The organism is Bradyrhizobium zhengyangense (genome assembly GCF_022012555.1).
Lineage (GTDB): Bacteria > Pseudomonadota > Alphaproteobacteria > Rhizobiales > Xanthobacteraceae > Bradyrhizobium > Bradyrhizobium zhengyangense.
On the sequence record NZ_JAKLTZ010000005.1, the window covers coordinates 55,720 to 109,543 of the forward strand.

General features: G+C 63.7%; 60 protein-coding genes (2 of these 60 running past the window's edge). 34 read left to right on the forward strand and 26 right to left on the reverse strand.

The window, feature by feature from the left end; translation table 11 throughout:
• The 5 genes from cbbX to L6639_RS20410 form a co-directional block, all read left to right on the forward strand.
• Positions 1–679: the 3' portion of a CbbX protein gene (gene cbbX / locus L6639_RS20390; protein WP_237863425.1), read on the forward strand. Its footprint begins 254 nt before the window's first position; 679 of the gene's 933 nt are visible here — the last part of the coding sequence; its start codon lies off the left edge, out of view; its stop codon occupies positions 677–679.
• A complete protein-coding gene (rpe, locus tag L6639_RS20395; protein WP_237863426.1) occupies positions 676–1,404 on the forward strand; it encodes a ribulose-phosphate 3-epimerase in 729 nt (242 codons plus the stop codon). Before cbbX ends, rpe begins: the two co-directional genes overlap by 4 nt.
• A 178-nt stretch (positions 1,405–1,582) precedes the next feature.
• A complete protein-coding gene (locus tag L6639_RS20400; protein ID WP_237863427.1) occupies positions 1,583–2,734 on the forward strand; it encodes an FIST signal transduction protein in 1,152 nt (383 codons plus the stop codon).
• 2 nt (positions 2,735–2,736) lie between these two features.
• Positions 2,737–4,608 carry a putative bifunctional diguanylate cyclase/phosphodiesterase gene (locus L6639_RS20405; protein ID WP_237863873.1) on the forward strand — a complete coding sequence of 624 codons (1,872 nt, stop codon included), beginning with the start codon at positions 2,737–2,739 and terminating at the stop codon, positions 4,606–4,608.
• Positions 4,609–4,786: 178 nt separating this feature from the next.
• Positions 4,787–4,999 carry a hypothetical protein gene (locus tag L6639_RS20410; protein ID WP_237863428.1) on the forward strand — a complete coding sequence of 71 codons (213 nt, stop codon included), beginning with the start codon at positions 4,787–4,789 and terminating at the stop codon, positions 4,997–4,999.
• A 21-nt stretch (positions 5,000–5,020) separates the two neighbouring features.
• Here L6639_RS20410 and L6639_RS20415 read toward each other — a convergent pair whose 3' ends face one another.
• Positions 5,021–5,854 (reverse strand): universal stress protein, encoded by an 834-nt coding sequence (locus L6639_RS20415; RefSeq protein WP_237863429.1) that lies wholly within the window; start codon positions 5,852–5,854, stop codon positions 5,021–5,023.
• 212 nt (positions 5,855–6,066) lie between these two features.
• Here L6639_RS20415 and L6639_RS20420 point away from each other — a divergent pair, with 212 nt between their 5' ends.
• Entirely contained in the window at positions 6,067–7,605 is a 1,539-nt protein-coding gene (locus L6639_RS20420; RefSeq protein WP_237863430.1) for a Do family serine endopeptidase, read from the forward strand.
• Between the two features lie 20 nt (positions 7,606–7,625).
• Here L6639_RS20420 and L6639_RS20425 read toward each other — a convergent pair whose 3' ends face one another.
• Positions 7,626–7,865 carry a hypothetical protein gene (locus L6639_RS20425; protein ID WP_237863431.1) on the reverse strand — a complete coding sequence of 80 codons (240 nt, stop codon included), beginning with the start codon at positions 7,863–7,865 and terminating at the stop codon, positions 7,626–7,628.
• Between L6639_RS20425 and L6639_RS20430 the strand changes: the two genes are divergently transcribed.
• Positions 7,864–8,226: a hypothetical protein gene (locus L6639_RS20430; protein WP_237863432.1), complete on the forward strand. Its 363-nt coding sequence runs from the start codon at positions 7,864–7,866 to the stop codon at positions 8,224–8,226. The two genes, L6639_RS20425 and L6639_RS20430, sit on opposite strands and share 2 nt — an antisense overlap.
• 12 nt (positions 8,227–8,238) lie before the next feature.
• Here the strand turns inward: L6639_RS20430 and L6639_RS20435 are convergent, their stop codons facing one another.
• Positions 8,239–8,505 (reverse strand): DUF6496 domain-containing protein, encoded by a 267-nt coding sequence (locus L6639_RS20435; RefSeq protein WP_220000580.1) that lies wholly within the window; start codon positions 8,503–8,505, stop codon positions 8,239–8,241.
• Between the two features lie 76 nt (positions 8,506–8,581).
• Complete coding sequence (locus tag L6639_RS20440) at positions 8,582–8,848, reverse strand: DUF3072 domain-containing protein (RefSeq protein ID WP_237863433.1); 267 nt, start codon at positions 8,846–8,848, stop codon at positions 8,582–8,584.
• Between the two features lie 115 nt (positions 8,849–8,963).
• On the opposite strand from L6639_RS20440, the gene L6639_RS20445 reads away from it, so the two are divergent.
• The 3 genes from L6639_RS20445 to L6639_RS20455 are packed head-to-tail and all read left to right on the forward strand — an operon-like array spanning position 8,964 to position 9,643.
• On the forward strand, positions 8,964–9,173 hold the full coding sequence (locus tag L6639_RS20445; RefSeq protein ID WP_237863874.1) for a hypothetical protein: 210 nt from the start codon (positions 8,964–8,966) through the stop codon (positions 9,171–9,173).
• 24 nt (positions 9,174–9,197) lie between these two features.
• The gene (locus L6639_RS20450; protein ID WP_237863434.1) at positions 9,198–9,407 is read left to right on the forward strand and encodes a hypothetical protein; all 210 of its coding nucleotides are present in this window, start codon (positions 9,198–9,200) and stop codon (positions 9,405–9,407) included.
• 35 nt (positions 9,408–9,442) lie between these two features.
• Entirely contained in the window at positions 9,443–9,643 is a 201-nt protein-coding gene (locus tag L6639_RS20455) for a hypothetical protein (RefSeq protein WP_237863435.1), read from the forward strand.
• A 71-nt stretch (positions 9,644–9,714) separates the two neighbouring features.
• Here L6639_RS20455 and L6639_RS20460 read toward each other — a convergent pair whose 3' ends face one another.
• Together L6639_RS20460 and L6639_RS20465 are read right to left on the reverse strand one after the other, a co-directional pair.
• Positions 9,715–9,945, reverse strand: coding sequence for a hypothetical protein (locus L6639_RS20460; RefSeq protein ID WP_237863436.1), 231 nt, complete (start codon positions 9,943–9,945; stop codon positions 9,715–9,717).
• A gap of 95 nt (positions 9,946–10,040) precedes the next feature.
• Positions 10,041–10,244, reverse strand: a complete 204-nt coding sequence (locus L6639_RS20465) for a hypothetical protein (protein WP_237863437.1) — start codon at positions 10,242–10,244, stop codon at positions 10,041–10,043.
• A gap of 220 nt (positions 10,245–10,464) precedes the next feature.
• Here L6639_RS20465 and L6639_RS20470 point away from each other — a divergent pair, with 220 nt between their 5' ends.
• On the forward strand, positions 10,465–10,686 hold the full coding sequence (locus L6639_RS20470; protein ID WP_237863438.1) for a hypothetical protein: 222 nt from the start codon (positions 10,465–10,467) through the stop codon (positions 10,684–10,686).
• Here L6639_RS20470 and L6639_RS20475 read toward each other — a convergent pair.
• A complete protein-coding gene (locus tag L6639_RS20475; protein WP_237863439.1) occupies positions 10,683–12,176 on the reverse strand; it encodes an HWE histidine kinase domain-containing protein in 1,494 nt (497 codons plus the stop codon). The genes L6639_RS20470 and L6639_RS20475 overlap by 4 nt on opposite strands.
• Positions 12,177–12,190: 14 nt before the next feature.
• Positions 12,191–18,484: a HAMP domain-containing protein gene (locus L6639_RS20480; RefSeq protein WP_237863440.1), complete on the reverse strand. Its 6,294-nt coding sequence runs from the start codon at positions 18,482–18,484 to the stop codon at positions 12,191–12,193.
• Positions 18,485–18,778: 294 nt separating this feature from the next.
• On the opposite strand from L6639_RS20480, the gene L6639_RS20485 reads away from it, so the two are divergent.
• Entirely contained in the window at positions 18,779–19,075 is a 297-nt protein-coding gene (locus tag L6639_RS20485; protein WP_237863441.1) for a hypothetical protein, read from the forward strand.
• Between the two features lie 5 nt (positions 19,076–19,080).
• On the opposite strand, the gene L6639_RS20490 is transcribed toward L6639_RS20485, so the two are convergent.
• Positions 19,081–19,593, reverse strand: coding sequence for a DUF4142 domain-containing protein (locus tag L6639_RS20490; RefSeq protein WP_237863442.1), 513 nt, complete (start codon positions 19,591–19,593; stop codon positions 19,081–19,083).
• A gap of 96 nt (positions 19,594–19,689) precedes the next feature.
• Here L6639_RS20490 and L6639_RS20495 point away from each other — a divergent pair, with 96 nt between their 5' ends.
• The 3 genes from L6639_RS20495 (at position 19,690) to L6639_RS20500 (ending at position 20,436) form a co-directional block, all read left to right on the forward strand.
• Positions 19,690–19,884 carry a hypothetical protein gene (locus tag L6639_RS20495; RefSeq protein ID WP_237863443.1) on the forward strand — a complete coding sequence of 65 codons (195 nt, stop codon included), beginning with the start codon at positions 19,690–19,692 and terminating at the stop codon, positions 19,882–19,884.
• Between the two features lie 119 nt (positions 19,885–20,003).
• A complete protein-coding gene (locus tag L6639_RS43080) occupies positions 20,004–20,135 on the forward strand; it encodes a hypothetical protein (protein ID WP_271606962.1) in 132 nt (43 codons plus the stop codon).
• Positions 20,136–20,220: 85 nt separating this feature from the next.
• Positions 20,221–20,436, forward strand: coding sequence for a hypothetical protein (locus L6639_RS20500; protein WP_237863444.1), 216 nt, complete (start codon positions 20,221–20,223; stop codon positions 20,434–20,436).
• Positions 20,437–20,577: 141 nt separating this feature from the next.
• Here the strand turns inward: L6639_RS20500 and L6639_RS20505 are convergent, their stop codons facing one another.
• Positions 20,578–20,838 (reverse strand): hypothetical protein, encoded by a 261-nt coding sequence (locus L6639_RS20505; protein ID WP_237863445.1) that lies wholly within the window; start codon positions 20,836–20,838, stop codon positions 20,578–20,580.
• Between the two features lie 173 nt (positions 20,839–21,011).
• On the opposite strand from L6639_RS20505, the gene L6639_RS20510 reads away from it, so the two are divergent.
• Together L6639_RS20510 and L6639_RS20515 are read left to right on the forward strand one after the other, a co-directional pair.
• Positions 21,012–21,170: a hypothetical protein gene (locus tag L6639_RS20510; RefSeq protein WP_237863446.1), complete on the forward strand. Its 159-nt coding sequence runs from the start codon at positions 21,012–21,014 to the stop codon at positions 21,168–21,170.
• A complete protein-coding gene (locus L6639_RS20515; protein ID WP_237863447.1) occupies positions 21,154–21,348 on the forward strand; it encodes a hypothetical protein in 195 nt (64 codons plus the stop codon). Before L6639_RS20510 ends, L6639_RS20515 begins: the two co-directional genes overlap by 17 nt.
• A gap of 6 nt (positions 21,349–21,354) precedes the next feature.
• Here the strand turns inward: L6639_RS20515 and L6639_RS20520 are convergent, their stop codons facing one another.
• The 7 genes from L6639_RS20520 to L6639_RS20550 all read right to left on the reverse strand — a co-directional run bounded on the left by L6639_RS20520 (position 21,355) and on the right by L6639_RS20550 (position 26,573).
• Positions 21,355–21,804, reverse strand: a complete 450-nt coding sequence (locus tag L6639_RS20520; protein ID WP_237863875.1) for a DUF3147 family protein — start codon at positions 21,802–21,804, stop codon at positions 21,355–21,357.
• Positions 21,804–22,151 (reverse strand): DUF3147 family protein, encoded by a 348-nt coding sequence (locus tag L6639_RS20525; RefSeq protein WP_237863448.1) that lies wholly within the window; start codon positions 22,149–22,151, stop codon positions 21,804–21,806. The genes L6639_RS20520 and L6639_RS20525 overlap by 1 nt, the downstream gene beginning before the upstream one ends.
• On the reverse strand, positions 22,144–22,731 hold the full coding sequence (locus tag L6639_RS20530) for a phosphatase PAP2 family protein (RefSeq protein ID WP_237863449.1): 588 nt from the start codon (positions 22,729–22,731) through the stop codon (positions 22,144–22,146). Before L6639_RS20530 ends, L6639_RS20525 begins: the two co-directional genes overlap by 8 nt.
• A gap of 81 nt (positions 22,732–22,812) precedes the next feature.
• Positions 22,813–23,811: an SDR family oxidoreductase gene (locus L6639_RS20535; RefSeq protein WP_377818837.1), complete on the reverse strand. Its 999-nt coding sequence runs from the start codon at positions 23,809–23,811 to the stop codon at positions 22,813–22,815.
• 93 nt (positions 23,812–23,904) lie between these two features.
• Positions 23,905–24,456: a DUF4142 domain-containing protein gene (locus L6639_RS20540; protein ID WP_237863450.1), complete on the reverse strand. Its 552-nt coding sequence runs from the start codon at positions 24,454–24,456 to the stop codon at positions 23,905–23,907.
• An 81-nt stretch (positions 24,457–24,537) separates the two neighbouring features.
• Positions 24,538–24,765 (reverse strand): hypothetical protein, encoded by a 228-nt coding sequence (locus tag L6639_RS20545; protein ID WP_128953211.1) that lies wholly within the window; start codon positions 24,763–24,765, stop codon positions 24,538–24,540.
• Positions 24,766–24,773: 8 nt separating this feature from the next.
• A complete protein-coding gene (locus L6639_RS20550) occupies positions 24,774–26,573 on the reverse strand; it encodes a thiamine pyrophosphate-requiring protein (RefSeq protein WP_237863451.1) in 1,800 nt (599 codons plus the stop codon).
• A gap of 142 nt (positions 26,574–26,715) precedes the next feature.
• Here L6639_RS20550 and L6639_RS20555 point away from each other — a divergent pair, with 142 nt between their 5' ends.
• The 4 genes from L6639_RS20555 to L6639_RS20570 all read left to right on the forward strand — a co-directional run bounded on the left by L6639_RS20555 (position 26,716) and on the right by L6639_RS20570 (position 30,226).
• On the forward strand, positions 26,716–27,090 hold the full coding sequence (locus L6639_RS20555) for a PRC-barrel domain-containing protein (protein WP_237863452.1): 375 nt from the start codon (positions 26,716–26,718) through the stop codon (positions 27,088–27,090).
• 25 nt (positions 27,091–27,115) lie between these two features.
• The gene (locus L6639_RS20560; RefSeq protein WP_237863453.1) at positions 27,116–27,274 is read left to right on the forward strand and encodes a hypothetical protein; all 159 of its coding nucleotides are present in this window, start codon (positions 27,116–27,118) and stop codon (positions 27,272–27,274) included.
• A 178-nt stretch (positions 27,275–27,452) separates the two neighbouring features.
• The gene (locus L6639_RS20565; protein ID WP_237863454.1) at positions 27,453–28,610 is read left to right on the forward strand and encodes an HlyD family secretion protein; all 1,158 of its coding nucleotides are present in this window, start codon (positions 27,453–27,455) and stop codon (positions 28,608–28,610) included.
• The gene (locus L6639_RS20570; protein ID WP_237863455.1) at positions 28,607–30,226 is read left to right on the forward strand and encodes a DHA2 family efflux MFS transporter permease subunit; all 1,620 of its coding nucleotides are present in this window, start codon (positions 28,607–28,609) and stop codon (positions 30,224–30,226) included. The genes L6639_RS20565 and L6639_RS20570 overlap by 4 nt, the downstream gene beginning before the upstream one ends.
• A gap of 6 nt (positions 30,227–30,232) precedes the next feature.
• On the opposite strand, the gene L6639_RS20575 is transcribed toward L6639_RS20570, so the two are convergent.
• Positions 30,233–30,691: a winged helix-turn-helix transcriptional regulator gene (locus L6639_RS20575; protein ID WP_237863456.1), complete on the reverse strand. Its 459-nt coding sequence runs from the start codon at positions 30,689–30,691 to the stop codon at positions 30,233–30,235.
• Between the two features lie 160 nt (positions 30,692–30,851).
• Between L6639_RS20575 and L6639_RS20580 the strand changes: the two genes are divergently transcribed.
• The 5 genes from L6639_RS20580 (at position 30,852) to L6639_RS20600 (ending at position 36,009) form a co-directional block, all read left to right on the forward strand.
• Positions 30,852–31,589 carry an SDR family oxidoreductase gene (locus L6639_RS20580; protein WP_237863457.1) on the forward strand — a complete coding sequence of 246 codons (738 nt, stop codon included), beginning with the start codon at positions 30,852–30,854 and terminating at the stop codon, positions 31,587–31,589.
• A gap of 65 nt (positions 31,590–31,654) precedes the next feature.
• Entirely contained in the window at positions 31,655–32,656 is a 1,002-nt protein-coding gene (locus L6639_RS20585) for an NAD(P)H-dependent flavin oxidoreductase (RefSeq protein ID WP_237863458.1), read from the forward strand.
• A gap of 107 nt (positions 32,657–32,763) precedes the next feature.
• A complete protein-coding gene (locus L6639_RS20590; RefSeq protein ID WP_237863459.1) occupies positions 32,764–33,183 on the forward strand; it encodes a hypothetical protein in 420 nt (139 codons plus the stop codon).
• Positions 33,184–33,475: 292 nt separating this feature from the next.
• Complete coding sequence (locus L6639_RS20595) at positions 33,476–35,041, forward strand: alkaline phosphatase D family protein (RefSeq protein WP_237863460.1); 1,566 nt, start codon at positions 33,476–33,478, stop codon at positions 35,039–35,041.
• Positions 35,042–35,190: 149 nt separating this feature from the next.
• Positions 35,191–36,009 (forward strand): aldo/keto reductase, encoded by an 819-nt coding sequence (locus L6639_RS20600; RefSeq protein ID WP_237863461.1) that lies wholly within the window; start codon positions 35,191–35,193, stop codon positions 36,007–36,009.
• Positions 36,010–36,124: 115 nt separating this feature from the next.
• On the opposite strand, the gene arsA is transcribed toward L6639_RS20600, so the two are convergent.
• The 3 genes from arsA to L6639_RS20615 all read right to left on the reverse strand — a co-directional run bounded on the left by arsA (position 36,125) and on the right by L6639_RS20615 (position 39,070).
• Complete coding sequence (arsA, locus tag L6639_RS20605) at positions 36,125–37,882, reverse strand: arsenical pump-driving ATPase (RefSeq protein WP_237863462.1); 1,758 nt, start codon at positions 37,880–37,882, stop codon at positions 36,125–36,127.
• Positions 37,883–38,296: 414 nt separating this feature from the next.
• Complete coding sequence (locus L6639_RS20610) at positions 38,297–38,512, reverse strand: hypothetical protein (protein ID WP_237863463.1); 216 nt, start codon at positions 38,510–38,512, stop codon at positions 38,297–38,299.
• Positions 38,513–38,605: 93 nt separating this feature from the next.
• Positions 38,606–39,070, reverse strand: coding sequence for a hypothetical protein (locus L6639_RS20615; protein ID WP_237863464.1), 465 nt, complete (start codon positions 39,068–39,070; stop codon positions 38,606–38,608).
• A gap of 158 nt (positions 39,071–39,228) precedes the next feature.
• Between L6639_RS20615 and L6639_RS20620 the strand changes: the two genes are divergently transcribed.
• Complete coding sequence (locus tag L6639_RS20620) at positions 39,229–39,501, forward strand: helix-turn-helix domain-containing protein (protein ID WP_237863465.1); 273 nt, start codon at positions 39,229–39,231, stop codon at positions 39,499–39,501.
• A gap of 18 nt (positions 39,502–39,519) precedes the next feature.
• The gene (gene hpaD, locus L6639_RS20625; RefSeq protein WP_237863466.1) at positions 39,520–40,374 is read left to right on the forward strand and encodes a 3,4-dihydroxyphenylacetate 2,3-dioxygenase; all 855 of its coding nucleotides are present in this window, start codon (positions 39,520–39,522) and stop codon (positions 40,372–40,374) included.
• 10 nt (positions 40,375–40,384) lie between these two features.
• Here hpaD and L6639_RS20630 read toward each other — a convergent pair whose 3' ends face one another.
• Both L6639_RS20630 and L6639_RS20635 read right to left on the reverse strand, forming a co-directional pair.
• Entirely contained in the window at positions 40,385–41,617 is a 1,233-nt protein-coding gene (locus L6639_RS20630) for an aminotransferase-like domain-containing protein (protein ID WP_237863467.1), read from the reverse strand.
• 255 nt (positions 41,618–41,872) lie between these two features.
• The gene (locus L6639_RS20635; protein ID WP_338076551.1) at positions 41,873–42,400 is read right to left on the reverse strand and encodes a DUF3124 domain-containing protein; all 528 of its coding nucleotides are present in this window, start codon (positions 42,398–42,400) and stop codon (positions 41,873–41,875) included.
• A gap of 67 nt (positions 42,401–42,467) precedes the next feature.
• On the opposite strand from L6639_RS20635, the gene L6639_RS20640 reads away from it, so the two are divergent.
• The 4 genes from L6639_RS20640 (at position 42,468) to L6639_RS20655 (ending at position 47,889) form a co-directional block, all read left to right on the forward strand.
• Positions 42,468–44,198 (forward strand): cation:proton antiporter, encoded by a 1,731-nt coding sequence (locus L6639_RS20640; protein WP_237863468.1) that lies wholly within the window; start codon positions 42,468–42,470, stop codon positions 44,196–44,198.
• Between the two features lie 204 nt (positions 44,199–44,402).
• Positions 44,403–45,479 carry a 3,4-dihydroxy-2-butanone-4-phosphate synthase gene (gene ribB / locus L6639_RS20645; RefSeq protein WP_237863469.1) on the forward strand — a complete coding sequence of 359 codons (1,077 nt, stop codon included), beginning with the start codon at positions 44,403–44,405 and terminating at the stop codon, positions 45,477–45,479.
• 162 nt (positions 45,480–45,641) lie between these two features.
• Positions 45,642–46,856: an acyl-CoA dehydrogenase gene (locus L6639_RS20650; RefSeq protein ID WP_237863470.1), complete on the forward strand. Its 1,215-nt coding sequence runs from the start codon at positions 45,642–45,644 to the stop codon at positions 46,854–46,856.
• A gap of 109 nt (positions 46,857–46,965) precedes the next feature.
• Positions 46,966–47,889, forward strand: a complete 924-nt coding sequence (locus L6639_RS20655) for an MBL fold metallo-hydrolase (protein ID WP_237863471.1) — start codon at positions 46,966–46,968, stop codon at positions 47,887–47,889.
• Positions 47,890–47,896: 7 nt separating this feature from the next.
• Here the strand turns inward: L6639_RS20655 and L6639_RS20660 are convergent, their stop codons facing one another.
• A complete protein-coding gene (locus L6639_RS20660; RefSeq protein WP_237863472.1) occupies positions 47,897–48,754 on the reverse strand; it encodes a DUF1499 domain-containing protein in 858 nt (285 codons plus the stop codon).
• A gap of 194 nt (positions 48,755–48,948) precedes the next feature.
• Here L6639_RS20660 and L6639_RS20665 point away from each other — a divergent pair, with 194 nt between their 5' ends.
• A complete protein-coding gene (locus L6639_RS20665) occupies positions 48,949–50,154 on the forward strand; it encodes a hypothetical protein (RefSeq protein ID WP_237863473.1) in 1,206 nt (401 codons plus the stop codon).
• Positions 50,155–50,240: 86 nt separating this feature from the next.
• Here L6639_RS20665 and L6639_RS20670 read toward each other — a convergent pair whose 3' ends face one another.
• Both L6639_RS20670 and L6639_RS20675 read right to left on the reverse strand, forming a co-directional pair.
• Positions 50,241–51,449, reverse strand: a complete 1,209-nt coding sequence (locus L6639_RS20670; protein WP_237863474.1) for an ABC transporter substrate-binding protein — start codon at positions 51,447–51,449, stop codon at positions 50,241–50,243.
• A gap of 150 nt (positions 51,450–51,599) precedes the next feature.
• Positions 51,600–53,228, reverse strand: a complete 1,629-nt coding sequence (locus L6639_RS20675) for a fatty-acid--CoA ligase (protein ID WP_237863475.1) — start codon at positions 53,226–53,228, stop codon at positions 51,600–51,602.
• Between the two features lie 65 nt (positions 53,229–53,293).
• On the opposite strand from L6639_RS20675, the gene L6639_RS20680 reads away from it, so the two are divergent.
• Positions 53,294–53,824, forward strand: partial view of an extensin family protein gene (locus tag L6639_RS20680; RefSeq protein ID WP_237863476.1) — the 5' portion only. It continues 570 nt past the right edge of the window; the window shows 531 of its 1,101 coding nt (coding positions 1–531); it begins with the start codon at positions 53,294–53,296; its stop codon lies beyond the right edge, outside the window.

A 53,824-nucleotide genomic window follows, 5' to 3' on the forward strand; every position in this document is an offset into this window, starting at 1 on the left:
CAAGACCACCGTGGCGCTGCGCATGGCAAAAATCCTGCACGGGCTCGGCTTCGTGCGGCGTGGGCAGGTGATCTCGGTGACGCGTGACGATTTGGTCGGGCAATATATCGGTCATACCGCGCCGAAGACCAAGGAGATCCTGAAGAAGGCGATGGGCGGCGTGCTGTTCATCGACGAGGCCTATTACCTGCACCGCCCCGACAACGAACGCGACTATGGCCAGGAGGCGATCGAGATCCTGCTCCAGGTGATGGAGAACCAGCGCGAGGACCTCGTCGTGATCCTCGCCGGTTATGGCGAGCGCATGACGAGCTTCTTTGCCTCCAACCCCGGCTTTCGCTCGCGCATTGCCCATCACATCGAATTTCCTGATTATGCGGAGGCCGAGCTATTGGTCATCGCGGAGCTGATGCTGAAGGAGCGCGGCTATCGCTTCTCGGCTGCCGCACGCGAGGCGTTCGAGAGATACCTTGCACTACGTCGGACCCAGCCGTTCTTCTCCAACGCACGCTCGATCCGCAACGCGGTCGATCGCATCCGCCTGCGGCAGGCCGATCGCCTTGTGTCTGATCTCGACCGCATGCTCGATGTTGCCGATCTCGAAACGATCGATCCCATCGATGTCCTGGCGAGCCGCGTCTTCAGCGGCGGGGCCGATGCACGGAGTGCGAAGCCATGAGCAAGGAGATCATTATAGCCCCGTCGATCCTGGCAGCGGATTTCGCACGCCTCGGCGAGGAGATCGCGGCAATTGACGCTGCAGGCGCCGACTGGATCCATTGCGACATCATGGATGGGCACTTCGTTCCGAACATCAGTTTCGGCGCTGACATCATCAAGGCGGTCAGGCCGATGACGAAGAAGATCTTCGACGTGCATCTGATGATCGCGCCTGCCGATGCTTATCTCGAGGCGTTCGCGAAGGCGGGCGCCGACGTCATCACTATTCATGCAGAAGCCGGCCCGCATCTCGACCGCTCGCTCCAGGCGATCCGCGCCCTCGGCAAGAAAGCCGGCGTCAGCCTGTGCCCGTCGACGCCCGAGAGCGCGCTCGAATATGTGCTCGATCGTCTCGATCTGGTGCTGGTGATGACGGTCAACCCGGGCTTCGGTGGCCAATCATTTATCGGTTCCCAGCTCGAGAAGATCGCACGCATCCGCAACATGATCGGCGGGCGACCGATCCGGCTCGAGGTTGACGGCGGTGTCACGCGCGACAATGCTGCTGCGATTGCCGCCGCAGGCGCTGATACGCTGGTGGCGGGTTCCGCCGTGTTCCGCGGCAAGAGCAGCGCCGATTATGCCGCCAACGTCGCGGCCATCAGGGTTGCTGCGGAGGCCGGCAGGGTTCCGAAGCGGCATGATAGTTCCGCGCAGCCCGGAGAGCGCGTGCTCGTCCGGTAGAATACGGAGGCGTCGCGCATGCATGCGGCGATTCTCCGGGCTCCTACGGGGAATAGATCGCGAATTGGCGACGGCTTTCATGCCGGGGTAACCAATGGCGGTAAAGCAGGCGCTCGATTAACGGCGACGCAATGCGCCGGGTCACAATCTGTGGTTCAAGGACCGCAGAGAGCGTGGGATGCAGATTCAATATCGCCACTGGAATGCTGCCCATGGCTGGCGCGGAGCGAGTGCCCTGCGCGAGCTGCCTCAGCTCGTCCTTTATTTCGGCAGCCGAGAGGGACTGGCGGGCGGCGAGCGCTATCGCGAGCTGCGCGGATTTTATCCCGACAGCCACATCGTCGGTTGCAGCACGGGTGGCCAGATCCATGGCGACGACATCGCCGACGACGTCATCGTCGCCGTCGCCCTGCATTTCGCTCGGACACAAGTGCGGGTCGTGAACGAGACAATCGAATCCCGCGAGGCGTCGCGGACTTGCGGCATGCGTTTCGCCCGCCAGCTGGCGGCGCCGGATCTCGCCGGTGTCTTCGTCCTCTGCGAAGGCTTGAACGTCAACGGCAGTGAACTGATTGCTGGTATCACTGACGTGCTTGGGCCCGACTTGCTGGTGACCGGTGGCCTCGCCGGCGATGGCACCAGGATGGAGCAAACCTTGGTTGGCGCCGATGGCGAGCCGCAGCCGAACCGAGTTGCCGCGATCGGTTTCTATGGTGCGTCCTTCCGCTTCGCGCATGGCTGCGCCGGGGGCTGGGACGTGTTCGGCCCGCGGCGCAAGGTCACAAAGTCGGACGGCCCTGTCGTGGTCGAGCTCGACGGCGAGCGGCCGCTCGACCTCTACACCCGCTATCTCGGGGAGGAAGAGGCCGCCGCGATGCCGGGCTCGGGTCTTGCATTTCCATTGCGCATCCATGACGAGGCCGCGCCTGAACGACAGATCGTGCGCTCCGTGTTTGCAGTGGATCGCAATGCCGGCACGCTGACATTTGCGGCCGATATTCCGGAAGGATGCACCGCTCAGCTGATGCGCGCCAATTTCGATAGTCTCGCCGCAGGTGCAGGGGAGGCCGGCCGACAGGCGCGCAACGCTCTCGCGGACGAGGTCGTGGGCGACAAGCTCGCGATCCTCGTGAGCTGCACCGGCCGTCGCAAGGTGATGGGGCAGCGCACTCAGGATGAGCTCGATGCGGTTGCCGCCGAGCTCGGCGAGGACGTCACCCGGATCGGCTTCTACTCCTATGGCGAGATCGCGCCACCCGCGGCGACCCGCCGCTGCGAGCTGCACAACCAGACCATGACCGTCACTGTCATCGCGGAGGCGGCCGCGTGACCATGCATCGCCTGCTGGCAAGGCAGATCAGGCAATCGACGGACGAATCCGGGCAGGTCGATCTGCCCAGGCTCGGCGAGCTCGTCGGCGCGGCCTACGAGGAGAGCGATCGCGATCGCCGCCGTACCGACCGCGCCATGAAGCTGATGATCGAGGAGCTCGAGCAGACGCACAAGCGCGCCGAGCAGGACCTGTTGCGGGCGCGCGAGTTTCTCGACAGTATCATCGAGAACATCCCGATGGCAGTGTTCGCCAAGGATGCGCGCGACTCGCGCTACATCCTGCTCAACCGCGCCGGCGAAGAGTATTACGGCATGCCCCGCCAGGAGATGCTGGGCAAGACTCCGGAGCAGATTTTTCCCGACGATATCGCCCGCCTCGTCAACGAGCAGGATCGCCGTGTCGTCGATAGCGGCACGCCGATGTTCCTGGAAGGGCATCTGCTCGAGGTCGGCGTCAACGGTCCCGATCGTGTGGTCAATTCGCGCAAGCTGCTGGTCCGCGACGGGAACGGCGCGCCGCAATATCTGGTCGGCGTGATCGAGGACGTCACCGAACGGATCAACAACGAGGCGCGGATCAGCCATCTGGCGCGTCACGATGCGCTCACGGATCTGCCGAACCGCAGCGCTTTCAACACGGCGCTGGCCGAGCGGCTGGAGCGCGCGCAGGAGGCCTCAACCAGCTTTGCGGTCCTCAGCCTCGATCTCGACCGCTTCAAGGATGTCAACGACGTGTTCGGACATCCCGTCGGCGACATGATGATGCGGGCTGCCGCCGAACGTCTGGTCGCGGAGGCCGACGGCGCCTTTGTCGCCCGCATCGGCGGTGACGAATTCACGATCCTGATGCCCGACGACATCAGGCGCGAAGACGTGCTCTCGCTCGCCGAACGCATGGTCGAGGCGATCGGCAAGGAGCTGGAGGTCGACGATTTTCTGTCCCATGTCGGCCTCAGCGTCGGCATCGCGGTCTATCCGGACGACGGCGTGGACGCAGCGACGCTGCTTGCCAACGCCGATTCTGCCCTCTATCGCGCCAAGCGCGAGGGCCGGGGCAGGGTCTGTTTCTTTGAAACCGAGATGGACCGGGAGCTGCGCGACCGTAGGCTGTTACAGCACGATCTGCGGCAGGCGGTAGAGCAGAACCAGTTGCTGGTCTACTTCCAGCCGCAGGCGCGGATGGATGGCGAGATCATCGGCTTCGAGGCACTGGTGCGCTGGAATCATCCGACGCGCGGCTTCGTGCCGCCGGATCAGTTCATTCCGCTCGCAGAGGAAAACGGGCTGATCATCGCGATCGGCGAATGGGTGCTGCGGGAGGCGTGCCGGGAAGCGGCCTCCTGGCCGCGGCCATTGCAGGTCGCGGTCAATTTGTCGCCGGTCCAGTTTCAGGCCGGCGATCTCGAACGGTCCATCCACCAGATCCTGCTGGAGACGGGACTTTCGCCGACGCGGCTCGAGGTCGAGATCACCGAGGGTGTGCTGATCGGCGATTTCACCCGCGCGCTCAACCTGCTGCGGCGGCTGAAAGCGCTCGGCATCCGGATCGCGATGGACGATTTCGGCACCGGGTATTCATCACTGTCCTATCTGCAGTCATTCCCGTTCGACAAGATCAAGATCGACCGCAGCTTCATTTCCAACCTCGAGGCAACGCCGCAATCGGCCGAGATCGTCCGGGCGGTGCTGAGCCTCGCACACGCCCTGTACATCCCTGTTGTTGCCGAAGGGGTGGAGACGGACGCCCAGCGCGCCTTCCTGGAACGCGAGGCCTGTGAGGAAATGCAGGGCTATCTCATCGGGCGGCCGGAACCGATCGAACACTATTTCAATTTGATCGGCATCAACGTCGAACGCCGCCGCTACGCCTAAAAGTAATATCAATTCCACACTCGGTTTCGCCGATAGGAACCAATGTGCGTCTGCACATTTTTTTCGAGCAAACCAAGGTTGTTCGGGCTGGCGCGCGCAGAAAATGTTTTGCATAACTGCCATCGGCCTGACGCAAATCAGGGCAATAAGCCCCAATGTGAATGCGAGGGAGGGTCTCATGGAGAACGTACGTCGCTACCGCGCGCTGGCGTCCCTCTGTCGCCAGCAGGCTGCCTATCGGCCGCTGCAGAACTGGCAGCTGCTCGGTCAGGCCGAACATTTCGAACATCTTGCCGAGGTCGCGCTGAAGGCGCATTTCGAAGCGTGCAATGCGCAACGCGAAGACGACGCCATCGCCGCCGCGGCATGGGAGACTTCCGCCGCGGCGTGATGGCGGCCGTTTGCGTCCTAGCTAGTGCGACATCAGCGTCGGGATCGTCATGGCTTCCAGCATGGCGCGCGTGACGCCGCCGAGAAAGCGTTCCTGCAATCGGGAATGGCCGTAGCCCCCCATCACCAGCAGATCCAGGTTTTCGTCGGCTGCCAGTGACAGGATGGTCGGCTGGATATCGGCGCGTGTGGCCGACAGGCTGATCGTGCGGGGCGAGAGGCCGCGCCGTCCGAGATGCTTGGCCAGATTGTTTGCCGAGGCATCGGGGGCGGTGTCGGCTTCGTTGATCGCAATGATCGCGATCTCCTCGGCGCGGGCAAGGAACGTTGCTGCGTCGCGGAGCGCACGCGCCGCGACGCGGCTGCCGTCCCAGCAGATGCCGATCCGCTTCGCCGTGAAGGCTCCGCGGAATGTGTATGGCAGGAACAGGACGGGACCACCGGCCTGGAACAGGATCTCGCGCGGGACCTCGTTGTCGAACGTCACCTGCTCGGGATCCGGTTGAAGCACGACGCTAAGGTCGTGCAGCCGCGCCATCTCGCCGAGCGAACCGGCTGCATCCACCGGAATCGCGCCGATCGGATGGCAGGTGCAGGAGATATCGGCGTTGCCCGCTTCGCTTCTGAAGACTGCCAGCGCAGCTTCGGCCCGCTCGAGCGCGCGCTCGCGTTCCATCTCGAACACGGCCGCCACGGCAGCACCGCCTTCCATCACGTAGGCCGTAGTGCTTGCAACATAGCCGACCGCGACTGCATCGACATGGGCATTGAGGCCGGCTGCGAGCGAGATCGAGCCATCAATGACGGCGCGCATCGGTCGTTCGGTCGGGATGTGGACGAGAATGTCTTTGTACATGGCGGCCCCTTTGATGGACATCATCCGATAGAGGCAGTTTTTCACCGCCCGAAGGGCTCGCGTTGAGCTGTATCAAATGTGCGGCCAGGATTTTGCCCTGCGGCCGCCCGCCGCACTTTCTTTGCCAAGAATTAATCGCGTGGACGGGACGCGGTAAGGTGGCGACGTCCATCTTGGCGGCAAGGCGACTTACCCAACATGGACATTTCGACATGATCGATCGCGTCAATTCCGACACCACCAAGAAGACCCCTACAATTCTGAAGCCGCGCCGGCTCGCGCTGCTTGGCACGGTGGCCGCACTGGGCGTGGCCGTGCTGGCGGCTTCCCCTGCCTCAACGCCGTTCGGCGTGTCCTCCCTGATTTCGCCCGCGCAGGCCGCTGAAGGCGCCGCAACACCGCCGGGCTTCGGCGACCTTGTCAGCAAGGTCAAGCCGGCCGTCATTTCGGTGCGGGTGAAAATCGACCAGGACAACGACAAGAGCGCTATGCTGCAACAGAACCGGATGGATCAGGACGAAGATTCCCCATTCGACCAGTTCTCGCGGCAGTTCGGCTTCCGCGGTCCGGGTGGCATGAACGGCATGCCGCGCCAGCGGCACCAGATGATCACGGGCGAGGGCTCAGGCTTCTTCATCTCGGCCGACGGCTATGCCGTGACCAACAATCATGTCGTCGACCATGCCGAGTCCGTGCAGGTGACGATGGACGACGGCACGATCTTCACCGCGAAGGTGGTCGGCACCGATCCGAAGACCGATCTCGCGCTGATCAAGGTCGACGGCAAGAAGGACTTTCCGTTCGTGAAATTCTCCGACCAGAAGCCGCGGATCGGCGACTGGGTGGTCGCGGTCGGCAATCCGTTCGGCCTCGGCGGCACCGTGACGGCCGGCATTGTCTCGGCCAGCGGCCGCGACATCGGCAACGGCCCCTATGACGACTTCATCCAGATCGATGCGCCGATCAACAAGGGCAATTCCGGCGGTCCGGCCTTCGACATGAACGGCAACGTCATTGGCGTGAACACGGCGATCTACTCGCCCTCGGGCGGATCGGTCGGTATCGGCTTCGACATTCCCGCCTCGACCGCAAAGCTCGTCGTCGCGCAGCTCAAGGACAAGGGCGCCGTCACCCGCGGCTGGCTTGGTGTGCAGGTGCAGCCGGTGACCGCGGAGATCGCCGACAGCCTCGGCCTGAAGGCGGCACGCGGCGCGATCGTCGACAATCCGCAGGATGGCAGCCCGGCAGCGAAGGCTGGCATTGAGGCGGGCGACGTCATCACTGCGGTCAATGGCACCGCGATCAAGGACTCCCGCGATCTGGCCCGCACGATCGCCACCCTGGCGCCGGGCACCTCGGTGAAGCTCGACGTCGTCCACAAGGGCGACAGCAAGACGGTGACGCTCGCCCTTGGCGAGCTGCCGAACGAGCGGCAGGCCAACGCCGGCGACGGCAAGACGCAGCAGACCCCCGGTACGCCGCGTCTCGGCCTCAGCCTGGCGCCGGCCGGCGAAGTCCAGGGGGCCGGACAGAACGGCGTCGTGGTCACCGAAGTCGATCCGCAGGGACCGGCGGCGCAGCGTGGCATCCAGACCGGCGACGTCATCCTCAATGTCGGCGGCAAGCCCGTCGCCAATGTCGGCGAGGTCCGCTCCGAGCTGGCGCAGGCCAAATCGTCCGGCAAGAACAGCGTGCTGTTGCAGGTGAAGAACGCCGAGGCGACCCGGTTCGTCGCGGTGCCGCTCGCCTGATCTCGAGCTTGACGGCAAATTCAGAAGGCGGCCTCCGGGCCGCCTTTTTCGTGCGCCTCCCGAGATACCCACAGCCCATCGATAACATTCTCGTTAACGGCAGCAATGGTGACGGGTTCGTCCGAAAAAGCCGCGTTCGCCCGGCAGACTTCGAAATGTTGTGCTTCGGCGGCAATGACGCCGCAGAGGCGAGTGGAACTTCGGACGTCCGGCTGATTTGTGGAACCGGCCGGTGGTTCGCATTTGATCGGTGCCGACATGGATCGATTGAAGCTCTCGCTGAAGCTTGCGCTGCTTGTCGCGCCCTTCGTGCTGTCGACCGGAAGCGCCCTGGGGCGCGACGACGGTCGCTTCACCGACTCGCCGCTCAAACCCTGGTTCGACAGTTTGCGCAGCCATATTGGTCCGTGCTGCTCGGATGCCGACGGCGTTGCCGTCGCCGATCCCGATTGGGATTCGTATAATGGCCATTACCGGGTGCGGCTCGATGGAGTTTGGGTCGAAGTCCCCGACGAAGCCGTGATCACCGAGCCGAACCGGGCCGGCCGCACCATGGTCTGGCCGGTCAAGACGGTGTTCGGCGTTTCGATCCGCTGCTTCATGCCCGGCAGCATGATCTGACGGCGGCCGGCGTCACCGCCTGGAAGATTTACGCTTCGAGCTCTTCTTGCTCGTCTTCTTCTTGGACGTCTTTCGCTTCGACGCCTTCTTCGGCACCTTCTTGCCCTTCTTGCGCGCCTTCGACAGGCCGATCGCAATCGCCTGTTTGCGGCTCTTCACGCGACCGCCGCGTCCGCCGCGACCGCTCTTTGCGGTGCCCTTCTTGTAACGCCGCATCTCGCTCTCGACATCGCTGCCGGAGCTACGTGAATAGCGGCGCTTCTTTGCCTTCCGTGCCATCAGCTCTCTCCCATGGCTCTGGACGAGAACAGGAGTGCTGACCCAATGTTCCAAAAACGCTCAGCGACAGAACTCCTCAGAAAGAGTTCGCGAGCTCGATCTCCGCTTCCAGGATTTGGATGCGGCGTGCGGCTTCGGCGAAGGACAGATCGCGATCGTATTGCGCGGGCTGGTAGGCCTCTTCGCTCAGCCGCTTCAGCCGCAGACCCTGCGCCCGGGTCATCTGTTCCATCAGAAAAGCCTTGGCGTCCGGAAAAGCCTTGGCGTTCGCAAAAGCCTCGGCGTCGGGAAAAGTCTTGGCGTCCAGAAAAGCCTTGGCGTCGTATTTACCCTGAACCTGCATGTCACCTCTCCATCCTGAATTCCTGGCTTGACTATATGTTCTTATTTTGTTCTAACAAGCCATGGACAACAGAATTAATGAAATTCGACGTAAAATCAGCGCCTTGAGGCTGGAGATGGCCGATGTCGAAGCGTCTGTGCGCGATCTTGTCAATCGCGACCGCGATTGCACCGAACGAGCCCAGGCGCAGATCGACCTGCGCCGGAAAATCAACCTGCTGGTCAGCGAATGGAAGGCGGCGGGCGGCGGCGAGGTGTTGCCTGACATCCGCAACCGGGTGCGTCTCCGTCCGCTGAAGAACGAGAGCAGGCCGGTACGCCGCTGAGGCGTTCGTGGAGGGAGGCCGGCCGTGGAGGAAGACCCGGACACCTACCGGATTCTGAGACTGCGCGCTGAGATCCTCGAATTGGGCTCCGCTATCAGGCAATTGCAGCGGGAAGGCCTCGACGACGCCACCGCCCAGCTCCTGATCACGCGCAAGCGGGCGCAGCTTGATCATCTCATGAAGGCGAGCTCTACAGTCCACCCCCTTAACATCCCTGACATCCGACGCAGCTAAAGCGGTCGCGCAACGCGACATGCCGGAGCCTGTCCATGCCGGATGCCGAAATGACCGCCCTGCTGCAGGCGGTGCTCGATGAAGTCTGTGCGGACATACCCGCGTGGGATACGGCGACGCGCGAGCGAATTGCCGCGAGACTGCGCGACGTCGTCCGTTCGGGGCGCAGCTCGGTCGACGAATTGAAGCAGGCCGGTCGTGGTGCGCTGATCCGCGCGCCGACCATGTGGCCCTGACAAAATGCTCAAGCGCTCAAGCAAAGGGCCCCGCTCTCGCGGGGCCTGAACGCCGGAACTCGCTTGCAACCTTACTTGGTGTTGCTCGGAGCGCTCTTGTTGTTCGTCATGCCGCTCTGGTCGGTACCCGGGTTGGTGCCGCCTTGTGGGGTCGGTTCGCTGCCCTTGGACTTCATGTTGGCGCCCGTCGTCTGCGACATGGACGAGTGATGCTTCTTATGCGACTTGGCCTGTGCAGCGAACGGCGCGGCGGCGAGACCGGTTGCCAACATCACGGCGAGAGCGAGCTTGATCGTCTTCATGTAAGGGAACTCCCTGAGTTGAATTGACGCAGGAGCCAACCTCCATTTGCCGCAGGAGTTCCGAATAAAATCGCCGCGCGAGTTTCACGCTCGCTTTAGGAGTCCTTGTCCTCGTTGAGGATGAACACGACGCCCGTCAACGAGGCACCGATGGCAAAAGTCGTCACCATCGTTGCGACAAACACATAGCCCGCCGCACGGCCGCCATGGTTCAGCAATTCTACAACCGCGGGATTGGTCAGAATGAGTGCGAGCGTGAACACCAGGCCGAGTGCCGCGCCCATCATCGCATGGGTCATCAGCTTGATCACGCCGGTGGGAGAGATCAGACTTGACGAACTGTTTGGCGACCTGTTTGGCGGCTTTTTTGCGGGCATGGAACAGCCGATCGATCTGGCATCAAAACGCGTGCCGTGATTGCGGGTTCCATTCCGCCTAAAGGATTTGTCATCATCCGCTTCATCCGACGTTCATGCCGGCCTTGCGAGGATGTAAGCCATCAACACGGGAACATTCACTATGGGTAAGGTGGTCTTTCTCTACCGATCGCTGGCCTACCGTAACGCGGCCGCCGACATATTGCGCAAGGCGCGCAAGCTGCCGCGTGGCGCAGACCGCAGCGCGGCTCGCCGCTACGCGAGGGCGCTGCGCGATCTCGCGCAAACGGAAGCCTGGCTCGAAGGGCGCGTCGCCGATGAACTGAGGGCGGTGTCGCGATTGAAAGTTGCCGCGTCGCGTTAACCCAACGCGCGCTGAAGCTCGGGAGAATTGCTGGTCTCGAACTTGTCCTGCGCCGCCGATGTCGCTGCGCTCGTCCGCGTCAAGGGGACTTCGAGACGGCACATCAGGCCCTCTGAACGCCAATCGAATTGAGCCTGTCCGCCAAGCTGGGATTCGACGCTGGCGAGCAGGCTTCTTGTCCCGAAGCCGCGCGATTTCGGTGTCCTGACCGTCGGCCCGCCGGTCTCGTCCCACGTCAAGGTGAGGAGATCGTTCTCGGCCTGCCAGCCGATCGCGAGCCGTCCCGACCGCGTCGAGAGCGCGCCATACTTGGCCGAATTGGTGAAGAGCTCGTGCAGAGCCAGGGCAAGCGTCTGCGCCGTGGCCGGCAGCAATTGCACTTCGGGACCCGCAAGCTTGATCTGTCCGCCGAGCGAGTAGGGCGCCAGTTCTTCCTCGATCAGCTTGGAGAGCTCGGCGCCCTGCCAGCTCGACAATGAGAGGATGGTGTGCACGCGCGCGAGCGCGTTGATGCGCCCCTCGACGGCATTGACGTAGGCCTTGACCTCGTCGGCGCGGGTGAGGCGCACGATCGATTGCGCCAGCGCCAGCGCGTTCTTGGCGCGATGATCCACCTCGCGCGCCAGGAGGTTCTGCCGTTCCTCGGCGCGTTTGCGCTCGGTGATATCGACGGTGACGCCGCTCACCCGCACCACGCGACCATTCTCATCCACCGTTGCCGCAGCCGTGCCGACGCACCAGCGCACTTCGCCATCGGGACGATAGATGCGAAATTCACCTTCATAGGCATGCGAGCCGGTGTTGAACGCGGCAATGACCTTGCTGAACTGGTCGGCATCATCGGGATGCAGCAGCGCCTGGACGTTCGCCGATGTGACACTGAACGTTTCTGGCGTCACGCCGAAAATGCGATACTGGCCTTCGTCCCACATCCAGTCGCCATTGACCCAATCCCAGTCCCACGAGCCCATCTTGCCCGCGGCGATCGCCATGGTGCGTCGCTCCTCGCTCTCGCGCAGCTTGGCGGTGGAATTCTCCAACTCGGCCGTGCGGGCGCGGACGCGATCCTCGAGATCCTGGTTCAGCCGCTCGAGCTCGCGCGTCTTGCGATAGAGCTCGGCAAACACCTTGACCTTGGCGCGCAGCACTTCCGGTATGACAGGTACGGGCACGTAGTCGACCGCGCCCATCTCGTAGCCGCGCAGGCGGTCGATGTCGCTGACCTGGATGGCCGAAATGAAGATCATCGCGGTCTTCTGGAAGCGCGGATGCTCGCGGATCATGGCGGCGAGCTCGAAGCCGTCGAGCTCGGGCATGCAGACGTCGACCAGGATCACCGCGATCTCGGTCTTGAGCAGCACCTCCAGCGCCTCCCGGCCGGACGAGGCGATCACGAGGTTCTCACCGAGTTCCTTCAGGATCACCTCATAGGCGAGCAGCTTGGCGGGCTGGTCGTCGACGAGGAGGATGTTGACCTTTTCGTGGTCCATTCTCGGATCCAAACTCAACGGTGTAGCCACATGCGGATTGCAAGCAGCAATTGATCGGTGTTGACGGGTTTTGCGAGATAATCGGAGGCTCCTGCCTCCAGGCATTTCTCGCGGTCGCCCTTCATCGCCTTCGCTGTCAGCGCGATGATCGGCAGGCGCAGGAAAGCCGGGTTCTCCCGGATCACGCCGATGGTCTGATAGCCATCCATCTGCGGCATCATGATGTCCATCAGCACGATGGCGATTTCCGGGTTGGATTCAACCAGCGTCACCGCCTCGCGGCCGGTGGTCGCCGTCAGCACCTTCATGCCGCGCCGTTCCAGCACGCTCGACAGCGCGAAGATGTTGCGGGCGTCGTCGTCGACCAGGAGCGCGGTCTTGCCGATCAGGTCCTCGTCGGAACTGTTGAGCTTCTCCAGCATGCGCTGCTTCTCGACCGGCAGCTCGGTGATCACGCGGTGCAGGAACAAAGCGGTTTCGTCGAGCAGACGTTCGGGCGATTCCACGCCCTTGACCACGATGCTGCGCGCCATGGTGTGGAGCTCGGCATCTTCTTCCGCCGAGAGTTCGCGGCCGGTGAATACGACGACCGGAACGTTCGACAGTGCCTCGTCGCGGCGGATCTGTTCCAGAACCTCGAAGCCGCTCATGTCGGGCAGGCGTAGATCGAGCACCACGCAATCGCACGGCGCCTCGCGAAGTGTCGAGAGTGCGCCCGCGCCGGTATCGGTGGTGACGATCTCGATGTCGTCGTGGTGCAGCAGCTCGCGGATCGACAGCTGCTCGGCCTCGTTGTCCTCGACGATCAGGAGCCGTTTGCGGCGCGGCCTCGCATATTCCTTGATCTGCGTCAGCGCTGCGGCAACGCCCTCGGTCGTCGTCGGCTTGTTGACGAAGGAGAAGGCGCCGCGGGCCAGCGCATGCTGGCGGTCCTCGTCGAGCGTGATGATCTGCACCGGGATGTGGCGCGTCAGCGGATTGTGCTTGAGCTGGCTCAGCACCGTCCATCCGAGCATGTCGGGCAGGAACACGTCGAGCGAAACGGCGCGCGGTTGATACTGTTTCGCCAGTTCAAGCGCCTCTGCGCCGCGCGCGGCGACCAGAACCTTGAAGCCCTTGTCCCGCGCGAGGTCGACCAGAATCCGCGCATAATGCGGGTCGTCCTCCACGATCAAGAGGATGCTGTCGCCGGGCTCGATATTGAGGCGGTCGTCGGGCAGCTGCTCGATGACGCGTTCGGGTGTCGCTGTCGTCGGCTGCAGTGCAGGTGTCTGATTATACTGCTGCGCCGCGGGCGCGCGCGGTGCCAGCGTCGGACCGGAATATTTCAGCGGCAGGTATAGCGTGAAGGTCGAGCCCTTGCCGGGTGCGCTGCGCAGATGGATTTCACCGCCGAGCAGGCTTGCAAGCTCGCGGCTGATCGCAAGGCCAAGACCGGTGCCGCCATATTTGCGGCTGGTGCCGGCGTCCGCCTGCTGGAACGCCTCGAAGATCAGCTTCTGCTTCTCCAGCGGGATGCCGATGCCGGTGTCGGAGACCTCGAACGCGATCACGGCCGGCGCCGAGTTCAGGACCGGGTGATCGGGACCCCAGCCGCCGAGCGCGCCGGCGACCTTGAGTCGCACTTCGCCTTCGCCAGTGAACTTGAAGGCGTTGGAGAGCAGGTTCTTCAGCACCTGCTGCAGGCGCTTGGAGTCGGTGACGATGCTGCGGGCGAGGTTCGGATCGACGTCGATCTTGAACGACAGATTGCGGTTCTCCGCCTCGTGCCGGAACGGCCGTCCGACCGTCTCGAGCAGGTTGGCGGTGAGGATTTCCTCGGCATCGACAGTCACCGTTCCCGACTCGATCTTGGAGAGATCGAGAATGTCGCTGATGAGATTGAGGAGGTCGGTGCCGGCGCCGTGGATGGTGCGGGCGAACTCGACCTGCTTGGCCGAGAGGTTGCCGTCCGGATTGTCGGTCAGCTGCTGTCCGAGAATCAGGATCGAGTTCAGCGGTGTGCGCAGCTCGTGGCTCATATTGGCGAGGAATTCCGACTTGTACTTCGAGGTCAGCGCGAGCTCGGTCGCCTTTTCCTCGAGCGCGCGGCGGGCCTGCTCGATCTCCTGGTTCTTGCGCTCGACCTCGACATTGCGTTCGGCGAGCTGTTGCGCCTTCTGCTCGAGCTGGTCGTTGGTCTGCTGCAATTCGCGCTGCTGGGTCTGGAGCTCGCCGGCGAGCTGCTGCGATTGCTTGAGCAGGCCTTCGGTCTGCATCGTCGCTTCGATCGAGTTGAGCACGATGCCGATGGAGTCGGTGAGCTGCTCCAGGAACGTCATCTGCGAGGTCGTGAACGAGGTGAGCGAGGCGAGCTCGATCACCGCCTTGACCTGGCCCTCGAACAGCACCGGCAGCACCACGAGGTTCTTCGGCGCGACGCGCAGCAGCGCCGAGTTGATCGGCACCACGTCGGCGGGGATGTCGGCGACGACGCGCGGACGTCGGTCGACCGCGCACTGGCCGATCAGGCCGTCGCCGAATTGCAGCACGCGCTGATAGGGGTAGACGCCGTCGCCGGCATAGGAGGCGAGCAGCAGCAACTGCGGACTGTCTTCGTTCTCGACCTGGTAGATCACGCCGGTGTGGGCGTTCACCAGCGGTGACAGCTCGGTCAGCAGCAACCGGCCGACGGTGGCGAGATCGCGCTGGCCCTGGAGCATGTTGGTGAACTTGGCGAGGTTGGTCTTCAGCCAGTCCTGCTCGGTGTTCAGCTCCGTCGTTAGACGGAGATTCGTGATCATCGTGTTGATGTTGTCTTTGAGCTCGGCGAGCTCGCCGCGGGCATCGACCTGGATCGACGGGGTGAGGTCGCCCTTGGTCACGGCGGTCGCAACTTCCGCGATCGCGCGCACCTGTGAGGTGAGGTTGGCCGCCAGCAGGTTGACGTTGCCGGTGAGGTCCTTCCAGGTGCCGGCTGCGCCGGGCACGTCGGCCTGACCGCCCAGCCGTCCTTCGACGCCGACCTCGCGCGCCACCGACGACACCTGGTCGGCGAAGGTCGCGAGCGTCTCGGTCATGTTGTTGATGGTGTCGGCGAGCGCCGCGACTTCGCCCTTCGACTTCACGGTGAGGTTCTGCTTGAGGTCGCCGTTGGCGACCGCGGTCACCACCTTGACGATGCCGCGGACCTGCTCGGTGAGGTTCGCCGCCATGAAGTTGACGGTGTCGGTGAGGTCCTTCCAGGTGCCGGCGACGCCAGGCACCTGAGCCTGACCGCCGAGCTCGCCTTCGGTGCCGACTTCGCGGGCGACGCGCGTGACTTCGCCGGCGAAGGCATTGAGCTGGTCCACCATGGTGTTGATGGTGTTTTTCAGCTCGAGGATTTCGCCCTTCACGTCCACGGTGATCTTGCGGGAGAGGTCGCCGCGCGCGACGGCCGTGGTGACCTCGGCGATGTTGCGGACCTGCGTGGTGAGGTTCGCAGCGAGCAGGTTGACGTTGTCGGTGAGGTCCTTCCAGGTGCCGCCGACGCCGGGCACGACGGCCTGACCGCCGAGCCGGCCTTCGGTGCCGACCTCGCGCGCCACGCGCGTCACTTCGGCGGCGAAGGAGCGGAGCTGCTCCACCATGGTGTTGAGGGTGTCCTTCAGCAGCAGGATCTCGCCGCGGACGTCCACCGTGATCTTCTTCGACAAATCGCCGCCGGCGATCGCGGTCGCGACCTCGGCGATGTTGCGGACCTGCGCCGTCAGGTTCGAGGCCATGAAGTTGACGTTATCGGTCAGGTCCTTCCAGGTGCCGGCGACCCCTGGCACTTCGGCCTGGCCGCCCAGCTTGCCTTCGGTGCCGACCTCGCGCGCCACGCGCGTCACTTCGCCGGCGAAACCGTTGAGCTGGTCCACCATGGTGTTGATGGTGTTTTTCAGCTCGAGGATTTCGCCCTTCACGTCCACGGTGATCTTGCGGGAGAGGTCGCCGCGCGCCACGGCGGTGGTGACTTCGGCGATGTTGCGGACCTGGGCGGTGAGGTTGCCCGCCATCGAGTTCACGCTGTCCGTCAGGTCCTTCCACGTGCCGGCGACGCCGGGCACGTTGGCCTGGCCGCCGAGCCGGCCTTCGGTGCCGACCTCGCGCGCCACGCGCGTCACCTCGCCCGCGAAGCGGTTGAGCTGGTCGACCATGGTGTTGAGGGTGTCCTTCAGCTGAAGGATTTCGCCGCGCACGTCCACTGTGATCTTGCGCGAGAGGTCGCCGCCGGCGATGGCGGTCGCGACCTCGGCGATGTTGCGGACCTGGGCGGTGAGGTTGCCCGCCATCGAATTGACGTTGTCGGTGAGGTCCTTCCAGGTGCCGGCGACACCAGGCACCTGCGCCTGACCGCCGAGCTTGCCTTCGGTGCCGACCTCGCGCGCGACGCGGGTGACTTCGCCGGCGAAAGCGTTGAGCTGGTCGACCATGGTGTTGAGCGTTTCCTTCAGCTGAAGGATTTCGCCCGACACGTTCACGGTGATCTTCTTCGACAAATCGCCCTTGGCGACCGCGGTTGCGACTTCGGCGATGTTGCGGACCTGGCCGGTCAGGTTCGAGGCCATCGAGTTGACCGAGTCAGTCAGATCCTTCCAGGTGCCGGCGACGCCGCGCACCTGGGCCTGGCCGCCGAGCTTGCCTTCGGTGCCCACCTCGCGCGCCACGCGCGTCACTTCGCCGGCGAAGGCATTGAGCTGGTCCACCATGGTGTTGATGGTGTCCTTCAGCTCCAGAATTTCGCCGCGCACGTCCACCGTGATCTTCTTGGACAGGTCGCCGCCGGCGACCGCCGTCGTCACCTCGGCGATGTTGCGGACCTGCGCCGTCAGGTTCGACGCCATCGAGTTGACGCTTTCCGTCAGGTCCTTCCAGGTGCCGGCGACGCCGAGCACGTTGGCCTGACCGCCGAGCCGACCTTCGGTGCCGACCTCGCGGGCGACGCGCGTCACTTCGCCGGCGAAGGCGTTGAGCTGGTCGACCATGGTGTTGAGCGTTTCCTTCAGCTGAAGGATCTCGCCCGAGACGTTCACCGTGATCTTCTTCGACAGGTCGCCGCCAGCGATGGCGGTCGCGACGTCGGCGATGTTGCGGACCTGCGCGGTCAGGTTCGACGCCATGAAGTTGACGTTGTCGGTCAAGTCCTTCCAGGTGCCGGCCACACCGGGCACCTGGGCCTGGCCGCCGAGTTTGCCTTCGGTGCCGACCTCGCGCGCCACGCGCGTCACTTCGGAGGCGAAGGAGTTGAGCTGGTCCACCATGGTGTTGATGGTGTCCTTCAGCTCCAGGATCTCGCCGCGCACGTCCACGGTGATCTTGCGGGAGAGGTCGCCGCGCGCCACGGCGGTGGTCACGTTGGCGATGTTGCGGACCTGTGCGGTGAGGTTGCCGCACATCGCGTTGACGGAATCGGTCAGGTCCTTCCACGTGCCGGCAACGCCGGGCACGATGGCCTGGCCGCCGAGCTTGCCGTCGGTGCCGACTTCGCGCGCCACGCGCGTCACTTCCGAGGCGAAGGAGCGCAACTGATCCACCATCGTGTTGATGGCTTCCTTGAGCTGTAGGATCTCGCCGCGCACGTCCACCGTGATCTTCTTCGACAGGTCGCCGTTGGCGACCGCGATCGTCACCTCGGCGATGTTGCGAACCTGGTTGGTCAGGTTGTTCGCCATCGAGTTGACGCTCTCGGTCAGGTCTTTCCAGACGCCGGTCACTTCAGGCACCTGGGCCTGGCCGCCGAGCTTGCCCTCGGTGCCGACCTCGCGCGCGACGCGCGTCACTTCGGAGGTGAACACGCCGAGCTGCTTGATCATCGTGTTGACGATGGTCGCCGATTGCAGGAATTCGCCGCGCAGCGGGCGGCCGTCGACGTCGAGCTTGACGGTCTGAAGCAGGTCGCCCTGCGCCACGGCCGCCACGGCGCGCGTCACCTCGCGCGTCGGCCAGAGCAGATCGTCGATCAGCGTGTTGACGGAGCCTTCCATATCGGCCCAGGAGCCGGAGGCGAGGCCGAACTTGACGCGTTGACGCGTCTTGCCTTCGCGTCCCACCACCTGGCCGACCAGCTCGAGCTGCTGGGCCATGCGCTGGTTGGCTGCGATGATTTCGTTAAACGTGTCGGCGATCTTGCCGTCGATGCCGAGATAGTCGCCGCTCATGCGAACGGAGAAATCGCCGCTGCGCATGGCTTGGAGCGCGAGCAGCAGTTCCTGCCGGGAATCCGGCTCTGAGGTGCCGTTGGGTTTGGGTTTTGGAACGCGACGACCGGACCGTGATGCAGTTCCGGGATCGAGGTCGCTCATACTGATTCCCCCGCAAGCGTCGGCCGAATCCTGTGGCGTGACGCGCCTGATCAAACTAGAGCGTCAGCCAAATTCGAAATCAAGCGCCAAGGTTGCGACGCTGGGAATTGGAACCTGCCGTGCTCAGCCCGGTCAAACTAACCGGGAAGGTTATCGAGAGTTCCATCAGATTACCTAAAATTTCTCAGCCCTTAGGGTGGGGCTCGCGCTGTTCCAATTTCGAAACTCCCGCCATCCACTAGGAACGCCGGGAGAGGTCCTGAGGTTAGCCCTGCAAACACAGGGAGAGCGCATATGAAAGCTGGATTGGGCGTCCTCATCGCCGCGATGTTCGCAACGGGATCTGCGCTGGCGCAGGCCGGCGCGCCCAGCGGGCGCGGCGCCGCGACCGGAGATCCGGCTGCCAGCTCCGCCACGCCGCATGCGGGTTCGCAGACCACTGGGGCCGCCACCAAGTCGAACCCCAGTGGCAGCGGCACCTCGTCCTCGGGCGGCAAGGACGCCAATGGCGATGCTGGCCGGGACAACATGCCGGGCAGCAATCGCACGGTGCGCCCCATGGATCAGCAGCATCATCCGGAGGACAAGTAGGGCCGCTATTTGTCGGCCATGGTGCGCTGGGCGTCCTTCAACTGCGCGCGCAGCACCGGAAGATGCTCGCGGGCGAAGGCCGCGAGCGCGGGACTGTCAGGCGTCCTCAGATAGCGCTCCAGCAGGTTGATCGCGGATTCGTATTCGGGGATCTGGGCGGCATAGAAGGTTCTGACATAGGCCGGCCCCTCGGCATCATCGGGCTTTGCGAGGTCGATGCCGGCTGACGTCGCCTTGCTCAGACGCGGCTCGGCGCCGATCGCATCCTGGATCTCCTTCAATGCCTTGTCGCGCTTGGCCGCCTCTTCGGCGCGAAGCGCAGCGAGGTTCTTGACTTCCGCATTGCCTTTCAGGTCGGTACTCTCCAACAAGCCTTGCTGGAAGCGGCCGAAGGCGTAGAGGCCGCTGATGACGTCGGTGGCATTGGGAACGCGATCTCCGCGCATTTGCTCGCCGGTGCTGTCGGCAAGCGCCGCGGTGCTGATCAAGGCCATGATGATCGCGACAAATATCCGCATGGTGATGTAATGACCAGTAACGTGCAAAGTTCCGGCGGAGGTTACGATCCCGTAAGGGCGGTTGCGGGTGCGGGGTTCCGTACCCAATTCTTGTTCATGAAACAGTCAGACATCTTCAGGGATAACGCTGAGAACTGCCTGCAACTCGCCGAGCGATCGGAAGGGCAGCCGGCCTACAACAGATACTCGCGCATGGCGGATGCCTGGACGGCTTTGGCGAAAGAGCAGGACTGGCTCGATGGCGAAGTCCCGCCCGTCAAGGTCAGCGTCTTGCAAAGCCAGGGCGCCTGATCGCTCTCGTTTTCGTGCGTCTGCGTGTGACACCGCTCACGGAATGAGCTGCAACAATCAACGATCATCCGGGAATAGTCGGTCGCATTGATTTTTCAATTCCAGAAGGAGGTTTTGCGATGGCTCCACGTCTGGCACTTCTCTCACTCATCCTCGCCTTTGGCGTTTCGGTCGCGTTTGCGACGGTGACGACGGTCCGGCAGGTGCATCAGGAAAACGCATCCGTGGCGGTGCACGCGGCGCACAGCTAGCGCCGCGGGCCTCTCGCTCTCGTAGGAACATTCGATGCATGGAAGCGTAAGCGCTTCGAGGCATCGGAAGAAGCGAGAGGACATCATGGCACATTACGACCACGGCATCGTCAAGGACAAGCGCGCTGAGGATCAGCCGCGCGACAAGCAGCGTGCGCAGACCGTGCACAAGACGGATCAGAACGGTCAGAACGGTTCGCCGTCGCGAGAAGCGACGCGCGATCCCGAGCTCAACGACAACAGCAAGACGCCGGGCTCGGGCATGACGCCGGATGATTCCGGCGCTGCTCCGAGCGGCTAGAATTCACCAGGAACGAATCCTCCCACGAAGAGTCGACTCATTGCTTCCGGTGACATGCCCCCGGTGCTCCGGAAGCAATCTCCAAGGACGGCCCTGGCACCCCCCGTGCCGGGGTCGTTTTGTTTATGAGTGGTCCGGGAATCAATCCTCGGCTTCGCCCTCGGGCTTCGTCGGCGTGTGTCCGTCGGGACCGCGGCCGAACACACCAAATTCGCTTGATTTGATGCCTGCTGACGCGCCTACGCTCGTCTCGATGCCCGCGGCCGCGAGCCCGAACTTTAGCAGTTCGCGGACCGCGGCGGCGCGCGTCGGCATGCGGTGCTTGAACCGGAAATCGTCAACTGCGGCCAGCTCTTCCGGAGAAAGCATGACCTGGAGGCGATCGGCGCGAAGGTCATTCATGGTCCATCACGCGAAGTGAGTAAGTTGAGTAGTTTACTCAACGGACGGCGTTGGCGCGAGTTCCCCAAGAGTCCAAAAAATCGCCAGTTGAGTAAAAATACCATGCAAAATCAATAAGTTAATATTGAAACGACTCGCGATCTGGTGCATTCTCTTGGAAAGGGAGATTGGCCATGACGGATGAAGTCAGGTTACCCCGCAAGCTTTCCGAGGAGCGCGAAGGACCAAAGCCGGTGCGCCCCAGCCACCAGAAGGTCATGGAGCAGGTCGAACGCTGGGCCAACAGCCCGGGCCTGCAGCCACCAAGGACAGATGATGCGAAGACGTTCTGAACCCCACACATTCGAACAACGTCTCGAGGCGCAGAGGCTACGGCTTGAAGGCGAGCTGTCGCGACTGCCGGACGGTGGGCAGCGCGACGCCCTCGTGGCCCGCCTCGAACAGTTGCAAAGCGCAGCGGAGATGCACGATTTCCTGATGGTGCGGGAAGCGGCGGTCGCTTCTCGCTGAACGCCCTCAGCGTTTTGCCTGCGTGATGTGAGAGGTGATGCGAAGCTTTCGCCTCAACCACCACGAAGCCGCGGAAACGGCGGCCCATACCAGGATGGCGCCCGCGAACGCCCCGATCACGCTCGTCGTGACCAGAGCGTAGAAGGTCGCGGCAAACGCGGCGAGACCAATGCTTCCGAGGCCAGCCCCCGCAGCATCGAGAGCCGCAGCCTGCTGCCCGCGTCGCCGCCCGCCAAGACCAGCCCTCTCTTTGGCTCGGCGCTCGTGACTCTCGATCAGCGTCGCGCTGGCGCAGAAGATGGCGGGGAGGGCGAGGAAGAGCCCGCCGATGGCCACGCCAAAGCGCGTGCTGACGAGGCCGGTGAAAACTGTCGCCAATCCGCCGAGCAGGAAACGAATGCCGTACTCGTACCAGCGCGTTTGCCTCAGAGCCGATGATGACAATTTGACCAGCATCACGCCGCCCCTCCGAGACCAGCGAGCAGGCCGAAGGCGACCGCAAGCCAAATGACGGAAGCGATGATCGTGGCAGGCAGCGCCGTGAAGCGAAATCTCATCAGGAGGTGGCAGACCGCGATGCTGTAGCAGGCGAGGGCTGCGGCGCCATAGATCATGGTTCGGCTTTCCGCCGCGGCATATTGGGGGCCGTGTTGAACGACGGCGATGCTCAGCGTCGCCAGCGCCACCGACGGCGCCGCGCCGAACAGGCCAGCAAAGCTCTTGGGCCGCAGCATGTCAGCAAGAATTGCAAATGCGGTCACGATCACGCCGCCGGCGATGAAGCGGACGACATACTCAGTCATGACCGCGCTCGCATTTTCCAGGATCGGTGTTCCACCTTGCCAGCGTCAACGGTCGCAGCATCCGCTCGATGGCGATGCCCAGCGTGAAGCCTGCCACCACATCGCTGGCCCAATGCGCCAGCAGAGCGATGCGGGTCAGCGAGAGTCCTACGGCGATGCCGCGCACGAGACGTCGCCGAGGCGGCGGCAGCAGGCCCGCAGCGGATGCCAGCGCGCCCATATGCACGGCATGGCCTGACGGAAAGGCATCGCGCGCCTGTCCCGAGAACGGGACGCCGCGGCGATGGCCTTGCATCGTCAGCCGATCAGGCCTGACCTGATTGAACGCGGATTTCAGGACGTGAGGAAGGATCGCCGTTACCAGCGACACCGCGAGGATATGGTTGGCCGCACGGCGCTCTTCGGCAGGTCGCATTCTCGCGTACAGCCATCCGGCAGCGGCGAGGGCGAGCAGCACATGCTCGTCCGCGCCCCAGGTCAACGCTTTGGCAGTCTGCTCGAGCTCCGGGTTGGTATGCTCGGCGATCTCATTCGCGATCGCGATATCGGTCCGCGTGGGGTTGACTGTTACTGGCGCCATTGATCCAAGGTCTTGGCGAAAGGTTCTCCATGACAGTTTTGTAAAGCCGAACGATCGATGATCGTTCCCCAAGCTGAGGCGTTACGGTTGGCCCGATCCGCCCGCAGAGCCATAGACCTGGCCGGTCGCATAACTCGCATCGGCCGCGGCAAGCTGCACGTAGATCGAGGCCAGTTCTGCGGGTTGACCAGGGCGACCAAGCGGCGTCATCCCGCCGAACTTTTCTAGCTTCTCCATCGTGGCGCCGCCGGAGACCTGGAGCGGCGTCCAGATCGGTCCCGGCGCAACGCCGTTGACACGAATGCCCTTCGAGGCGAGCTGCTTTGCCAGCGACTTCACGTAGTTCATCGTCGCCGCCTTGGTCTGTGCGTAGTCGTAGAGATCCGGTGAGGGATCGTAAGCCTGCTCGGATGTCGTGCCGATGATACAGGACCCGGGTTTGAGATGCGGCAGCGCCGCCTTGATAATCCAGAATGGCGCGTAGATGTTGGTCTTCATGGTTGCGTCGAAATCCTCCGACGAGACGTCGAGGATGGAGGCGCGCGTCTGCTGGCGTGCCGCGTTGTTGACGATGATGTCGAGACCGCCGAGGCCCTGCACCGTCTGTTCGACCAGCTTCTTGCAGAACGTTTCGTCCTTGAGGTCGCCGGGGATCGCAAGGGCGGTGCGACCTTCCTTCTTGATCAATGCGATCACCTCCTGCGCGTCGGGCTCCTCCGCCGGCAGATAGTTGATGGCGACGTCGGCGCCTTCGCGTGCATAGGCGATCGCGGCCGCCCGGCCCATGCCGGAATCGCCGCCGGTGATCAGCGCCTTGCGGCCTTTGAGCCGGCCGGAACCTTTGTAACTGCTCTCGCCGTGATCCGGCTGCGGCTCCATCTTGCCGGCGAGGCCGGGCCAGGGCTGCGATTGCTTCTTGAATGGCGGCTTCGGATAGCGGGTGACGGGATCGATCAGGTCCTGCTCGGCCATAGTGCTTCCTTTCGCTGTCGAAGGTGCCAGCGAAGCCGCAGCAAGCGTGGCGCTCGCCGCGCGGACGATTTGCCGGCGGGATATTGCAGTCTTGTTTTGATGTGCCATGAGGGTCTCCGCGAGTTTGCAGTCCAAACCCGCGGAGAGACGCATCGTTGCTATTAAGGGACGCCGGCTGAGCCGATGTCCCCGTAAAAGGTCTTACTTCGACTGCCCGACGCTCGGCGCCCTGCCAAGCTCCTTGGCCATATCGAGATGATGCCTGAGCGCCGGTAGCGTCTTGCCGGCCCAATCCTTCAGCGCGGCATTGTCGCCGCCCTTCGCGTAGCGGTCGAATAGCGAGATCGCATCCTCATGCGCGCTCACCTGGTAGGAGTTGTAGTCCGAGCTGAAGTCCTTGCCGGAGGCGCCCTTGAGCTTGTCGAGCTTGCTCTGGTGCGAGCTATCGAGCGCCGTCGGCAAGGTCGCCTGCACCTTGCCGTCGCTAACGAGCGCCTTGAGCTCGCCGCTGGTCTTGGTGTGATCGGTGACCATTTGCTGCGCAAAGCGCTTCTCCGGCGCATTGCCCTTCTGCTCGGCGAGCTTGCTCGACTCGATCTCGAACATGTCGCTGACGGCGACCTCCTTGACGAAATCTGCGGTCGCAGGCGCGACGCCGAGCGCCGAATTGACGCCGGTCTTCTCGCCGAGCGACTGGGCAAGAGCTGGGCCTGCAAGAAGCATGCAGGCAAAGGCGATGACGGTACGTTTCATGATCCGGTCCCTCTGATTAACCACGCGGCACCTGCCGCGCCGGGCTTTGTGGCGATCAACACAGGTTCGGGACCGAGGTTCCTAATCCGTCGGATGTCGGCCGGTGCGGGGATTGATCGGATCGGTCGGCTTTCGCCGCAGTCGCTCGGGGAGGAACGGCTCGGACGGCGAGGCCGACGGTTCGGCTCGCACGTCGGCATGACGCTGCGCCCGCTCGTGCGGCGTCTGGTTGGTGTTGATCTGACGCTTCACGTCGACGCCGTCGACGGGGTCGTTGACGCCGTGTTGAATGTCGCGAAAGTCGCTCATGGTTCACCTCATTCCTTTCCGGGCAGGATCTTTTCCAGCACCTGCCGTGCTGCGCCCTTGATCACGCCGCTCTCGTTGGGATCGCCCTTCATCAAGGCGAGCGAGAAGTTCTTCGCCTGCTGCAAGGTGATGTGCGGCGGCAGCGGGGGCACCTCGGGATCGGTCTTCACCTCCAACACGACCGGTTTCTCGCTTGCCAGCGCCTGGTCCCAGGCCGAGCCGAGCAGTTGCGGGCTGTCGACGAAGATGCCGGTGAGGCCGATCATCTCCGCGAAGCGCGAATAGGGCACGTCGGGGATGCGCTGGGAGGCCTCGAATTTGGGATCGCCATTGATGATGCGCTGCTCCCAGGTGACCTGGTTGAGATCTTCATTGTTGAAGACGCAGACGACGAAGCGCGGATCGCGCCAGGATCGCCAGTATTTGGCGGCCGTGATCAGCTCGGCCATGTTGTTCATCTGCATGGCGCCGTCGCCGACCAGTGCGATCACGGGGCGGTCAGGATGGGCATATTTCGCGGCCAGCGCGTAAGGCACGGCGGCACCCATCGAGGCGAGGCCGCCGGAGAGCGAGGCCGTCATGCCGCGCCGGATCTTGAGATCGCGCGCAAACCAGTTGGCGCAGGAGCCGGAATCGCTGGTGATGATGGCGTTCTCGGGCAGGCGCGGCGACAGTTCCCAGGCGACGAGCTGCGGATTGATCGGTGCGGCAGGCTGATGCGCGCGGCCGTCCAGCGTTGTCCACCATTTGGCGACGTCATCCGCGATGCCCTTGCGCCAGGCGCCGTCGCTCTTGGGTGCGAGCCGCGGCAGCAGGCTCCGCAAAGTCTCCGCGGCATCGCCGACCAGGCTGACCTCCATGGGGAAGCGGATCGACGTCATGCCGGCGTCGATGTCGATCTGAACGCCGCGCGCGGCACCTTCCTTGGGAAGGAATTCTGCGTAAGGGAAAGCAGAGCCGACCATCAGCAGCGTGTCGCATTCCATCATCATGGTGTAGCTGGGCTCAGTGCCGAGCAAGCCGATCGAGCCAGTCACCCAGGGCAGGTCGTCCGGCAGCGCCGCCTTGCCGAGGAGAGCCTTGGCGCAGCCGGCGGACAGGCGATCGGCGACCGCAATCACTTCGTCAGTGGCGTGCAGTGCGCCGGCACCGATCAGCATCGCGACCTTCTTGCCGGCATTGAGCACCTCCGCGGCACGATCGAGCTCGACGTCGCGCGGCAGCATTCGGGGTGCGCTGTAGCCGACACCGGAATGCAAGGTGCCGTGCGCGCGCGGAGGCCCGTCATAGGGTTCTTCCTGGAGGTCGCTCGGCAGGATGATCGCCGTGGGGGCCCGGCGTGCGAGCGCGATCCGCACCGCGCGGTCGATCAGATGCCGCACTTGGGCGGATGAGGAGGCCTGTGCGACATAGGCGCCGGCAACGTCCTTGAACATCGAGACGAGATCGAGTTCCTGCTGATAGCTCCCGCCCAGCGCGTTTCGCGCCTGCTGACCGACGATCGCCAGCACCGGCTGGTGATCGAGCAGTGCGTCGTAGAGCCCGGTGATGAGATGCGAGGCGCCGGGGCCAGAGGTCGCGATGCAGACGCCAAGCTCGCCGGAGAATTTCGCATAGGCTGACGCCATGAACGCCGCCATCTCCTCGTGGCGGGCCTGCACGAAGCCGATTTTGGTCTCGTCCCTGGCTTCAGCCCGGTTCAGCGCGCCGAACACGCCATTGATGCCATCGCCGGGGTAACCGAAGATGTGACGTACGCCCCATTGATGCAGACGCTGGACGATGAAGTCGGAGACGGTCTCGGACATCGTGGACGGCTCCCGGTTTCCTTGGATGGAAAACCAAGAACAGCGCGTTCCCGGCGATGTTCCTGTTTGGTCGCAGTTGCTTTCGGGAACGATCGCCCGGTCGCGCAAGTTGATCCCCACATCGGCTGAGTGGAGAACAGACATGTTGAATCAAGGCGAGATGGACCGCAGCGAGATGGGCCGTCTGATCGGCAGCGACAAGGTCGAGGGAACATCGGTCTATGGTGCCGATCGCAACCGTATTGGCTCGATCGAGCGCGTAATGATCGACAAGGTCAGCGGCAGGGTGTCCTATGCCGTGCTCGGCTTCGGCGGATTTTTAGGGCTCGGCAACGATCACTATCCGTTGCCCTGGCAGTCGCTGAAATACGACACCGACCTCGGTGGCTATGTCACCGGAATCACCGCCAAGGCGCTCGAAGACGCGCCGAAATTTGGCGAGCGCAGCGACTGGAACTGGAGCGATGACGCCGCCACGCGCGGCATCAATGCCTATTACGGCGTTCCCTTCGCTTGATCCGCGACAGAGAGAGGGAGACCCGATGAGCAAGGAAAAGCCCACCGACGATCCCCGGACTCAGAACGACTGGGGATCGCACGCCCAGACGGACAGGCCCTGGCAGGGCAATCCGGAGAAGGAGCAGAAGTCCGGCGACAAGAAGCCGGACCTGGAGAAATGGCACGAGACCAAGACGCACTGACTCAGTGCGAATGCCATCGGTGAAGCGCGGCGGGAACAGTGCCGCGCTTCTTTTCCGTGCGATGCATTCACGAATGACAGCGGTGCTCCCGCGGGCCGGAACCATGCCTTGAGGCTGCGGTTAGGCTGCCGGCGTGTGCGCACCACGCCAGTCAAAAATCCCGATCGAGGTATTCGCAGTGGATGCTCAAACCCGGGAGCGTGGGCCGTCCGCGGAGCAGCCGCAGAAGGTGGAAGCTCCAAAGACTTCGCCTGATGCCAAGCACGAGACCAAGGAGCAGCCGGCGAAGCCGGACAAGGCTCCGACGCTGCGCGAGCGGATTGCCGAGCATTGGCTGCTCGCAACCGTCGGCGCCATCGTGCTGATCGCGGCTCTGGTCGGCGGGCTGCTCTATTGGCTCCAGGTCCGGCACTACGAATCCACCGACGACGCCTTCGTCGCCGCCCGCAGCTTCTCCGTGACCTCGAAGGTCGGCGGCTACGTGACTGACATCCCGGTGACGGACAATCAGCACGTCAACGCCGGGGATATTCTCGCCAGGATCGACGAGCGCGATTATCGCATCGCCGTCGATCAGGCTCTAGCGCAGGTCGAGGTCTCCAAGGCCAACATCGCCAATGTCGCGGCGCAGATCGATTCGCAAGCGGAGCAGATCAAGCAGGCCCAGGCGCAGCTCGAGCAGGCGCAAGCGCAGCTGCAGTTCTCGCAGGAGGAGTTCAACCGCGCACAGGATCTGGTCGAGAAGGGCGCCGGCACCGTGCAGCGTCAACAGCAGACCCGCTCCGACCTCCAGTCGCAACAAGCCAACACCGAGCGTAGCAGGACCGCGGTGGCGGTTGCCCAGGTCGGCATCAAGACGCTACAGGCCCAGCTGGAAGGTGCCAAGGCGCAACTCGAGCAGTCGCAGGCGCAGCTCGATCAGGCCAGGCTGAACCTGCAATACACCAGCGTCGTCGCGGCCCAGTCCGGCCGCGTCGTCAAGCTGTCGGGCGCCAAGGGCACGTTCGTCACGGCGGGGCAGAGCCTGATGATGTTCGTCCCCGACGATGTCTGGATCGTCGCCAATTACAAGGAGACGCAACTCGCCGACATGCGGCCAGGCCAGCCGGTCGAGATCCGCATCGACGCCTATCCCGGGCGCAAGCTGACCGGCCATGTCGATTCCGTGCAGCCGGGCTCCGGCACCGCGTTCAGCCTGCTGCCCGCGGAGAATGCCACCGGCAATTACGTCAAGGTGGTGCAGCGCGTGCCGGTGAAGATCCTGGTCGACACCTGGCCGGCGGATCTGCCCGTTGGCCCTGGCATGTCGGTCGTGCCCTGGACCAAGGTGCGATGACCGACGCCACGCAAGACGGCGCGTCCACTGGTGCCTGGTCGCCGGAGCGCTCGGCGGCCGGTGGGCACAATCCTTATCTCATCGCTTTCGTGGTCTCGATCGCGACCTTCATGGAGGTGCTCGACACCACCATCGCCAATGTCGCGTTGCGCCACATCGCCGGCGGTCTCGCCGTCGGCATCGACGAGAGCACCTACGTCATCACCAGCTATCTCGTCGCCAACGCCATCGTGCTGTCGATCTCGGGCTGGCTGTCGACAGTGATCGGCCGCAAGCGCTTTTACATGATCTGCGTGGCGACCTTCTCTGTGGCGTCGCTGTTGTGCGGCTTCGCCTGGAATCTCGAGGCGCTGGTGCTGTTCCGCATCCTGCAAGGCCTCGGTGGCGGGGGCATGGCGACCAGCGAGCAGGCGATCCTCGCCGACTCCTTCCCGCCGGCGAAGCGGGGCCAGGCCTTTGCCATCTACGGCGTCGCCGTGGTCGTCGCACCGGTGATCGGTCCGACGCTCGGCGGATGGATCACCGATACCTACAGCTGGCATTGGGTGTTCCTGATCAACGTGCCGATGGGCATGCTCTCGCTGTTCCTGGTCGGTTCGCTGGTCAAGGAACCATCGGGTGCGGAGGAGGAGCGGGAGAAGCTGCTGAGCAAGGGCCTGCGGGTCGACTATATCGGCTTCGCGCTGGTCGCCATCGGGCTCGGCTCGCTCGAATATGTGCTCGACGAAGGCCAGCGCAACGACTGGTTCGGCTCCAACATGATCGTCTTCTTCGCGGTGCTGTCCGCGGTGTCGCTGCTCGCACTGATCCCGTGGGAGCTGACGCGCGAAGAGCCGATCATCGATCTCCGGCTGCTCGGCCGGCGGCAGTTCGCCGCCTGCTTCCTGGTCATGCTCGGCACCGGCGCGGTGCTGATCTCGACCACGCAGATCTTGCCGCAACTGCTCCAGACCGAGCTGAATTATACCGCGCTGCTGGCCGGCCTCGCGTTATCGCCCGGCGGCATTGCAACCTTGATGCTGATGCCCGTGGTCGGCAGGCTCGTCAGCACCGTGCAGCCGAAATATCTCATCATGTTCGGCGCCGCGGTCGTGGCGTTCTCGATGTGGCATCTGACCGGGCTCAATGGCGACATCACCTACGGCTACGCGGCGCTGGCCCGCATCTTCCTCGCCATCGGTCTTCCCTTCCTGTTCCTGCCGGTGACGACCGCCTCCTATGACGGCGTGCCGCCTGACAAGACCAACCAGGCCTCCGCGCTGATCAACGTCGCCCGCAACATCGGTGGCTCCATGGGTGTCGCGCTGGCGCAGACGATCCTTGCGCAGCGCCAGCAATTCCATCAGAGCCGCCTGATCGAACACGCCGCGCCCTCCGACCTCGGCTACCAGCAGACCATCGACGCGATGACGCGCTACTTCCAGGCCCAGGGCTCGAACGCGAGCGATGCCGCCTCGCAGGCTGTCGCGTGGGTCGGCAAAACCCTCCAGCAGCAGGTCGACTTCCTCGCTTATATCGACGTGTTCTGGACGCTCGCGATCGTCGCCGTGCTGATGATTCCGACCGCAGCCGTGCTGCGCCCGATCGATCTCGGCGCGCCGGCGCGGGGACACTAGGCTGCGTCAGCGCCTCGTCGCCCCCGGCCCCGCATGAACATGCACCTGCTTGGCATGCAGCGGCTCGCCGCATTCCGAGCACACCATCACGGGATCGAACTGCTTGCCGCAACTCTTGTGCTCGTGCAGCAGCGGGCGGCCGCGCTCGTCGCCCATGTGGGTGTCGCCCCAATGCACCATCGCCATGATAACAGGATAGAGGTCGAGGCCCTTCTGCGTCAGGATGTATTCGTAGCGCTTCGGCGCCTCGGAATAGGGGACGCGGCGCAGGATGCCGAAGCGGACCAGCTTCTTCAGCCGTTCGGATAGCAGATGCCGCGTGATCTGGAGCGAGGACTGGAACGCCTCGAAGCGGCGCACGCGCAGAAAACATTCGCGCAGGATCAAGAGCGTCCAGCGGTCGCCGACCACGGCGACGGTGCGGGAGAGCGAGCAGGGCTCCTCATCCAGCGTGTCCCATTTCATGATCCTGTCTCCACCACGGCCTCGTCAGTCAGAAAAAGGAACTGACTTGAATGATCAGCGCAATTTGTACGATAGGCTAACATTCGGCAGGGAAGTTTGACAGTTCTATTTTAGAACTATAGCCTCCAGCTCAATCATACGCTCACCGGAGGAGGCGACCTTGCCCAAGCGAAACGCGACCGCGGCCGTGATCGGCGCCGGCGATTTCATCGGCTCTGAGATTGCCAAGAAATTTGCCGCCGAGGGATTCACTGTCTTTGCCGGCCGTCGCAATGGCGACAAGCTCGCGCCGCTGGTGAAGGACATCGAAGCCGCCGGCGGCGAGATCCACGCGCGCTCGCTGGACGCGCGGAAAGAGGAGGAGGTCATCTCCTTCCTCACCGATGCCGACAAGCATGCGCCGCTGGAAGTCTGCATCTTCAATGTCGGCGCCAACGTCAATTTCCCTGTTCTCGACACCACCGAGCGCGTGTTTCGGAAAGTGTGGGAGATGGCCTGCTATTCCGGCTTTCTCGCGGGGCGCGAAGCGGCGCGGCTGATGCTGCCGCGCGGTGCCGGCAACATCTTCTTCACCGGCGCGACGGCGAGCTTGCGCGGCGGCAGCGGCTTTGCCGCCTTTGCCAGCGCCAAGTTTGGCTTGCGCGCCGTGGCGCAGGCGATGGCGCGCGAGCTCGGGCCGAAGAATATCCACGTCGCCCATCTCATCATCGATTCCGGGGTCGATACCGAATGGGTGCGGCAGCGCCGTCTCGAGGCGCTCGGCCCCAACGCGCTCGACAATCCTGATCTGCTGATGCCGCCGTCGGCCGTCGCCGATTCCTATTGGCAGCTCTATCAGCAGCCGAAGAGTGCCTGGACCTTCGAAATGGAGATCCGCCCCTTCGGCGAGAAATGGTGACCGCGGCGCAAAAGTCCGGCTAGACTGGACGCAACATCAAGCAAAGTTCCGGGGAGGAGAATTAAGTGAAGACCGCGATCACCGAACTGTTCGGCATCGAGCATCCCATCATCCAGGGCGGCATGCATTTCGTCGGCTTTGCCGAGCTGGCTGCGGCCGTCTCCAATGCCGGCGGGCTCGGCATCATCACCGGTCTCACACAGAAGACGCCGGAGCTGCTGGCCAAGGAGATCGCGCGCTGCCGCGACATGACGGACAAGCCGTTCGGCGTGAACCTCACCTTCCTGCCGACTTTCGCGGCGCCGCCCTATCCGGAATATATCGCCGCCATCGTCGAGGGTGGCATCAAGGCGGTGGAGACCGCGGGCCGCAGCCCGGAGCAATACATGCCGGCGCTGAAAGCGGCCGGCATCAAGGTGATCCACAAATGCACCTCGGTGCGGCATTCGCTGAAGGCCGAGCGGATCGGCTGCGACGCCGTCAGCGTCGACGGCTTCGAGTGCGGCGGCCATCCCGGCGAGGACGACATTCCCAATATGATCCTGCTGCCGCGCGCGGCGGAGGAATTGAAGATCCCGTTCGTGGCCTCCGGCGGCATGGCCGACGGGCGCAGCCTCGTCGCAGCCCTGTCGCTCGGCGCGGCCGGCATGAACATGGGCACGCGTTTCATCGCCACCAAGGAAGCGCCGGTCCATCAGAACGTGAAGAACGCGCTGGTCGCGGCGACCGAGCTCGACACCCGCCTGATCATGCGCGCCCTGCGCAACACCGAGCGGGTGCTGAAGAACGCCAATGTCGATCGCTTGCTCGAGATCGAGCGCACGAAGGGCGACAAGCTCACGATCGACGACATCCACGACCAGGTCGCAGGCGTCTATCCCAAGATCATGCTGGAGGGGCAGATGGATGCCGGCGCCTGGAGCTGCGGCATGGTCGCAGGTCTCATCCACGACATCCCCAGCTGCAAGGAATTGGTCGATCGCATCATGGCGGAGGCGGAACAAATCATCCGTAACAGGCTGATCGGGTTCCTGGATGGGACGGGTGCGACGCAAAAGGTCGCCTGACACCGCCAAACTTCTTAACCACGGCCGCATCTGGCCGCTGGAAATGCACGCGGCGCCTCCTAAATAGGAGTAAATTACTCCTTAACAATCAATTTCAGGAGGCGTCCGTGGTCCTGAAAAGCGTTCCCTTTGCGGTTGCCATTGCCCTCGTGCTCGCAGTGGGCGGTATCGCGCGCGCTGACGACTACAAGCCTGACGAATATCTCGGTCTCGATCTCTCCAAGGCCGTGCTGTCGCCGAAGCGGCTCGGGCCCGAAACGCAATTCGCCCCTGTTGCGATGGAAGCGAAGGGCGGTAACGAGGCGCAAGCTCGTGCAGAACCGGTCGACGTGCCGAAGAAGGTCGCGGCCGAACGCGTGCACGTCTCAGAACCGAAGATCGCTCACAGCAAGAGCACACAGCCGCGCGGCGCCGCCCGAACCAAGCTCGCGCATCGCCACGGCAATCCGCTGGACGCGCAGGCGATGGACACGCGCATCCAGACCTGGCCCTGCCGTTCCGGCGGCATCTGCAACTGGAAACACTGACGCGCTTCTCTTCGCCTCTCCCCGCGTGCGGGGAGAGGCCGGAATGCGTGCGCAGCGCGGATTCCGGGTGAGGGGGACTCTCCGCGAGTCCAACTCCCAGCGTGATCGCGGATAGCGCCCCTCACCCCAACCCTCTCCCCGTAAGAACGGGGCGAGGGAGCACGGCGGCTCGCGGCTGCATCCGGCCCGTCACCTCCCCGTCGCAAAACCGTAGGCCCCGAGTCAGGAAACCGTAAGCTCGTCGTCAAACGACGCAGGCACCTTCCGTCGCGATTCGACGAAGGTTTCCTTGATGGCAACGCACCGCGCTTCGCGCGCATGGACCCGGCGGCAGTTCCTGGTTCGCTCCACATCCTCTCTCGCCATCGCCTCGCTCGCAAAACCCGGCATCAGCCGCGCCGCCGATCGGCCGCAGATCGCGGGCGGCATCCAGTCCGGCGATATCTCGGACGGCTCGGCCGTGATCTGGGCGCGCGCCGACCGGCCCGCCCGGATGCAGGTGGAGTGTTCGACCGTCGAGAGCTTCAAGACCATCATCGCCTCGGCGTCAACTGATGCTCTGCCGGACGCAGACTTCACCGCAAAGCTTTTGCTCGACGACCTGCCGCCCGGGCAGGACATCTTCTATCGCGTGCGCTTCGACGACATCGCGACCGGCATCGCCGGCGAAAGCCGCATCGGCCATTTCCGCACCGCGCCGGCCGCCGGCCAGTCGATTTCGTTCCTGTGGTCGGGCGACGTCGCGGGGCAGGGCTGGGGCATCGACATCTCGCGCGGCGGCTATCGCAGCTATCGCACCATGCTCGACAACAGACCGGATTTCTTCATTCACTCCGGCGATCACATCTATGCGGACTGCACGATTCCCTCGGAGCAGAAGCTGCCGAACGGCGAGATCTGGCGCAACGTCGTGACCGAGGAGAAATCGGAGGTCGCGCACACGCTGGCGCAATTCCGTGGCAACTACAAATACAATCATATCGACGCGCATTTTCGGGCCTTCCACGCCGAGGTGCCGATGTTCGCGCAATGGGATGATCACGAGGTCACCAACGATTGGTCGCCCAAGGGTAGCTATGACGAGGCCGGCTTTGAGGACGACGGCACGCCGCGCCTGGTCGCGCGCGCCCGCCGCGCCTTCTTCGACTTCATGCCGATCAGGGATCTCGGCCCGCGGCAGGGGCGGGTGTATCGCAAGATCGCCTACGGGCCGCTGCTCGACGTCTTCATGATCGACATGCGCAGCTATCGCGACGACACCTGGAACAAGGGCGGCGATCATCGCGGCTGGATTCTCGGCGCCGAGCAGCTTGCCTGGCTGAAGCGCGAGCTCGCCGCCTCGCGGGCGACCTGGAAGGTGATTGCAGCCGATTTGCCGATCGGCCTGATCAGTCTCGATGCCGTCGCGCTCGGCGATGGGCCGCCTGACCGGCGCGAGCACGAGATCGCCGATCTGCTCGGCTCGATCAAGCGCGCCGGTGTCCGCAACATCGTCTGGCTCACCGCCGACATGCACTACACCGCCGCGCATTACTACGATCCGAACAAGGCGCAATTCCAGGATTTCGAGCCGTTCTGGGAGTTCGTTTCCGGTCCGCTCCATGCCGGCACCTGGGGCCCCGGCGAGCTCGACAACACGTTCGGCCCCGTGGCGATGTACCGGAATGGGTGTAGCGAAGCCCAGGGCGAGAATCTCGCACCCTGCTTCGGCCTGCAGTTCTTCGGCCGGGTCGACATCGATGGCGTGAGCGGCGTGATGACGGTGACCTTGAAGGACGTCGACAATCGCGACCTCTGGTCGGTCGACATCATGCCTCAACCGCAGGCGCGTCCCGCGGTGGTGGCGCAGCATTTGTGAGGAGTGCTAACCCGATCTTGATTGGCCGTCCCGCGCCAGCCGCGCTATGATGCCCGTTCCCGCCACCTCTTTTCCCTCACCGAAGAGTCTGCTCACGCGGCATCGCCGCGCGCATCCGGCGGGCTGAAATGCCTCAGGGAGCCTGTTCTATGGACAATCTGAAAACACAGGGCATCAGCATGCCCAAGCTCGGCCTCGGGACCTTCCGCATGCAGGGCGATGTCTGCCGTGAAGCGGTCGAGAGCGCGCTGTCGATCGGCTATCGCCACATCGACACCGCAGAAATGTATGCCAACGAGGAGGCGATCGGCGCCGCGCTCGCCGCTAGCTCCGTGCCGCGCGGCGAGCTGCACATCACGACCAAGGTGTGGCACGAGAATCTCAGCCCGGATGCGATCCGCCGCGCCTTCGACGCCAGCCTGAAGAAGCTCGGGCTCGACCATGTCGACCTCTATCTCGTTCACTGGCCGTCGAGATCGGCGAACTGGGGCGCGGTGTTCGAGACCTTGATGAAGCTGAAGGAGGAGGGGCGGACGCGGGCGATCGGCGTTGCCAATTTCACCACGGCGCTGCTCAAGATCGCGGTCGAGGACATCAAGGCGCCGATCGCCTGCAACCAGGTCGAATATCACGCGATGCTGGATCAATCGAAGGTGCTGGCCTATCTCAGGGCGAAGTCGATCCCGCTGGTCGCCTATTGCCCGCTGGCGCAGGGACGCTTTGCCACCGACCCGGTGCTCGCCGAGATCGGCGCCAAGCACAATGCGAGCGCGGCTCAGGTCGCATTGAAATGGCTGCTCGACCAGGACGGCGTCGCCGCGATCCCGAAGGCGTCACGCCGCGAGAGCCAGCAGGCCAATCTGGATGCGCTGAAGATCGAGTTGGATGATGCCGATCGCAAGAAGATCGCCGCGCTGCCGAAGGACAGGCGCTGCGTCAATCCCGGCTTCGGGCCTGAGTGGGATTAGGGCGTGTACCGATAAAGGCGCCGATGTCGGCTTTCGGGAGCAAGCAGAAATCCTATGCTTCATCAGAGCACTCCTGCTTGCGCCCCTGAGTGGACATCATCAGGGAGCGGGTCAATTATGACAGCGCCTCAAGCTCCTCAACGCCGACAGGAGGCTTGCTTTGCCAGCCAACCATGTATGACCGTTCTGCCAGACCGTCCCGAACGCGAGCAATCTGCGTCCGCTCTCTCGCCAGCCGCGACCGCAGCAAGGGATCGTGAGGTCCCGAAGCGACGAGGCACTTGTTGATGACCCAACCAAATGGCTCGATACCGGCACGCCGCAGGTCTTGCTGAAGAGCAGCCGCCTCTGAAACTGGAGTTGTCTCTGGCAGAGTTACCAGGACCACCCGGGTGTGGGTGGGGTCCTGCAGCCTCATCAGCGGGGTAACAATACGCCCCGGTCCGCTCGGTTCTAGTTGGCTTGTCATCTGGCGATGATAAGCGCCAGTCGCATCGAGCAGCAGTAGGGTGTGGCCTGTTGGAGCCGTATCGAGGACCACAAAGGCGCTTCGCGCCTCCGCAACAACGTGCGAGAAGGCATGAAACACAGCGACTTCCTCAGTGCATGGCGAAGCCAGGTCCTCAAGCAGAAGCGCCTTGCCCTGCTCGTCTAGGTCGCGGCCACGGCTCGCCAGTATTTTTGCGACATAGCGTTCCGTCTCAACCCGGGGATCGATCCGATCCACCGTCAGGCCCGGCATCACGCCATCAACCACGAAATTGATATGGGCGGCGGGGTCTGTCGTGCTGAGGTGAACGGCGTGTCCGCGCTTGGCAAGTCCCACAGCGATGGCAGCGGCAATCGTCGTCTTTCCGACGCCGCCCTTGCCCATGACCATGATGAGGCCATGCTTTCCTTGGGCGATGTCATCGACCAACCGGTCGAGGCCCGGCAAGTCGATCGGCTTGGCATCTTGTTCGGCGGCCTTATTCGGAGGCGGTGGATTGGATGGCGCCAACACCCGCCTGAGGGCCGTGAGGCCCACGATGTCAAAACCGAACAATGGGATTTCGTCTCGCGGCAGTTTCGTCAGCGACGCTGGCATCGAGGCGAGAGCCTCGTCCTGCTCCTTCTCAAGGGCGACTGCCACAACATCAGTAGGGTCCGTGGCGTGAAAGCGTCCGTTCACAGCGAGAGTCTGGTTCGAGAGATTGAGCGCATCGAGTTCGCCCGAAGTTCGAGCCGCCTCGCGGATCGCGCTCCGATCGGCGCGGGTGACCAAGACAACGGTGGTCCGCTTGGGATCGCCCAACGCTTGAAGCGCCTGTCGAAATCGATCCTCCTGCATCTTCAAACCTGAATGTGGGCCGAGACAGGATGCCCCACGGTCGTTGTCCTTCAGAAAGCCGGTCCATGCCTTGGGCAAGCTAAGAAGCCGCAACGTGTGGCCGGTCGGGGCCGTATCGAAAATGATATGGTCGAACCCCGCCATATCGCCATCCAGCAGGCCGACGAACTCGTCGAAGGCGGCTATTTCGGTCGTGCAAGCGCCGGAAAGTTGCTCGCGTACGGTCGATTTCTCCTCAGCAGTAACCGAGGGCCCTAGCTGTTCGAGCACGCGGGTTCGATAGTTTTCGGCTGCGGTCTCCGGGTCGATATTCATCGCGAAGAGCCCGGCCGCGTTCGGCACCGGCGCGGGACTATCTGTTAGCCTGACTTCCAGCATCTCGTCGAGGTTCGATGCAGGATCGGTGCTGACGAGGAGGACACGCGATCCACGGTCGGCCAGACCGATAGCGGTAGCACAGGCTAGCGAGGTCTTGCCGACGCCGCCCTTGCCAGTAAAGAAGAGAAAGAATGTCGGAGCGTCTAGCGCGCGAAAGTGAAGCATCAAAACTCGTACCTGGGTCGCATGCGGTTATGCGGGATGCCCCTTGTGGAAGTGGCGACCCGGGAATTGCATCGCGTCGAGCACTACCCGACGCCCTGGATGATGATGCCGGTACCGTCGCAGCGTTCGCAAGCACTCTCTTTGCCAGTCACCTTGTCTGCCACTTTTCCGGTTCCCGCGCATTCGGGACAGAGGTCTTCGGCGGTACCTGGCGTTCCGGGTTCTGGATCATCGTCAGGGGTGTGCGGCCTAAGTGGATTCGATTTCATGGTCGATGCCCTCCCCTTTTTGCTAGGGGCCGCCAATTAATAGGTCCGACACAAACCAGCGGATTGATCTAACTCAAAAACTTGCGGCATGCTTTCAACGCAAAGAAATGGCCCCGCGAGGGGCCATTTCCATTTGCGTTGCGCATTAGTACATGTGGTGATGGCCGTGCCTGATCACCACGACACGGTCGTGATGATGCCAGCCACGATGCCAGCCATTGTCGCGATGCTCGCGCATTTCGGCGCGGGCGCCGTAGCCGTGATGCTCGTGCCCGACCACGATGGTCTCGGCACTCGCCAGCGTCGGCGCCGCAACCGCAAGCGCACCCAAAGCGGCAACGACATAACCAAGCTTCTTCATGATGTCCTCCTCCAACGTAATGCAATTGAGAACGGCGCATACGTTTGAACGTTCCGAAGGAACGGGAAGAGAATTCTGAATGGATGTTCAGGATCAGGACGATTGCTGACTGCAGCGTTGCTGTGGAAGCGTCGGCACGCCAGTCTTGACGTATTTGCCGTCCCTGATCGTGTACTCGCCGCGCTCGCTGCGATTGTAGATCGCGCGCAGGCTGCCGTCCTTCGCAAGCAGCAATCCGAATTGGCGGGTCTGATGCAGCGTGGGGAAGTAGACCATCAGGTTGAGCAGGCCTTCGGCATTGACGGTGGCGGACACGACCTCGTTCTCGTCCCTGGTGTCGCCGAAATCGCGCCGATACATCACCCGGCCATCCCCGCGGATTTCGTAAGTGAGCACCGCGCCCTTGTCGCGGTCGGGTCGGACAGTGCAATCGACCGCCCATGAGCCGAGCAGGCCCCATTGCTCGACCGTCGCCGCGAGCGTTTCGGCACCCGCCAGCGAAGTGAATGCAATCCAAAGCACCGCCGCCGTGGTCCAGCGGCTCAAATAACGCATCATGTCCCGAAAGGCCCCGCCTCGAACAATTCCAAAGTCTAGCATTCCCTTTGCGATCGTCCACGGCCGGCCCCAATCGCGCGCGAATTTGATCCGCGTCAATGAGGCCGTGCGTGCGGAGGGTAAGATAACGCTTCCCGAAGGCGAACGTGGTGAGAGCGATGCTGAATCAAGTCATGGATTTCGCGGGTGAGGTGCTGCCGGGGAGCCGTGCCGCGCCGCCTTATTCCGAGACCGCGTTTCTGGCCGAGCTGGGCGAGCGCCTGAAGTCGTCCCGCGCCCGTTGCGAGCTGTCGCGCCGGGAGCTGGCCCGACGCTCCGGCATTTCGGAGCGCTATATCGCCCAGATCGAGGCCGGCAAGGGCAATGTCTCGATCGTCCTGTTGCTTCGGCTTGCCTCGGCAATCCACGGCAGCCAGCCTCAGGCAGCCTGACACCTCGAGGTGACCTCTATGGGCCAGCTCGTCCTCGCGGCGAAGGTCACCCATGTTCCTTCCCTCATGCTGTCGGAGATATCAGGCAGCCCGTTGCGCGCGGCGCGCGAGCCGGCGGTCGCGTCCCTGCGCGAGCTCGGGCGACGGGCGAGAGAGCGCGGCGTCACCTGCTTCGTGGTGTTCGACACCCATTGGCTCTCCAATTTCGGCTACCACATCAACGCCAACGAGCGGCATCGCGGCGCGTTCACCAGCCACGAGGCGCCGCAGATGATCCAGGATCTGCGCTACGATCTGCCCGGTGATACCGACCTCGCCAAGGCGATCGCGGACAGGGCATCCGACGCAGATCTCAACGTGACCGCACACCAGGTCGCAAGCCTCGGGCTGGAATACGGCACCATCGTGCCAATGCACTACATGAACCCGGACGGCTTCGCGAAGGTGGTCTCCGTCGCCTCGCCGCTGTTCACGTCATTCGAGGAGAGTCGGCTGCTCGGCGAAGCCACGCGGCGGGCTATCGACCAATCCGGTGAACGGGTCGCAATTCTCGCCAGCGGATCGCTCTCGCATCGGCTCTGGCCGAACAAGAAGCTGGGGCCCGAGGCATGGACGTCGGTTGCCAGCGAATTCAATCGTCAGGTCGATTTGCGCGTGCTCGAGCTATGGCAGGCCCGCCGCTATCGCGAGTTCCTGGATATGCTCCCGGACTACGCCACCAAATGCAATGGCGAGGGCGGCATGGCTGATACGATCATGCTGTTCGCCGCGCTCGGGTGGTACGATTATCGCGGGACGGCAGAACAACTGTGTGACTATTTCCCCTCGTCCGGAAGCGGCCAGGTTACCGTGGAATTCCACGTCGACACCTGACACGCTGGCGTCAGGCCCGTTTCTCCACATTGGCGCTGCGCGAGGGCACGCCGAACTCCTTGCGGCAGACGTCGGCCAGCACGGCGACGCCGTCGCGGATCTGCTGATGCGAAGGGCTCGCAAAGCACAGCCGCAGGCGCGAGCTTGAATAGCCTTTGTTGGTCGACCATTCCGGCCCCGGATTGATCGAGACGCCGGCGGCAAGCGCAGCCTGATAAAGTTTGAGCGTATCGACCTGGTCGGGCAGCTTCACCCATAGGAAGATGCCGCCCTTGGGTTCCCTAAATTCGGCCGCGGTTCCAAACTGCTCGTTGAGGGCTTCCATCAGCGTGTCGAGCTTGGTGCGCAGCGCCTTGGACAGCGCCGGCACATGGCTTGCGAAGTGCGGCTTGCAATAGGTGGCGAGCACCATCTGCTCCAGCGCGCCGGAGCCGGCATCCGTCTTCAGCGCCAGCATTCGCGACATCACATCCCAGGGCGCCACGATGAAGCCGACGCGCAGCGCCGGCGCGATCGACTTCGAGAACGAGCCGACATGGATCACCCCGCCATTCTGGCTCATCGCGTAGAGCGCTGGCGGCCGTTGTCCGGACCAGACCAGATCGGCATAGCAATCGTCCTCGAAGACGGGCACGCCATATTCGGCCGCCAGGCGCAGCAGTTCGGCGCGGCGGCCCTCCGGCATGATGCTGCCGGTCGGGTTCTGCACGGTCGGGATGGTGTAGATGTATTTGGGCCGGATGCCGCGGCTCTTGAGGTCGGCGAGCGTGGAGGCCAGCGCGTCCATCCGCATGCCGTCGTCGTCGAGGGGAACGCCGACGGTGTTGACGCCCAGCCGCGTCAGCCGCTGCAGCGCTCCCTGATACGTTTCCTGCTCGACGATCACGGTGTCGCCGCGCGAAAGCAGCGTATTGTTGACGAGGTCGAGCGCCTGCAGCGAGCCCGAAACGATCATGAGATCGTCGGTCGTGCAGCTGATTCCGGCATCGCGCTTCAGCTTTGTCACCAGGAATTCGCGCAGGGGGATGTAACCCTGCGGGCCATGCGCCAGGCCATAGGTCGCAAGCGAGCGGCCCTCGCGTCGCAAGGCTTGATTGGCCGCTTCGATCAGCTCGTCGAGCGGCACCTGTTCGGAATCGTTATTGCCGCCGACAAAGCTGTATTTGGCAAGGCCTGTCCAGCGCGCAGAAGGGGCCGGCAGCCCTGCGGGAAACAGGGGTGCGAAATCGAAGCTGGACGTCATGGGAGTGTTCCTCGTTGCTTTTATCGAGCGTTGTTTTTATTGGGCGGCCGGCTTGGTGCCGACCGGCACGGCGATTTCGATGATGACATCATGCCAGTGTTTTGCCCGACGCGTCAAACAAAATTCGTAAAATCCGCATCTCCGTCGCGCATGCGAACAAGGCGTTGATTTCACTGAGGCGGCTACTGTGCATGGGGTTGTTTTCGGGTTTTCGATTCGAGGGCGCGACGCCACTGGCTCGAAGCAGTGGCCGCTTTATTTCTTGCCCACCGTCCTGGTCGGACGACCCTGGCTGATGAAAGCGTAATGCGCATTGGCGACGCCGCCGACCATCAGGGCCTCGACCACAGGCTCGGCGATCTCGCCCGTGGCGGCCCAGTCGACGATGAAATTGGCGCCGGTCCCGCCGCGCACGTCATCTGTCGGAATGACGACCGAGATGGTGGCGAGCGGCTTCACCGCGACCGGTGTCTTCAGATAGCTCTCGACCTGCTTGCCCGCGGTGTCGAAATAGGCGATGCGCCGGACCACCAGGGCTTGCGTCTCCGAGGCGTTGTGGACGCTCAGCGTCACCGAGAAATCGACCCGCAGCTTGCCCTGGCTCATCGCCACGCTCGAATAGGCGGGCACGTAGAAGCCGCCGGAGACAGCGAGTTCCTCCTTCGGCATCGCCGTGAGCGAATCGGCAAAAGTCTGTTCAAGGTTCACTTTGGGCTGCGCGGCGGCTGGGCCGGCGCAGGCGAGGGGGCATAGCAGCATTGCGGCGGCGAGGCTCGCCCGCATGTGACGAATTGCTCGTTTGCCGCGCTGCACGCGGTCTCTAGGGTGCGGCAAAACGGACCGGTCTGGCATGCACGAGCTCATTCGCGACATCACTCTCTGTATTCTGTTTGCCTGGATGCTGGGCCTGCTCGCTCATTTCTCCCGGCAACCGCTGATCCTGGCCTACCTTATCGCCGGCTTCTGCATAGGTCCATTCGGCGCCGGCTGGGTCAAGTCGCAGGAATCGATCAGCGTCATCTCCGAGCTCGGCCTGATCTTCATGCTGTTCATGATCGGCCTCGAGATCGACCTCAAGAAGATCGTGCGGGCGGGCAAGGTGATCCTGTTCGCGGCCGGCGGCCAGCTGCTCGGCGGCTGCCTGCTCGGCATCCTGTTCTTTGCAGGTCTTGGGCTTTCGCTCGGCGGCGGCCATTTCGATGCGCTCTATCTCTGCATTGCCTGCGCGCTGTCCTCGACCGTCATCATCGTCAAGGTGCTCTACGAGAAGCGCGAGCTCGACACCTTGCCCGGCCGCATCACGCTCGGCGTGCTGGTGCTCCAGGACATTTTTGCAATTCTGTTCCTGGCGGTGCAGCCTAGCCTGGCCAATCTGCAGATTAGTGTGATCCTGCTTTCGATCGGCCGCGTCGCGGTGCTGGTCGCCGCCGCGCTGCTGGTCAGCCGCTACGTGCTGCCGCGGCTGTTCCACCAGATCGCCCGCCGGCCCGAGCTGATCCTGCTCGGGGCGCTTGCCTGGTGCTTTCTCGTCGCCGAGACCGCCGAGCAGCTCTCGCTGTCGCGCGAGATGGGTGCCCTGATCGCCGGTGTCTCGCTGTCGACCTTTCCCTACGCACTCGACGTTACGGCCAAGGTGACGACGCTGCGCGACTTCTTCATCACGCTGTTCTTCGTGGCGCTGGGCATGACCATTCCGGTGCCCAGCCTTTCGGTGATCGGGCTGGCGCTGATGATCGCTGCGTTCACGGTGGTGAGCCGTGTCGTCACCACCTTCACGCCGCTTTATCTGATGAAGCAGGGCCTGCGCGCGAGCCTGCTGCCCGCGATCAATCTGGCGCAGATCTCCGAGTTCTCGCTGGTGGTGATCCAGACCGGCGTCGCCGACAACCACATCGCAGCCGAAACGGCGAATGCGGCTTCCTTCGCCTTCGTGGTGCTGGCCGTGCTTTCGACCTTCGTCATGACGCGCAGCGACGAGATCACCCGCTGGGCCATCGGCCCGCTCAAGCGGATTGGCCTCCGCGATCTCGATCACGGCAACGGCCATGCCGAAGAGGGCCACGAGGGCGGCCATGGCGAGGCTCGCCGCATCGTCATCCTCGGCTTTTTCCGCGCGGCGAGCGCGCTGCTGGCCGAGATCGAGCGGCAGGCGCCGGTGCTGCTGGAACAGATCACGGTGGTCGACTTCAACCCCAATGTGTACCAGACCCTGCTTTCGCGCGGCCTGCACGTGATCTATGGCGATATCAGCAACGTCGATACGCTGCTCCATGCCGGGATCGGCAAATCCGAGATGATCATCCTCAGCGTACCGGACGCGCTGCTCAAGGGCGCCAGCAACGAGAAGCTGGTCCGCCATGTCCGCTCCCTCAATCCGAATGCCTCGATCGTCGCCACGGCCGATCTCCTCTCCGACGTCGGCGAGCTCTATGCGGCCGGCGCCAGCTACGTGACCGTGACCCGGCTCAGCGACGCTCATGAATTGTTGACGGTGATCGAGGCGGCCCAGGCCGGCCTGCTGGCCGACAAGCGCGCCGAGCTCGATGCTCGGCTGGGCGAGCGGGGCGAGGTGCTGCCCTGATCGCTGGGGCCGTCTTCCGTCTGGCCGGCGTGCGCCTATATCGCTGGTATCTTCGGTGCAAGCCTGAAAGCCTGGCCGGGGGAGGCGGCTCCGGGCATATGCGGTTGCATCCAGGACACTAGCGTCGGGCTCCAAGTCCAGCTAAGGCGATCCCGGCTAGGGCGTCCGTGAAGCCGCCGGCCCGTAACCAATAGAGATTGGGACATGCCCGATACCGTCCAGGAAGTTTTGCAGGCCTTTGCCAGGGGCGAGCTCGTCGTCGTGACCGACGACGAGGATCGCGAAGGCGAGGGCGATCTGATCGTTGCCGCCTCATTCTGCACGGCGGAAAAGATGGCCTTCATTATCCGGCACACCTCCGGCATCGTCTGCGCGCCCATCACCACCGAGGATGCGCGCCGGCTGCGGCTCGATCCGATGGTCGCCCACAACGATTCCGCGCACACCACCGCGTTCACGGTCTCGATCGACTACAAGCCGGACGGCGGCACCGGCATCTCGGCCGAGGAGCGCGCCTCCTGCTGCCGCGCGCTGTCCAATCCCAATGCCGGCGCCAACGACTTCGCCCGCCCCGGCCATATCTTCCCGCTGATCGCCAAGGACGGCGGCGTGCTGCTGCGCTCCGGCCATACCGAGGCCGCGGTCGATCTGTGCAAGCTCTCAGGACTTCCGCCGGTCGGCGTCATCAGCGAACTGATGAACGACGACGGCAGCGTGATGAAGGGCGAGCAGGTCGCCCAATTCGCCGCCAGGCACAAGCTGAAGCACGTCACCATCGCCGACATGATCGCCTACCGGCAGGCGCGCGAAAAGCTGATCGAGCGGGTCTCGACCTTCACGACCGACAGCCCGATCGGGGCGCTTCAGGGCTATGCCTACCGCTCGCCGTTCGATTCCATTGCCCACGTCGCCTTCGTCTATAATGGTGTCGGCGACGGCAAGAACGTGCTGACGCGCTTCCACAAGCCGAATATCGTCAAGGATACCTTTACCGGCCACAAGCGCATGGCGACCGTGCTTGAGCACTTCAAGAAGTCCGGCCGCGGCGTGCTGGTGTACTTGCGCGATGGCGCTGCCGGCGTTCCGGTATCGCCACTGCCGGATGAGACGGCAACGGAGGCCGACCGCAACCGCCAGTGGCGCGAGGTCGGCGTCGGCGCGCAGATCCTGCGCGATCTCGGCGTCACCTCGATCCGCCATCTCACCTCGTCGGTGCACGACTACAAGGGCCTCTCCGGCTTCGGCATCGAGATCGTCGCCAACGAGCAGCTTGAAAGCTAGCGCTGTCATTCCCGGGACGCGCTTGGCGTGCCCCGGGGTGCGCGAAGCGCATCCCCGGGATTCACGCAAGGCCCCACATCTGCAACGCAATTGCACTTGTTGCCGCGGCGCTTTAGTTTGTCCGGCAATTTTCCGACGGAACCAGACCCGAAAGGACGTTTCATGAGCGTGCGCCCTCAGACCAAGGACAAGCCGGCTGCGGCTTCCTTCCAGTGGGACGATCCGTTCCTGCTCGACGAGCAGCTCACCGAAGACGAGCGCATGGTGCGCGACACGGCGCGAGCCTACGCCCAGGACAAGCTGCTGCCGCGCGTCACCAAGGCCTATCTGGAAGAGAAGACTGATCGCGAGATCTTCAACGAGATGGGCGAGCTCGGCCTGATCGGCATCACATTGCCGGAGGAGTTTGGTTGCGCCAATGCGAGCTACGTGGCCTACGGCCTCGTCGCGCGCGAGATCGAGCGGGTGGACTCCGGCTATCGCTCGATGAACTCGGTGCAGTCCTCGCTGGTGATGTACCCGATCTACGCCTATGGCGACGATAACCAGCGCAAGAAGTATCTGCCGAAGCTCGCCAGCGGCGAGTGGGTCGGCTGCTTCGGCCTGACCGAGCCCGACGCCGGCTCCGACCCGGCCGGCATGAAGACCCGCGCTGAGAAGGTCTCGGACGGCTATCGCCTGACCGGCAGCAAGATGTGGATCTCGAATGCGCCAATCGCCGACGTGTTCGTGATCTGGGCCAAGTCGGCCGAACACGACAACCAGATCCGCGGCTTCGTGCTGGAGAAGGGCATGAAGGGCCTCTCCGCGCCGAAGATCGGCAGCAAGCTCAGCTTGCGCGCCTCCATCACCGGCGAGGTCGTGATGGACGGTGTCGTGGTCCCGGAAAGCGCGCTGCTGCCCAACGTCTCCGGCCTCAAGGGCCCGTTCGGCTGTCTCAACCGCGCCCGCTACGGCATTTCCTGGGGCGCGCTCGGCGCCGCCGAGGACTGCATGCATCGCGCCCGCCAGTACACGCTCGATCGCAAGCAGTTCGGCAAGCCGCTGGCCGCGACCCAGCTGGTGCAGAAGAAGCTCGCCGACATGGAGACCGAGATCGCGCTGGGCCTGCAGGGTAGCTTGCGCGTCGGCCGCCTGATGGACGAGGGCAAGTTCGCGCCCGAGATGATCTCGATCATGAAGCGCAACAATTGCGGCAAGGCCCTCGACATCGCCCGCGTCGCCCGCGACATGCACGGCGGCAACGGCATCTCGGCCGAATTCCACGTGATGCGCCACGTCCATAACCTCGAGACGGTCAACACCTACGAGGGTACCCACGACGTTCACGCCCTGATCCTGGGCCGCGCGATCACGGGCATTCAGGCGTTCTTCTGAAGACGTTCTTCGTCATTCCGGGGCGATGCGAAGCATCGACCCCGGAATCTCGAGATTCCCAGGTGCGCAAGGGCGCACCGGAATGACGTCAAAGAACAAAGAAGAAGCCATGTCCGACAACGACGATGTCCCGTTCAACCGCAACTTTCCGCTGAAGGCCGGCGCCGTCGAGGAAGTCCGCCCCGGCGTGCGGCGGGTGCTCTGTCACAATCCGAGTCCCTTCACCTTCACCGGCACCGTCAGCTACATCGTCGGCACCGGCAACGTCGCGATCATCGATCCCGGTCCTGATAACGAGGCCCATGCGGCCGCGTTGCTCGACGCCGTGCGCGGCGAGACGGTGAGCCACATCTTCGTCACCCACACCCATCGCGACCACTCGCCCAACACGGGCCGGATCAAGCAGGCGACCGGCGCGCCAGTTTATGCCGAGGGCCCGCATCGCGCCTCGCGCCCGCGCTTCGAGAGCGAGAAGCACAATCCGGAATCCGGATCCGACCGCGACTTCGTGCCCGATATCAGGATCGCCGATGGTGATGTCGTCGAGGGCGCCGGCTGGCGGCTCGAGGCCGTCGCGACGCCCGGCCACACTGCCAACCATCTCGCCTTTGCCTGGCCCGAGCGAAAGTTCAACTTCGTCGGCGATCACGTGATGGGCTGGTCGACCTCGATTGTGGCGCCGCCCGACGGCTCGATGATCGACTACATGGACTCGCTCGACCGGCTCGCTGCGCGCGAGGAGGATCTGTATTTCTCCGGCCACGGCCCGGAGATCCCGGAGGGCCAGCGCTTCGTGCGCTTCCTGATCCGTCACCGCAAGGCGCGTGAGGCCTCGATCCTGCACCGCCTCGCCAAGGGCGAGACCGATATCCCGACCATGGTGCGCGCGATCTATATCGGCATCGACCCGCGCCTGACGACGGCCGCCGGCTATTCCGTGCTGGCGCATCTGGAAGACCTCGTCGCGCGCGGCGTCGTCGCGACGGATGGCGATCCCGTGATTGGCGGGACATACCGGATGGCGAACGCCTAGCGGTCCGTCACTTCTTCACTGTCTTCGCGGGAGCCTTGGGTGGCGGTGCCACCGGGGTCTTCTTCGCCGGCTTCAGCGCATCGGCGTCGGCTGCGGTGTTGAGATCGTCGATGAACTTCGTCACGCGCGCGGCGTTGCTGCCGAGGTCGCTGTCGAAATAGCGTGAGGCGGAGCGGATATCGACGCGGGAATCGTCACCGTCAGGCACGACCCTGATCGAGATATCCTCGCGAAAGCCCATGATCGGCGTGCGCGCCACCGCCTCGATGCGGCCCATGCGGCGCGGGGGCTGCGGCTCGCGTTCGTCGATGACGGTCCATTTGCGCTTGATGACGAGTTGGCGCGCGATCGCATAGGCGCGGTCGACGGGGATCTCGAGCTCGATCGGTTCGATGTCAGGATAGAACTGACGTTGCTGCTCGGCCGAATAGAGACCGGCATAGACGGCGGTGTTGGTGCCGTCCCCGGTGCGCAGGCGCGACAGCGCATCGAAACGCGGCGGATCGATCGGGTCGGTGGTGATGTCGTAGATGTGAGGCAGCTTGCGGTACAGCAGGGCCTGATAAGCGGGATAGGCGAGGATCGCGCCATCGATCAGGAAGGCGAGCAGGATGCGCGCCATGCCGCGCGAGCCGTTTTGCCAGATCGCGGCAAAGCCGGCGAGGCCGAACAGGATGGATAATCCTGCGATCGCGAGCCCGCCGAAGAAAGTGGCCAGCGCCGGCTTCATCTCCAGGAAGTCGAAGCGGACGATGATGATCGACACCACCACAGCCACCACCGCGAATACGGCCAGATTGCGCGCCCAGGTGGCGAGGCTGGACACGGGCTCCGTCTGATAGGGAGCGGAAAACCTGCGGGCCATGTCGTTCCATCACCGATCTGGGTCGCCGGTTGAGGGCACAGGCGACGGGAGTAGGCTGACCTAGCGCATTTTCCGCTTGGCTGTGAAGCGGTTTATCCCCCGTTCTGGACCGGTGAAAGACCAAGGCCATGGCCGTCGAACCAACGCGCCCTGACGAGCCACATACCTGTGTATGGTGGTTCGCGGGAGGGGCCGTGGGAAGGCAGGGGCGATGGAAGCGAGGCAATGCGGAGGATGACGCCGCGCCTCTGCGGCAGCGCCTGTTCCTGCTGCGGCTGACGATCCTCGTCGCGTTCTGTATCGGCTTGGTGATGTCCCCGGGGTTGTGGGTAGGGCCGCGGTCCTATCCACAGGTGCCGGTCTGGTCGCTGCTGCCGCCGATCGAGGGCGCCGTGGCCTTGGCGCTTTATGGCGCGCTGTTCGTGCTGGCGGGGCTCGCCGTGATCATCCCTCGCCCGCGCTGGCCGATCGCAGGCTTCCTCATCATCATGATCGCGTTTTGTCTTGCCGACCAGACGCGGTGGCAGCCCTGGGTGTTTCAGTACAGCTTCCTGCTCATGGTCGTCGGGCTCGGGCGCGGTGGCAGCGCGGCGCCGGCCGGCGATCTCCAGACGCTGAACCTGGCCCGGCTGGTCATCGTCTTCACCTACGTCTTCTCCGGGCTCCAGAAGATCAACCTCAACTTCATGGAGCACGAGTTTTCCTGGATCATCACACCGATCACCAGCCTGCTTCCGGCGACGACGACCCCTCTCGATGCTCTCGGCTTCCTGGTCCCTTTCATACAGGTGACGTTCGGCGTCGGTCTGTTGACCCGGCGTTTCCGTCGCGCCTCGCTCGCCGCCGCAGTCGGCATGCACGTCTTCATTCTGGCGATGTTCGGTCCCCTGGGGTTGAATTGGAACGACATCGTCTGGCCATGGACCGCGGCCATGGCGGTGTTCGACGTGCTGCTGTTTTCTGGCAACGATGACTTCACCTGGCGCGATATCGTCTGGAACGTGCGCGATTTTCGCCATGGCGCGGCAGTGGTGCTGTTCGTGGTGCTGCCGGCGCTGAGCTTCTTCAATCTCTGGGATTCCTACCTGTCCTCGGCGCTCTATTCCGGCAACCTCACCGAAGCGCAGATCTATCTCAGCGATCTCGGTGCGGCCTCGACACCGGGCCACGTCCGCCCGTATCTGGTGCACACCTCGGAGAACACCAACGTGCTGAATCTCCAGCGTTGGGCGATCGAGGATCTCAACGTGACGCCCTATGCGGAAACGCGCGTTTTCAAGACCATTGCCGGCGATCTGTGCCAGGCCTTGAGCGACCGCAGCCAGCTCGTGCTCGTGGTGAAGGAGCAGCGTCTGTTTTTCAGTCGTCCGGAGATCGGCTTTCGCTGCTCGCAATTGTGAGCGGTCCAAGGGGCCGGTCTGCCCGCCAACAGGAAGAGGCGCACCCTGGGGTGCGCCTCTTGTGACACCTGGTTTTGGATCAGGGGTCAGTGCGTGACCAGCGGGCAGGCCGAGTCTGACAGCTTCCCGAATGCCTCCTCGCCTGTCATGGTCTGCACCAGCTTGTAGTAGTCCCAGGGCTGCTTGGATTCGTCGGGCTTCTTCACCTGCATGATGTACATCTCATGCTCCATCAGGCCGTCGGCGCGGATCTTGCCGTTGCTGGTGAACATGTCATCGATCTTCATCTTCTTGAGCTCGGCCATCACCTTGTCGGAGTCGGTCGTTCCCGCAGCCTTGACCGCGTTGAGGTAGGTCATGGTGGCCGAATAGTAGCCCGCCTGGTTCATGGTCGGCTCGCGCTTGGTCTTCTCAAAGTAACGCTTGGCGAAGGCGCGGGTCTTGTCGTTGAGATCCCAATACCAGCCGGTCGTGAGATAGAGCCCCTGCGCGGTCTTCAGCCCGAGGCTGTGGATGTCGCTGATGAAGGCGAGCAGCGCGGCCGGCTTCATCGTCTTGGCGATGCCGAATTCGTCGGCGGCCTTGATCGAGTTGGTGAAATCGTTGCCGGCGTTGGCGAGGCCCAGCACTTGCGCGCCCGAGTTTTGGGCCTGAAGCAGATAGCTGGAGAAGTCGGAGGTTGATAGCGGCACGCGCACCGCGCCGACCACCTTGCCGCCATTGGCCTCGACCACCTTCGAGGCGGATTCCTGCAGCTGCGTACCGAAGGCATAGTCGGCCGTCAGGAAGAACCAGGTCTTGCCGCCCTGCTTCACCATGGTCTTGGCGGTCCCGTTGCCCAGCGCCGTGGTGTCGTAGACATAGTGGACGGTGTAGGGTGTGCAGTCCTTGCCGGTCAGCGAGGCGCCGGCGGCGCCGATCGCAATGAACGGGATTTTCTTCTCCTTGGCGACATTGTTCATCGCCAGGCTGACGCCGGTGTTGGAGCCGCCGAGGATCATCGTGACGCCGTCGCGGTCGGCCCATTCGCGGAATTTCTGCGCGCCGACATCGGGCTTATTCTGGTGGTCCGACACCATGAACTCGATCTTGTTGCCGAGGACGCTGCCGCCGAAATCCTCGATCGCCATCTTGGCGGCTTCGACGCCGCCAGGGCCGATCACGTCGGCATACAGGCCGGACATATCGTCGATATCACCGATCACGACCTTGTTATCGGCCGCCTTCGCGGCGGCGGTGGCCGCCATCGACGTGGCCAGCAGCCATGGCAGCATTCGCAGCGCAAACAATTTCATCTTGAGCGTTCCTCTTATTGGCTTGAAGTGCGGCGCGACGTTAGGGAGCCGTCGGCTCGGCTCCAATTCGTCTTTGGTCGTGACACGCCAACGAAAAAGGCCCCTGCGGGTGGGCAGGGGCCGATTTCGGCTGATGTTGTCGATTGGGCGTTACGCTGCCGCGTGCGGGAAGCGATAGTCCTTGAACTGATCGCGCAGCGCGGTCTTCAGGATCTTGCCGGTCGCGGTATGCGGGATGCCGTCGACGAAGGCGACGTCGTCGGGCATCCACCATTTGGCGATCTTGCCGTCCATGAATTTCAAGATGTCCTCGCGCGTGGCCTGTTGGCCCTGCTTGAGCTGGACGATCAAGAGCGGGCGCTCGTCCCATTTCGGGTGGAAGACGCCGATCACGGCTGCTTCCGCCACCGCGGGGTGGCCGACCGCGAGGTTTTCGAGGTCGATCGAGGAAATCCACTCGCCGCCGGACTTGATCACGTCCTTGGAGCGGTCGGTGATCCGCATATAGCCGCCCTCATCGATGGTCGCGACGTCGCCGGTGTCGAAGAAGCCCTCCTCATCGAGGATGTTGTTGTCCAGCCGGAAATAGGCCTTGGCCACCGCGGGGCCGGAGACCTTGAGCCGGCCAAAGGTCTTGCCGTCCCAGGGCAGCTCCTTGCCGGCATCATCGGTGATCTTCATCTCGACCGCGAAGGGTGCATAGCCTTGCATCTGCAGCACATCGAGCCGCGCCTCGCCGGTCGCGTTTTGGTGCGGCGGCTTCAGCGCAGCGACGGTGCCGATCGGGCTCATCTCGGTCATGCCCCAGGCGTGGCGGACATTCGCGCCCATGTCGAGGAACGCCTTGATCATGGAGCGCGGCATCGCCGAGCCGCCGCAGATCACCATCTTCAGGTGCGGCAGTTTCAGATGATTGGCGGTCATGTGCTGGAGCAGCATCAGCCACACTGTCGGCACGCCGGCGGTGTGCGTCACCTTCTCGGTCGAGAGCAGCTCGTAGACCGAGGCGCCGTCGAGCTTGGCGCCGGGCATAACGAGCTTGGTGCCCTGCGAGGGCGCGGAGAAGGCGATGCCCCAGCTGTTGGCGTGGAACAATGGAACCACCGGCAGCATCGTCTCCGAGGCGCTGGTGCCAAGCGCGTCGACATTATTCGCCATCAGCGCGTGCAGCACGTTGGAGCGATGCGAATACAGCACGCCCTTCGGGTCGCCGGTCGTGCCTGATGTGTAGCACATCGCGGCTGCCGTGTTCTCGTCAAAGTCCTTCCATTTGAATTTGCCGTCGGCCTCGGCGATCCAGTCCTCGTAGGCCACGACGTTCTTCAGCGTGGTCTCGGGCATATGCGCCTTGTCGGTGAGGATGACGTACCGTTCGACGCTCGGCAGCTTGTCGGCGAGCTTCTCGACGACCGGCACGAAGGTGAGGTCGACCATCACGATGCGGTCCTGCGCATGGTTGATGATCCAGGCGATCTGCTCGGGGAAAAGGCGGGGATTGACGGTATGGCAGATGGCGCCGATGCCCATGATGCCGTACCAGACTTCGAGGTGACGCCAGGTGTTCCAGGCGATCGTGGCGACGCGATCGCCGAGCTTGATGCCGTCGCGCTCCAGCATCTGCGAGACCTTGAGCGCGCGCTTGTGGATTTCGGCGTAGGTGGTGCGGTGGATCGGTCCCTCGACCGATCGCGTGACGACCTCCTGATTGCCGTGAATCTTGGCGGCGTGTTCGATGATCCGGTGGCAGAGCAGGGGCCAATCTTGCATCAAACCAAGCATTCAGACGTTCCTCCGAGAAATCGCTGGGCGCATTGTCGCTCTCAGCGCAGGGCCAAAGAATTGTCATGAGTTTTAGCCTGCCGGACTTTCGCCGCAAATGGTCTTATCGCGGCAATATGTCCGCGGGCGCGGCAATGGTTACCGCTGCGCTTGGGCTATCGCTCGTGCTGCCTGAGCCCGCGGACGCGCGAAACTATGCTGCACCGCTCGATATCTTTGGTTTTGGTGCGCGGCGGCCACACCGGAGCGTTCACTCCACCAAGATACCGCTACCAAAGCCGCGGCCTGACGAGGCTCCCAGAAGAATAGGCAAGGCAACCGATGAGGCTGCGCCGGAGGCTGACGACAAGTCTTCCCCGGAGAAGCCTCCCCCGGACAAGCCCGGCGGCAATAAGCCGGCCGAGGCTGCGGCACCGCCCGAAAAGCAGCTCTCGGCCTGCCGGCTTTCACTGACCGAGGAGATCGCGGTCGCGCCGTCCATTCCCGACATCCACGGCCCCGGCGCCTGTGGCGGCGAAGACCTGGTGCGGCTGGAGGCCATCGTGCTGCCGGACAAGCGCAAGGTCGCGGTCAAGCCGGCGGCGACCCTCCGCTGC

What these genes read in the sequence shown, in the direction of transcription:
- rpe (WP_237863426.1), top strand. Translation starts at nt 676, where the DNA reads ATGAGCAAGGAGATCATTATAGCCCCGTCGATCCTGGCAGCGGATTTC.
- L6639_RS20400 (WP_237863427.1), top strand. Translation starts at nt 1,583, where the DNA reads ATGCAGATTCAATATCGCCACTGGAATGCTGCCCATGGCTGGCGCGGA.
- L6639_RS20405 (WP_237863873.1), top strand. Translation starts at nt 2,737, where the DNA reads ATGCATCGCCTGCTGGCAAGGCAGATCAGGCAATCGACGGACGAATCC.
- L6639_RS20410 (WP_237863428.1), top strand. Translation starts at nt 4,787, where the DNA reads ATGGAGAACGTACGTCGCTACCGCGCGCTGGCGTCCCTCTGTCGCCAG.
- L6639_RS20415 (WP_237863429.1), bottom strand. Translation starts at nt 5,854, where the DNA reads ATGTACAAAGACATTCTCGTCCACATCCCGACCGAACGACCGATGCGC.
- L6639_RS20420 (WP_237863430.1), top strand. Translation starts at nt 6,067, where the DNA reads ATGATCGATCGCGTCAATTCCGACACCACCAAGAAGACCCCTACAATT.
- L6639_RS20430 (WP_237863432.1), top strand. Translation starts at nt 7,864, where the DNA reads ATGGATCGATTGAAGCTCTCGCTGAAGCTTGCGCTGCTTGTCGCGCCC.
- L6639_RS20425 (WP_237863431.1), bottom strand. Translation starts at nt 7,865, where the DNA reads ATGTCGGCACCGATCAAATGCGAACCACCGGCCGGTTCCACAAATCAG.
- L6639_RS20435 (WP_220000580.1), bottom strand. Translation starts at nt 8,505, where the DNA reads ATGGCACGGAAGGCAAAGAAGCGCCGCTATTCACGTAGCTCCGGCAGC.
- L6639_RS20440 (WP_237863433.1), bottom strand. Translation starts at nt 8,848, where the DNA reads ATGCAGGTTCAGGGTAAATACGACGCCAAGGCTTTTCTGGACGCCAAG.
- L6639_RS20445 (WP_237863874.1), top strand. Translation starts at nt 8,964, where the DNA reads ATGGCCGATGTCGAAGCGTCTGTGCGCGATCTTGTCAATCGCGACCGC.
- L6639_RS20455 (WP_237863435.1), top strand. Translation starts at nt 9,443, where the DNA reads ATGCCGGATGCCGAAATGACCGCCCTGCTGCAGGCGGTGCTCGATGAA.
- L6639_RS20460 (WP_237863436.1), bottom strand. Translation starts at nt 9,945, where the DNA reads ATGAAGACGATCAAGCTCGCTCTCGCCGTGATGTTGGCAACCGGTCTC.
- L6639_RS20465 (WP_237863437.1), bottom strand. Translation starts at nt 10,244, where the DNA reads ATGACCCATGCGATGATGGGCGCGGCACTCGGCCTGGTGTTCACGCTC.
- L6639_RS20470 (WP_237863438.1), top strand. Translation starts at nt 10,465, where the DNA reads ATGGGTAAGGTGGTCTTTCTCTACCGATCGCTGGCCTACCGTAACGCG.
- L6639_RS20475 (WP_237863439.1), bottom strand. Translation starts at nt 12,176, where the DNA reads ATGGACCACGAAAAGGTCAACATCCTCCTCGTCGACGACCAGCCCGCC.
- L6639_RS20480 (WP_237863440.1), bottom strand. Translation starts at nt 18,484, where the DNA reads ATGAGCGACCTCGATCCCGGAACTGCATCACGGTCCGGTCGTCGCGTT.
- L6639_RS20485 (WP_237863441.1), top strand. Translation starts at nt 18,779, where the DNA reads ATGAAAGCTGGATTGGGCGTCCTCATCGCCGCGATGTTCGCAACGGGA.
- L6639_RS20490 (WP_237863442.1), bottom strand. Translation starts at nt 19,593, where the DNA reads ATGCGGATATTTGTCGCGATCATCATGGCCTTGATCAGCACCGCGGCG.
- L6639_RS20495 (WP_237863443.1), top strand. Translation starts at nt 19,690, where the DNA reads ATGAAACAGTCAGACATCTTCAGGGATAACGCTGAGAACTGCCTGCAA.
- L6639_RS43080 (WP_271606962.1), top strand. Translation starts at nt 20,004, where the DNA reads ATGGCTCCACGTCTGGCACTTCTCTCACTCATCCTCGCCTTTGGCGTT.
- L6639_RS20500 (WP_237863444.1), top strand. Translation starts at nt 20,221, where the DNA reads ATGGCACATTACGACCACGGCATCGTCAAGGACAAGCGCGCTGAGGAT.
- L6639_RS20505 (WP_237863445.1), bottom strand. Translation starts at nt 20,838, where the DNA reads ATGAATGACCTTCGCGCCGATCGCCTCCAGGTCATGCTTTCTCCGGAA.
- L6639_RS20510 (WP_237863446.1), top strand. Translation starts at nt 21,012, where the DNA reads ATGACGGATGAAGTCAGGTTACCCCGCAAGCTTTCCGAGGAGCGCGAA.
- L6639_RS20515 (WP_237863447.1), top strand. Translation starts at nt 21,154, where the DNA reads ATGCGAAGACGTTCTGAACCCCACACATTCGAACAACGTCTCGAGGCG.
- L6639_RS20520 (WP_237863875.1), bottom strand. Translation starts at nt 21,804, where the DNA reads ATGCTGGTCAAATTGTCATCATCGGCTCTGAGGCAAACGCGCTGGTAC.
- L6639_RS20525 (WP_237863448.1), bottom strand. Translation starts at nt 22,151, where the DNA reads ATGACTGAGTATGTCGTCCGCTTCATCGCCGGCGGCGTGATCGTGACC.
- L6639_RS20530 (WP_237863449.1), bottom strand. Translation starts at nt 22,731, where the DNA reads ATGGCGCCAGTAACAGTCAACCCCACGCGGACCGATATCGCGATCGCG.
- L6639_RS20535 (WP_377818837.1), bottom strand. Translation starts at nt 23,811, where the DNA reads ATGGCACATCAAAACAAGACTGCAATATCCCGCCGGCAAATCGTCCGC.
- L6639_RS20540 (WP_237863450.1), bottom strand. Translation starts at nt 24,456, where the DNA reads ATGAAACGTACCGTCATCGCCTTTGCCTGCATGCTTCTTGCAGGCCCA.
- L6639_RS20545 (WP_128953211.1), bottom strand. Translation starts at nt 24,765, where the DNA reads ATGAGCGACTTTCGCGACATTCAACACGGCGTCAACGACCCCGTCGAC.
- L6639_RS20550 (WP_237863451.1), bottom strand. Translation starts at nt 26,573, where the DNA reads ATGTCCGAGACCGTCTCCGACTTCATCGTCCAGCGTCTGCATCAATGG.
- L6639_RS20555 (WP_237863452.1), top strand. Translation starts at nt 26,716, where the DNA reads ATGTTGAATCAAGGCGAGATGGACCGCAGCGAGATGGGCCGTCTGATC.
- L6639_RS20560 (WP_237863453.1), top strand. Translation starts at nt 27,116, where the DNA reads ATGAGCAAGGAAAAGCCCACCGACGATCCCCGGACTCAGAACGACTGG.
- L6639_RS20570 (WP_237863455.1), top strand. Translation starts at nt 28,607, where the DNA reads ATGACCGACGCCACGCAAGACGGCGCGTCCACTGGTGCCTGGTCGCCG.
- L6639_RS20575 (WP_237863456.1), bottom strand. Translation starts at nt 30,691, where the DNA reads ATGAAATGGGACACGCTGGATGAGGAGCCCTGCTCGCTCTCCCGCACC.
- L6639_RS20595 (WP_237863460.1), top strand. Translation starts at nt 33,476, where the DNA reads ATGGCAACGCACCGCGCTTCGCGCGCATGGACCCGGCGGCAGTTCCTG.
- L6639_RS20600 (WP_237863461.1), top strand. Translation starts at nt 35,191, where the DNA reads ATGGACAATCTGAAAACACAGGGCATCAGCATGCCCAAGCTCGGCCTC.
- arsA (WP_237863462.1), bottom strand. Translation starts at nt 37,882, where the DNA reads ATGCTTCACTTTCGCGCGCTAGACGCTCCGACATTCTTTCTCTTCTTT.
- L6639_RS20610 (WP_237863463.1), bottom strand. Translation starts at nt 38,512, where the DNA reads ATGAAGAAGCTTGGTTATGTCGTTGCCGCTTTGGGTGCGCTTGCGGTT.
- L6639_RS20615 (WP_237863464.1), bottom strand. Translation starts at nt 39,070, where the DNA reads ATGATGCGTTATTTGAGCCGCTGGACCACGGCGGCGGTGCTTTGGATT.
- L6639_RS20620 (WP_237863465.1), top strand. Translation starts at nt 39,229, where the DNA reads ATGCTGAATCAAGTCATGGATTTCGCGGGTGAGGTGCTGCCGGGGAGC.
- hpaD (WP_237863466.1), top strand. Translation starts at nt 39,520, where the DNA reads ATGGGCCAGCTCGTCCTCGCGGCGAAGGTCACCCATGTTCCTTCCCTC.
- L6639_RS20630 (WP_237863467.1), bottom strand. Translation starts at nt 41,617, where the DNA reads ATGACGTCCAGCTTCGATTTCGCACCCCTGTTTCCCGCAGGGCTGCCG.
- L6639_RS20635 (WP_338076551.1), bottom strand. Translation starts at nt 42,400, where the DNA reads ATGCGGGCGAGCCTCGCCGCCGCAATGCTGCTATGCCCCCTCGCCTGC.
- L6639_RS20640 (WP_237863468.1), top strand. Translation starts at nt 42,468, where the DNA reads ATGCACGAGCTCATTCGCGACATCACTCTCTGTATTCTGTTTGCCTGG.
- ribB (WP_237863469.1), top strand. Translation starts at nt 44,403, where the DNA reads ATGCCCGATACCGTCCAGGAAGTTTTGCAGGCCTTTGCCAGGGGCGAG.
- L6639_RS20650 (WP_237863470.1), top strand. Translation starts at nt 45,642, where the DNA reads ATGAGCGTGCGCCCTCAGACCAAGGACAAGCCGGCTGCGGCTTCCTTC.
- L6639_RS20655 (WP_237863471.1), top strand. Translation starts at nt 46,966, where the DNA reads ATGTCCGACAACGACGATGTCCCGTTCAACCGCAACTTTCCGCTGAAG.
- L6639_RS20660 (WP_237863472.1), bottom strand. Translation starts at nt 48,754, where the DNA reads ATGGCCCGCAGGTTTTCCGCTCCCTATCAGACGGAGCCCGTGTCCAGC.
- L6639_RS20670 (WP_237863474.1), bottom strand. Translation starts at nt 51,449, where the DNA reads ATGAAATTGTTTGCGCTGCGAATGCTGCCATGGCTGCTGGCCACGTCG.
- L6639_RS20675 (WP_237863475.1), bottom strand. Translation starts at nt 53,228, where the DNA reads ATGCTTGGTTTGATGCAAGATTGGCCCCTGCTCTGCCACCGGATCATC.